This is a genomic window from Streptomyces sp. NPDC008150, assembly GCF_042956945.1.
Lineage (GTDB): Bacteria > Actinomycetota > Actinomycetes > Streptomycetales > Streptomycetaceae > Streptomyces.
The window spans coordinates 288718-335022 of the sequence record NZ_JBIBHJ010000010.1; the positions used below are offsets into that span (position 1 = coordinate 288718).

Below are 46305 nucleotides of genomic sequence, written 5' to 3' on the forward strand. Positions count from 1 at the left end.
AGGGCCAGCCCCTCGTCACCGCGCTCGGCCACGCGGCCGTCCCGTACCGGCTCATCGCCCGGCAGGCCGACGTCGGTTACGTGACCCCGCACGACGCGGACGGCGCCCGTGCGACCGTCGATGAGATCCGTGCCGAGCAGCGCGCGGCCGGCCGGGCCGACACCCCGCTGCACGTCTTCGGCGACCTCGTCGTCCTCCTCGACGACACCGCCGCCGAGGCGGCCGCCCGCCGCGCGCGCCTGGACGAGGCGGCGGGGGAGCCGTACCGCGGCGACGCCCTCGTCTTCGCCGGCACCGCGTCCGAACTCGCCGACCTGCTCCAGGAGTTCCAGGCCGCCGGGCTGACCGGGTTCCGGCTGCGGCCGGCCGTCGTCGGCCACGACCTGCCCGCGATCACCCGGAAGCTGGTGCCCGAACTCCAGCGCCGCGGCCTCTTCCGCACCGCCTACGAGGCCGACACCCTGCGCGGGCTGCTGGGCCTCGCCCGCCCCGCCAACCGCTACGCCGCAGCCTGAGCCGGAGGGACGCACCCATGAGCAAGCCGAACCAGACGAACGAACAGGGCAGGCCCCTCAAGCAGGTTCACCTGGCCGCCCACTTCCCGGGCGTCAACAACACCACCGTGTGGAGCGACCCGGAGGCCGGGAGCCACATCGAGTTCAGCTCCTTCGCGCACTTCGCGCGGACCGCCGAACGCGCCAAGTTCGACTTCCTGTTCCTCGCCGAGGGCCTGCGCCTGCGGGAACAGGGCGGCAAGATCTACGACTTGGACGTGGTCGGGCGCCCCGACACCTTCACGATCCTCGCCGCGCTCGCCGCCGTCACCGACCGCCTCGGCCTGACCGGCACGATCAACTCGACGTTCAACGAACCGTACGAGGTGGCACGGCAGTTCGCGAGCCTGGACCACCTCTCCGACGGCCGCTCCGCGTGGAACGTCGTCACCTCCTGGGACGCCTTCACCGGCGAGAACTTCCGCCGCGGCGGCTTCCTCCCGCAGGAGGAGCGCTACTCGCGCGCGAAGGAGTTCCTGGACACGGCCAACGAACTCTTCGACTCGTGGCGCGGTGACGAGATCGCCGCCGACGCGGCCACCGGCACGTTCCTCCGGGACGCGAAGGCGGGGGCGTTCGTCCACGAGGGGCAGCACTTCGACATCCACGGCCGGTTCAACGTGCCGCGCTCCCCGCAGGGCCGCCCGGTCGTCTTCCAGGCGGGCGACTCGGAGGACGGCCGCGAGTTCGCCGCGGCCTCGGCCGACGCCATCTTCAGCCGGTACAGCACGCTGGACGGCGGGCAGTCCTTCTACACCGACGTCAAGAACCGCCTCGCCAAGTACGGCCGCCGCCACGACCAGTTGCTCATCCTGCCCGCCGCGAGCTTCATCGTCGGGGACACGGACGAGGAGGCGGAGGAGCTGAGCCGCGAGGTGCGGCGCGCCCAGGTCAGCGGTGCCACGGCGCTCAAGCACCTGGAGTTCGTCTGGAACCGCGACCTCTCGGGCTACGACCCGGAGGGTCCTCTCCCGGACGTCGACCCGGACCTCGGCGAGCACCACATCGCCCGCGGCCGTGCCCAGGTCCGCATGTACCGCGACCCGCTGGCGACGGCGAACGAGTGGCGCGAACTGGCGGCCGCCAACAACTGGTCCATCCGCGACCTGGTGATCGAGACGGGCAACAGGCAGGCGTTCGTGGGCTCGGCGGAGACGGTCGCCCGCACGATCAACGAGTTCGTCCAGGCGGACGCGAGCGACGGCTTCATCCTGGTCCCGCACATCACCCCGGGCGGGCTGGACGTCTTCGCCGACAAGGTCGTCCCGCTGCTCCAGGAACAGGGCGTCTACCGCACGGACTACGAGGGCACGACGCTGCGCGACCACCTCGGGCTCGCACACCCGGACACCGGCACGGCAGCGGGGGAGCGGGTGGCGTCGTAGGGGCGCGACCGGCCGTCCGTTCCGTTCGCGGCGGGCGGCCGTTCCCCCGTCCCGCGGGCCTGCCGGCGGACACGCGAAACGCCCGACGCGCTCGGCGCCGGGCGTTCGTGCCCCCGAAAACGGTCGGGCGGAGGACGCCTCCCTCCCCCGAAGGCGACGTCCCCCACCGTTCCGTCCCCCACCCCCGTGCTTGGCGAGGTGGAGGACGCCTCCCTCCCCCGAAGGCGACGTCCCCCACCGCTCCCCCGTGCCGGACAGTGGTCCTGCGGCCGCGGTCAGCGGTGCCGTGCTGTCACCAGCACATCACCGCCGTCTCGCCCGAACCCCACGCGGAGTACAGGCGAACGCGGACGAAATAGCGACGGCCCTTGACGAGCCTGACCCTGAGGGTCGCGTTCTGTTCCGTTCCGCCGTCGTCGCGGCCCGCGAGGTAGCGAGGTTCCCCTTCCCGCTCCTCGAAGACCACGACGACCGCGTCCCCGTCCCCGAAGCTGCCCACGGTGTACTCGCGGGTCTCCGGTGGCTCGACCGTGAAGTCGGCCTGTTCGCCCGGTCCCAGCCGCAGCGGGGCCGAACGAAAGGGCACCAGCGCCGCCGGCTGCGGCGCTCCGACCGGCGGGTACCAGCGCAGCACGAACTCCTTGTCGCCCGTGGACAGCGTGCCGGGCGGATCGATCCCCCCGCGATACTGTTCCGGCTCCAGGATCTGCCCCGACGTGAACGGGAACTCCATCACCGACATCGGATCCCACACCGTGCCGTTGACGTCGTCCGGGTCCAGCTTGCGCAGGACGTTCGTGTACGTGGTGCCCCTGCTCCAGAAGTTCGGCGGCCCGGCGAGGTCGGCGTAGACCGCCTCGTCGTCCCAGTGGATGCCCGCGACCGGACTCTGGTGCTCGTGGCGCAGCCCCAGAGCGTGCCCGATCTCGTGCAGGACCGTCGCGCGTTCCCCCGAAGCGGTCAGGTCCCAGCCGAAGTTCATGGTGCGTTCGTTCAGACCGGCCAGCAGCGCGTCCTTGCCCACCGCCGACCAGGAGCCGTCACCGAGCTGGAACCCGATGCGCAACTCCGCCTCGGAACGGTCCCCCACCTCCACGAACCGGACGCCGACGCCGAGGCCCTCCCATTCGCGGAAGCACCCCCGTACCACGTCGTGCTGAGCCTCGGCGCCGGACCACGGCACCCGTCGGACCTCACCGGTCCCGGGGAGCGTGATGACCGACCCGTCGGCATCGCCGTCGAAGAAGTAGTAGTGCAGAACCGTGCCGTTGACCCACATCTGCCGTCCGGAGACGAGCGCACCGATCCGCTCTGCGGCCAGCCCCGGTGCGAACGACGGGGCAGGCTGCTGCGCGAGGGAGCAGTAGCGTGCGGTCATGGGCACAGCCTCCCCCGGGGACCGCCCGGGTGCCTGAGTCGGGGGCTACTCAAGTCACCCTGTATCAGGGATGAGTAGGGCGACTCCTGTAGGTGTGACGACTTTCGAACGCGCTGCGAAGACCCTCGACCTGCCCTGGCCCTTCACCGGCCGGGAGGACGAACTCGACGTGATCCGCCGGTCGGTGGCGGCCGGACGGCCCGGCATCGTCGTGACGGCCCCCGCGGGCCGCGGCAAGACCCGGCTCGCCGCGGAGGCCGTGCGCGGTCTCGGCTGCACCCGGGTCACCGGCACGCCCGACGCCCGCCGCATCCCCTTCGCCGCGTTCGCCCACCTGCTGCCCGAGGCGGTCACCCTGCACCGTGCGGTCCAACTCCTCGCGGGCGTAAGGCTGCTGCTCGTCGACGACGCGCACCTGCTCGACGACGACTCCGCCGCCCTGGTCCACCAGCTCGCCGTGCACGGCCGCACCCGGCTGCTGGTCGTCGCCGTCGACGACGGCCCGGTGCCCGCCGCCGTGTCCCGTCTGTGGACCGGTGAACTGCTGCCCCGGCTGCCCCTCGAACCGCTGCCCGCCGAGGAGACGGGACGGCTGATGGAGGCCGGCGCGGGCGGCCCCCTGGAGCCGCTCACCGCGAACCGCCTGTACGCGCTGTGCCGGGGCGACCTGCGGCTGCTGCGCGACCTGCTCGGCGCCCTGCGCGACGGCGGACTGCTGCCGCGCGAACCGGAGTCGGACGTCCGCTCCTGGCGCGGACCCGTGCCGCTGACCCCGACCCTGCGCGAGCGCGCCGCCGCCGTCCTCGACCGCGCGGTTCCCGAGGACCGCGACACGCTGGACCGCCTCGCCTTCGCCGAACCGCTCGCACCGCACATGGACACGCTCGACCTCGCCGCCCTCGAACGCCTCGAAGGGGACGGCCTGGTGAGCGTCGCCGAGGACGGCGGCGTGCGCCTGGTCCACCCGTTGCACGGCCCCGCCCTGCGGTCCGCCGCCGGACGGCTGCGCACCGCGCGGCTCGTCGGCGCCACGGACCGGTGCGCCGCCGCGCTGGACGCGGAACAGGCCGCGCTGGCACGGCGGATCGAGGACGTGGACGTACGGGACGCGGCCGGTCCGGTGGGGGAGTGGCTGGTGCACGAGGGGCGGCGGGTGCCCGCCGGCTACGCGGCCGTGCGCGCCCGCCTGGGCCGACTGCGCGGCGAGCTGCGGGACGCGGCGGCCTGGGCGCGGGAGGGCCTGCGCGGTGCCCCCGGCGACCCGGCGTGCCGCGCCGAACTCGCCCTGGCCGGGGACCGGTCGGGGGAGGCGCCGGTGCCGCGGGCGCCGGTGGGGAGCGACGCGCTCGGCCTCTACGAGGCGGTGCGGCGCGGTGTTCCCGAGCAGGCCGCGGGGCCGCTCTCCCGGCTCCCCGGCGCCGGCGCGGCCGTACTGGCCCGGCACGCCCACGCGGCGGTGCGCGGCGACGGCCCGGCCCTGGACCTGGTGGCCCGCGAACTGGAAGGGCGGGGCCTGCTGCTGTTCGCGGCGGAGGCGTCCGCGCAGGCGGCGGGAGCACACCGCGACCCGCGTGCGGCCCGGGGCGCGCGCACCCGCGCCGTCGAGCTGTCGCGCCGCTGCCAGGGCGCCCGCACCCCGGCGCTGTCGGGACTCGTCCTCGGTGAACTCACCGACCGGCAGCGGCAGATCGTCACCCTCGCCGCGACGGGCATGACGAACCGTCAGATCGCGGAGAAGCTCACCCTCTCGGTGCGCACCGTGGGCAACCACCTCTACAGCGCCTACACCAGACTCGGCGCGAGCGACCGCGCCGCACTGCCCTGCCTGGTCGACCCGCTGGAACTGCCGCAGGCCCGCACGGCCTGAGCGCGCGGCGACACCAAGGACGGACGGCCGGCCGGTGGCGGTTCCACCGGTCCCGGCCGGGCCGAGCGCCCCGGGGAGTACCGGGCGCGCCGCCGCGCCGCACGGGTCACGCCGCCCCGAACGCCTGGAACGCCCACCCCGTCGCCTGGTGCAGCGCGTCGCCCGGCAGGGACGCGCGGGCGTCGCGCAGTGCCTCCGCCAGGGACAGCCCGGCCGCCAGCCCCTTGTGCAGGGCCAGCATCAGCGGGACCACCGCCTCGTCGTTGACCGGGGCGCTGCTCGCCACCACCCCGGCCGTGCCCAGCGGCAGTAACGCCGTTACCAGGCCCAGGAGTTCGTCGGCGCCGACCGAGGCGAGCCGCGCGGTGTCGCAGCTGGAGAGGATGATCCGGTAGGGGCTGCGGTCCAGGCGCTCGAAGTCGTGGACGATGAGCGGACCGTCCGCCATCCGCAGCGACGAGAAGAGCGGGCTGTCCGCGCGGAACGTGCCGTGCGCCGCGATGTGCGCGAGGGCCGCTCCGTCCAACTCCCTGAGCACACGCGGCGCCTGGGCGTCGTCGTGCTCCAGCAGAATGGGGGCGCCGTACCGGTCCGCCAGCTCGGGGACCTCCGCGCCGCCGCTCGCCAGGCCCGGCCCGCGCACCAGGACGTGCCGGCCGCCCGGCGGGGGCGCCGTCTCCCGCGCCCGCAGCCAGCTGCCCGCCGACGGCGACACACTGAGCACCCGGTCCCGCAGGGCCGGCAGCAGCGCCCACGGCACGCGGTGCAGGCTGGCCGGCGGCACGATCACCACCGGGCCCGAGCCCAGGTGCTCGGCGGCGGGCCCCAGCAGCAGTTCCTCGAGTCGGCGCCCCGAAGCCTCCACGACCGGCAGCCGTCCCTCGGCCCCCGGGTGCGCGAGCCGCCGCAGCCCGGCCTGGACGTGGTCGGCCTCGCCGACCGCCTGCGCGACCGTCCCCGCGCGGAACCGGCGCACCCGGCCCTCCGCGCACAGCAGGACGTGCACACGGCCGTCCAGCACGGCCAGTTCCACCAGCCGGGTGCTGCCGAGGCGGTCCAGCAGCCGGGCGGCGTCGAAGCGGTCGCCGTCCGCCGCCGACTCACCGCGGATGTGCAGGGTCCGCGACCTGATCTCCCGTTCCAGGCGCCGCTGTTCACGCTCCAGGGTGTGCACCGGCTGGCCGTCGATGCGGGCCTGCTCGGCGCGCGCGGCGATCTCCCGGTAGGCCGTCAGCCCGCTCAGCAGCGCCGGGTCCGCCGGCGGCCGGGCCGGCGGCGCGGACAGGACGGTCGCCCGCCACCGCTCGCTCCACGCAAGCAGCCGCCGGGGGCCGCCCGCCACGAAGCTGGCCTCCTGCGCGAGCGCCGCCAGTTCCGCGCCCTGCGCGGTGGCCCTGGCCCGCAACTCCGAGGCGCCGAGCGTCATTTGGTGGTCGTCCAGCACCGCGAGCCCGCGTCGGCAGGCCTCCAGGACACCGCGCCCCGAACCCGCGGCCCGAGCGCGCAGCGCCTGCGCGGCCCAGCCGTTCATCCGGGCGAGCGGCGGACCGCTGCGCCTGCTGCGCGCGGCGATCGCCAGGTGCTTCTCCGCGTCCGCCGTCCAGCCCAGCGTGAGCGCGATCCGCCCGGCGAGCAGCGACGCCTGCGGTGCGGCGGGCGAGCCGAACGCGGTCAGTTTCTCCGCGACCGCGGCGGCGTCCGCCACCAGCCTCCCGGTACCGCGCCCCGCCGCGACCCGCGCCTCGATCAGTACCAGCCGCGCGTGCGTCTCCCACCAGCCGCGCCGCTGCGCCGCGAACAGCCGCACGGCGAGGGCGGCCCGCGCGATCGCCGTCTGCGGGTCGTCCGCGAGCAGCGCGGCCCGTGCGGCGACCAGCAGCAGTTCGGCCTTGCGCGTGGACTGTCCGCCGATGCCGTCCAGCGCGCTGATCGCCGCGTCCGCCTCCGCCAGCGCCTCCGGCACCAGCCCCGCCGCGAGCAGCACCTCGCAGCGCCGGATGCTCAGCATGAAGGTGGGGACGCCCAGTTCGCCGTACCGCACCTCGGCCTCGTCGAGCAGCCGCAGCGCCACGGGGATGTCGCCGGAGCGGAACGCGGCCAGGCCCCGGCTCTCCACCGCGTCCGCCTTGTCGTGTTCCTGGCCGGTGGTGTCCCACAGAGCCTCCGCCGTCGCGAAGTCGGCGTCCGCGCGGTCCACCGAGCCGAGCGCGAGGTGCACGGTGGCGCGCAGGGTCAGCGCCCGCGCCGTCCAGATCACGTCGTCCGCCTGCCGCAGCACCGGGATGACGCGGCGTACGTCCTCCAGTGCCTCCCGATGACGGCCGAGTACCCACCAGACGTACGCGCGCCGGTACCGGACGCGCGCCCGGGTGTGGCCGCTGCCGACGGACACCCCGCGCTCGAACGCCTGGAGGCCCTGCCGGGTGCGCCCCGCGTGCACCAACGCGACGCCCAGGGTGGCCAGTACGTCGGCCTCGCGGTCGGCGGACTCGGCGCGCGCGGCGAGATCGCGGGCCCGGCGCAGATGCCGCAGCGCGGTCCGCATGTCGCCGAAGTCCCGCTGCCAGATGCCGATCACCTGGTGTGCCACGGACGCATGCCCCGGCGACGGATCGGTGTCGAGCACCTTCTCCGCCTTCGCCACGGCCTCTTGGGGGGCGGCGAACACCATCGGCAGCAGGTCCAGAACCGAGTCGCTTACCCCTGTCACCCCAAGAATGGTAGTGGCCCCCGACACCCGCCACACAGGTTTGGTGCTGTATCAATTGACGGCCTCGCGGCTCTGAAGGACGAACGCCGCAGCCACATGGGGAGGACCTGCCATGGCAGCCCAGCGATTTCACGAGCAGTTCGACCAGATCCAGCGCTCGATGCCGGACGTTGCCCTCGCGATGGGCCCGGACGACTCGGCCGAGTTCTTCTACGAGAAAGGCGTGGTGCTCGCCCGCGACGGCGAGGAGGCACGGATCGTGCAGGACCGCGTCCGCGCCCACTTCACGGAGGCACCCGACCTGACCCCCGACCACATCCGTGTGGCAGGACCCGAGGCCAACCGCGCCGGCGTCACCCGTATCCAGGTCGGCGACCCCGGCCAGGGCGACCGGCGCGGCGACCAGGCCGTGGCGGGCGCCCTGCGCGCGCTGCGCGAGGCCGAGGGGCAGGCGGGACGCCGCCTGGTCAGCCGCAACCACGTGGTCTCCATCGCCGTCAACGCCTGTCCGGGCGACGAGCCGGTGCCCGCGCCCTTCGCCGCCGGACCCAACCCCGCGCCCGCCGAGACGCCGTACGACGAGAGTTCGGCCGTGGGCGTCCTGGTGATCGACACCGGTCTCATGCGCGACTACCGCTCGGCCCCGCTGCTCCACCACGTGCGCGGCGACGACCAGGTCAGCGAGACCGACGGACAGGGCGTGCTCCAGCAGTACGTCGGGCACGGCACGTTCATCGCGGGCCTCGTCGCCGCGGTCGCGCCGAACACCGACGTCCTCGTGCGCAACACCCTCAACGACGCCGGTGCCGTCCTGGAGTCCGACTTCGGGCACAAGCTGTTCGAGGCCGTCGACCGCGACGGCTGGCCCGCCGTGATCAGCCTGTCCGCCGGCACCTCCAACGGCCGCCACGACGGCCTGCTCGGCATCGAGAGCTTCATGCGCGAACTGCGCGAACAGGGCACGCTGTTGGTGGCCGCCGCCGGCAACAACTCCAGCGCGACGCCGTTCTGGCCCGCCGCCTACGCCACCGTGCCCGGTTACGAGGACGTCGTCCTGTCCGTCGGAGCGCTGCGCACGGACGGCGAGTTCGGCGCCTGCTTCAGCAACCACGGCCCCTGGGTCAACGTGTACGCGCCGGGCGAGCGGCTCACCGGCGTGCTCACCGGCTTCGGCAGCCCCGTCCCGTACGTCTACCACCACTCCACGTACGACGCCTGCCGCTACGGGTTCACCTACTCCTGCACGTGCCAGTCGCCGCGCCACGTCGGGCTGTTGAGCGAGACCGGCGCCGAGGAGACGGCCGACCCGGACCGCGTCGACTTCGAGGGGTACGCCAACTGGAGCGGCACGTCCTTCGCGACGCCGCTGGTCGCCGGTCTCGTGGCCGCGCACATGACCGAGCACAAGGAGACCGACGCCCGCGCCGCCCGTACCCAACTCCTCGCGGCCAACACCGGATTCGCGGAGGTCCGCGGCGCCCACGTGCCCGCCCTGCGGCCCCCGACCTGGCGTCCGGTGCCCGTCGAGCAGCTCACCGCTCCGGCGTGAGGGCCGGATGCGTCCTCGCCACGGCGTACGATGACATGCCGTATGCGAGGGGTGGAGCCGTGGAACGTGCAGATGTCGGCGCGCTGGTCCAGTCCGCCGTCGACGGGGACGCGGCGGCGTGGAAGTCACTGGTGGAGGGCCTGAGCCCGCTGGTGTGGTCGGTGGTGCGCGCGCACCGCCTGTCCTACGCCGACGGCAGCGAGGTGTACCAGACGGTGTGGTTCAGGTTCTCGCAGAACCTCGGCCGCATCCGTGAGCCGCAGAAGGCCGGTTCGTGGCTGGCGAGCACCGCGCGGCACGAGTGCCTGAAGGTGCTCAAGGGACTGCGGCGGCTGACTCCGACCGACGATCCCCACCTGCTCGACCGCGTCAGCGAGGACCGTACGCCGGAGCAGTCGCTGATCGACTCGGAGGAGGCCGCGGACCGGGCCGACCAGGTCCGCCGGCTGTGGCAGGAGTTCGAAGAGCTCGGGGAGCGCTGCCGTGAGCTGCTGCGCATCCTGATGGCGACACCGCCGCCGAGCTACCAGGAGGTGTCCGCCGGACTGGGCATCGCCGTCGGCAGTATCGGACCGATGCGCCAGCGCTGCCTGCGCCGCCTGCGCGCCCGACTCGACGCAGGGGGATCCCGGTGAACGGGACGAACGACGGACTGACCGGTGGGGATCCCTTCGCGGACGACCTCGACGACGCCTTCGAGGACGACGAGTTCGACGTGGAGCTGATGCTGGAGCTGCGGCAGGCCGCCGCGATACTCGACCCGCTTCCGGCGGACCTGCTCCAGATGGCCGTGGAGGCGTACGCGCTGCACGACCTGGACGCCCGCATCGCGGAGCTGAGCTTCGACTCGCTGGTGGACGCGATCCCCGTCCGGGGTGCCACCGACGTGCCGCGGATGCTGACGTTCCGCGCCGGGGAACTGACCGTGGACGTCGAGGTGACGTCCGAGGGACTGCTCGGCCAGGTGCTGCCGCCGCAGAGCGCGAGCATCGAGGTGCTCGGCGGCCCGCAGATCGCCTCGCCTGCGCTGGCCTGCGACGACATGGGCCGCTTCCGCGGCGACGCGCCGCCGTCCGGCCCGTTCGCGCTGAGGCTGCGGACCGGGGGCGACGTCGTCGTCACGGAGTGGCTGCGGGCCTGACGGAGACCGTACGGGCCGGCCGGGTCACCAGGTGACGGGCAGGGTCCGCGGACCGCGGATCATCGTCCGGTGCCGCCACTCGACCCGGTCGGCCGGCACGGCGAGCGCGAGACCCGGCAGCCTGTCGAACAGCGTGTCGACGAGCAGCTCGGTCTGCATCCGCGCGAGCACCGCCCCCGTGCAGTGGTGCGCGCCGTTGCCGTACGCCAGGTGCGGATTGGGTTCCCGGTCCGGATCGATGCGGTCCGGGTCCGGGAACACCTCCGGGTCGCGGTTCGCGGCCAGGTAGGACACGTACACCGGGTCGCCGGCCCGGATCAGGTGCCCGTGCAGTTCGACGTCCTCCCGCGCGACACGCGCGAGACCCACCGAGGCGCGGTGCGGGACGTAGCGCAGCAGTTCGTCCAGGACCGGGCCGCGCTCGGCGGGGCGTTCGCGCACCCGGGCGCCCAACTCCGGCCGGGTGAGCATCAGGTAGAGCATCTGGCCGACGTTGTGGGTGACGGCCTCCCCGCCGATCTGGAGCGGCCCCGCGAGGCCGACGGCCTCCTCCTCGCCGATCTCGCCCCGGCCCACGGCGGCGCCCAGCAGCGACAGCACGTCGTCCCCGTCGCTGTCGCGCCGCGCGCGGACGGTGTCCGTGATCCACGCGTACATGCCGTTCTTCGCACGGTCGGCCGCCTCGGCGCCGCCGGACAGGGAGATGATCTGCCGGGTCCAGCCGTGCACCCGCTCCCGGTCGGCCGCCGGGACGCCCATGACCTCGCTGACGACGGCGATCGGGAACGGTTCGAGCACCCGCTCGACCAGCTCGGCGGGCGGACCGTCCCGTACGACGCCCTCCACCAGCTCGTCCAGGATCTCCTGCGCGCGAGGGCGCATCCGCCGGGCCGCGCTCACCGTGAAGGCACCGGCCACCGCCTTGCGCAGCCGGTTGTGGTCCGGCTGGTCGGCGAACGCGAGCGAACCGGGCCGCGGCTTGAAGTGCGGTGCCATGCGCGTCACTTGACGGGTCGTCACTTCCGTGCGGCCGAAGCGGGGGTCGTTGGTGATCGCCCGCACGTCGGCGTGCCGGGTCGCGAGCCAGGCCCACCCCTCGCCGAACGGCAGCCGGATGCGGGTCAGCGGGCCCTCGCGCATCAGATCGGCGAGCACCGGGTCGACCCCCGTCCCGTCCAGGTCCTGCGCCGGCCACTCCCGTACCGGGGGTGGCGCCTGGCCGGTCAGCGTGCTGGTCTCCTCGGTCATGGTCCCCACCCTCGCGGTGCCCGGGTGCCCTGTCGCGCGGGAGTGCTCCAGTCGGGAGCCGGGACGGGCGCGCCGCGCGGGGACGCGGCCGGACCCGGCCCCGGCAGGCGCCGTCAGCGGGCGGCCGCGGTGACCACGTCCGCCAGCGCCGCCGCCAGCGCGGACAGCCCCGGCCCGGCGGGTCCGCCCGGTTCGCCCATGTAGGTGTCCCGGCGGATCTCCACCATCAGGGCGGCGACCCGGACGTCCGCCCCGTAGAAGTCGAGCGGCACGTACGCCCCCGCGAACGGGCTGTCGACGCCGGTGCCCCCGAACCCCGCGAACGCGTCACGGGCCGCGTCGAGCAGCGCGGCCGGGGTGTGGAAGGCGTCGGTGCCCAGGCACACGGGCGGGCGCGGGCCGTCGCCGTGCAGTTCGTAGGGCAGCCGCGCGGTGGGATAGGAGTGCACGTCCACCACGACGGCCCGCCCGGTCGCGGCCAGCCGGTCCGCCACGGCCAGCGTCATCGCCCGCGCGTACGGGGTGAAGTAGCGGTCGAGGAGCGGCTGTTGGGCGACGTCGTCGGTGCGCAGGACCTCGCCGTGCGCGGTGCGCGTGTAGACCGCGCCCATGCCCACCGCGCGCATCTCCTCCCGCTCGTCCGGGAACCGCTCCGGGTCGACGACCAGGCGCGAGAGCCGGTTCACGAACCGCCACGGCGTGAGGGCGCACAGCGCCGCCGCCTCCGCGGCGATGCGCGCCGTGTGCGCGTCGGTGAGGTGGTCCAGCTCGCGGCCGAGCGCCGCGTCGTCGAGCACGATCCCCGCGCGCACGTCGGCGGGCACGGCGCGCGCCGAGTGCGGGACGTGCAGGATCACCGGCGACTCCGCCGCGCCCGGGAGCAGTTCGAAGGAGGGGCCGGGGGCCGGGGAAACGTCGGGTTCGGGCGCGGGCACGTGGCTGCTCCGGTGCGTTTGTCAGTGGCGGACGGCAGGATCGAGGGGCCGTCGGACGCCGGGGCCTTCCCGGGAACACGACCGCCGCGGCACAGAATCGCACGTCGGCGGACCGACCGGGGCGACCGGGGCGGAGCGCGGACGGAGAGGAGCGGACCATGCCCATCCGTAACCGGCGGGCGGCGGCCCGCCCGTGGCTGAGCGCCCTGTACCGCGACGGCTACTACCCCGATCACGTGGTCGACCGGGGCCGGGCCGTGTTCCTCGCGCTGTGCGAACGCATCGAGGATCGGCGGCCCGCGGACCTGCCCGCGCTGTACGCCCTGACCCACGCGGCCACCGAGGAGTTCAACGCGCTGGAGGCCGAGTTCGAGGCGGCGGGCAGCGAGATCGAGACCGTGGCCCGCGAGGAGATCGCGGAGGACTTCTGGTTCGTCGCGACGGCCTACGGCTTCCCGGACGCGGACGTGGAGGAGCTGATCGCGCCCCGCGAGTGGTGAACACCGGGCGGCGGCAGGCCCGTTCACGCCCTGCCCAGCAACTCCGCGACCAGCGGGGCGACCTGCTCCTTCTCGATCAGGAACCCGTCGTGCCCGTACGCCGACTCGATCACCCGGTGCCGGTCCGCCGTCGGGATCAGGGCGGCCAACTCGGCCTGCTGGGCCACCGGGTAGAGCCGGTCCGAGTCGACCCCCGCGACCAGCGTCGGCGCCGTCACCCGGGCCAGCGCCGCGCGCACTCCGCCGCGACCGCGTCCTACGTCGTGCGCGTTCATCGCCTCCGTCAGGACGACGTAGCTGCCGGCGTCGAACCGCCGCACCAGCTTGTCGGCGTGATGGTCGAGGTAGGACTCGACGCGGTACCGGCCGCCCTTGCCGGGATCCTCGCCGTCCTGCGGCAACCGCCCGAAGCGCGACTGGAGTTCGGGCTCGCACCGATAGGTGACGTGCGCGATCCGGCGGGCCAGGCCGAGCCCTCCGGCCGGTGTCCGGCCCGTGGCGTGGTAGTCGCCGCCCCGCCAGTCCGGGTCGCCGCGCACGGCGGCCGTCTGCACGGCCGCCCACGCGATCTGCTCGGCGCTCGCCGCCGCGGTCGTGGCGAGCAGCAGCAGCGCCCCGGTGCGTTGCGGGTGCGTCACCGCCCACTCGACCGCGCGCATGCCGCCCATCGACCCCCCGACCACCAGCGCCCAGCGGTCGATCCCCAGCGCGTCGGCGAGTCCCGCCTCGGCGGCGACCTGGTCGCGCTGCGTCAGGGCCGGGAAGGACCCGCCCCAGGCCGCCCCGCCGTCCGGGCGCGGCGAGGCCGGGCCCGTACTGCCCTGGCAGCCGCCCAGCACGTTCGGCGCGACGACGAAGAGGCGGTCGGTGTCCAGGGCGAGGCCGGGCCCCACCAGACCGTCCCACCAGCCCGGGGTCGGATGACCGGGCCCCGCGGGTCCCGCCACGTGGCTGTCACCGGTCAGCGCGTGCAGCACCAGCACGGCGTTGGACCGGTCCGGGGCGAGCTCCCCCCAGGTCTCGAACGCCAGCCGCACGTGGGGCAGTTGGCCGCCCCGCTCCAGTGGCAGCGCAGGTCCGGCGGTGTGCCAGCGGCGCCTGCCGGGCGGGTCCCCCTCCCGCCAGGCCCCGAAGGACGGCGGCAGGGGGACGGCGGGTGCGGGCACGGTCAGGACGCGCCCTTCGCCGCCCGGAAGCCGGCTTCCAGGTCGGCCTTGAGGTCGGCGACGTTCTCGATGCCGACCGACAGCCGCACCAGCCCCGGCGAGGTCCCCGTCGCCGCGAGCTGCGCCTCGTCGAGCTGGCTGTGCGTCGTCGACGCCGGGTGGATGATCAGGCTCCGTACGTCGCCGATGTTGGCGAGGTGGCTGAACAGCTCGACCGCGTCCACGAACCGCTTGCCCGCCTCGACACCGTCGCGCAGTTCGAAGGCCAGCACCGCGCCCGCGCCGCGCGGCAGGTACTGCTGGGCCGCCTTGTACCAGCGGTTGGACGGCAGGCCCGGGTAGTGGACGGCGGCGACCTCGTCCCGCTGCTCCAGCCACTCCGCGAGCGCCTGCGCGTTCTCCGAGTGCCGCTCCAGGCGCAGGCTCAGCGTCTCCACGCCCTGGAGCAGCAGGAACGCCGAGTGCGGCGACAGGGCGGGGCCGAGGTCGCGCAGCAACTGCACCCGGAGCTTGACGGCGAAGGCGCCGGGGCCGAGGACGGGCCAGTACTGGAGGCCGTGGTAGCTGGGGTCCGGCTCGGTGAAGCCGGGGAAACGGTCGGGGTGCGCGCCGAAGTCGAAGGTGCCGCCGTCCACGACGACACCCGCGATGGTGGTGCCGTGCCCGCCGAGGAACTTGGTCGCCGAGTGCACCACGATGTCGGCGCCGTGCTCGATCGGCCGCAGCAGGAACGGCGTCGGCACGGTGTTGTCGACGACCAGCGGCACCCCGGCCGTGTGCGCGACGTCGGCGACGGCGCGCACGTCGAGGACGTTGCCGCGCGGGTTGCCCAGCGTCTCGGCGAACAGCGCCTTGGTGTTGGGGCGGATCGCCGCCCGCCACGCCTCCGCGTCGTCGGGGTCGTCCACGAACGACACCTCGATGCCGAAGCGCGGCAGCGTGTGCCGGAACAGGTTGTACGTGCCGCCGTACAGGGACGTGCTGGAGACGATGTGGTCGCCCGCGCCCGCCAGGTTCAGGATCGCCAGCGTCTCGGCGGCCTGTCCGGAGGCCAGCGCGACCGCCGCGACCCCGCCCTCCAGCGCGGCGATCCGCTGCTCGAAGACGTCCTGGGTGGGGTTGTGGATGCGGGTGTAGATGTTGCCGGGCTCGGCGAGCGAGAACAGGTCGGCGGCGTGCTGGGTGTCCCGGAAGACGAACGACGTCGTCTGGTAGATCGGCACCGCGCGGGCCCCCGTGGCCGGGTCCGGCTCCGCACCGGCGTGGACCTGCCGGGTCTCGAACGACCACGCCCGCGACTCGGGCGCTGCGGGGCTCTCCTCGGGCGTGTGACCGGCGGTGACGGAGTCGATCGGCTGGCTCATGAATCTCCCTGGAACGGGTGCGGACTGCGGAGCGGTGCCCGGGAACGAGGATTGCGGTCGCGCGGAGCGGAACGCGCCGGCGGCCCTGGCGCCGCGGCCGGGTCCCCCACGGCCGGGCGCACCGGAAACTCCGCATCGGTGACGGATGAAGTGGCTTTCCCGCGGCGGCACTTCGGGCCGGTGCGGTGCCGGTTCAGCGGGTGGTGCGACAGCCCGTGGCGGTCGTACGCGCGCGGCCGGCGCGGTCGGACGTGACGAGCGCGGTCATGAGTCGAGGGAACCACGCGGGAGTTCGGGGATGCGAGCATTCCACCCGCAGCGACATACAACGTTCACGAACGGGGCGTTCCACTCAACTCGCCCCGCGTGCCCGGCCCGTGGCATCCGTCAGCCGGCGGGCCGCTCGCCCGGCGGCGCGGCCGCCGGGTCCGCCGCGGCCACCGGCCCGGCGGCGGCGTCGACGGACGCGTCGGTCCGGGCGCGCAGCCGGCGCACGCCGGGCAGCAGGAGCGCGCCCGCGGTCGCCACGACCACCAGGGCCGCGCATCCCCCCAGGGCCCGTGCCGTGCCCACGGCGGCGGCGACCGGCCCGGCGGCCAGCAGGCCGAGCGGGGCCAGCGCGAGGGAGCCGAACCAGTCGTAGGAACTCACCCGCGACAGGGCCTCCTCGGGCACCTCCCGCTGGATCGTGGTGGCCCACAGCACGCCGAAGACGTCGGTGCAGACCCCGCTGACGAACATGGCGACGGCGATCAGCCACACCGGTGCCGCGGCACTCAGCAGGGCGATCGGCAGGGCGAGCGGGAAGACCACGAGGACGGCCACCAGGATCGGGCGGCCCACCCGCACCCGCGCGGCGAGCCCCGCGCCGAGCACGGCGCCGAGCGCCTGCGCGCCCACGATCAGCGACCAGGCCCGCGCCCCGCCGTAGTGCTGCTCGGCGGTGAGCGGCCCGAGGACACCGACGTTGGCGTTGATCGCGGCCATCACGAGGGAGAACTGCACGACCACGGCCCACAGCCACTGCCGCGAGGCGAACTCGTGCCAGCCGTGGCGCAGTTCGGACCAGCCGGAGGCCTTCGCGCGCGGCCGGACGGTCACCCGGAGCCGGGACGTGAGCAGCGCGCTGAGCGCGAACGACGCGGCGTTCAGCGCGAGCGCCCAGCCCGCCCCGACCAGCGCCACCGTGACCCCGGACAGCGCGAGGCCCAGCAGCATGGAGGTGTTGGTGCCCATCCGCAGCAGCCCGTTGGCGCGCTGGAGCCGCGAGGCCGGCACGAGCAGCGGCACCAGGCCGTCCATCGCCGGGGCGAACAGCGCGGACGCGGTACCGGCCAGCACCGCCAGCGCGCACAGCACGGCGACCGGGGCGTGGGCCGTCAGCACCGAGACCGCGAGGGCCGCGTAGGCGAAGGTGCCGAGGACGTCGGCCAGGACCATGAGCCGGGACCGCGGGAAACGGTCCGCGATCACCCCGCCGATCAGGATGAACAGCAACTGGGGCAGCGCCTGGCAGGCGAGGACGAGCGAGAGCGTGCCCCCGTTCGAGCCGGGCAGCGCGAGCACCGCGAACGCGAGCGCCACCCGCGCGAACCCGTTGCCCGCCACCGAGATCACGCGCGCACCGGCGAGCAGGACGAACCGCCGGTCGCGCCAGAGGGGCGCTTCGGCGGGGAAGACGGCGGACGGCGGGGCGGCCGGAGAAGGTGTCACGGCCACGCACCCTAGAGCGTCGTCGCGGGCCGGTGCGCACGGGCCGGGCAGAACCGGCCGCGCCCCGGCCGGGCACGGTGCCGGTCGGGGCGTGGACGAACTCGGGCGGGGCGGGGCCGGGCGCCGGAAGGCGCGGACGCGGGGGCGGCGGCCCGGGTACGCGACCCGGGCCGCCGCCGGTCCCGCGTCAGCTCAGCGACGCGAGCGCCTCGTTCCAGGTGGCGGACGGACGCATGACCGCGGCGGCCTTGGCCGGATCCGGCTGGTAGTAGCCGCCGATGTCGACCGGCTTGCCCTGGACCGCGATCAGCTCGTCGACGATCTTCTGCTCGTTGGCGGCGAGCGTCTCGGCGAGCGGCGCGAACGCCTTCGCCAGCTCGGCGTCCTCCGTCTGCTTCGCCAGCTCCTGCGCCCAGTACAGGGACAGGTAGAAGTGGCTGCCGCGGTTGTCGATCTGGCCGACGCGGCGGGCCGGCGACTTGTTCTCGTTGAGGAACGTCGCCGTCGCGCGGTCGAGGGTGTCCGCGAGGACCTGCGCGCGCCCGTTGCCGGTGGACTTCGCGAGCTGCTCGTAGGACGGCACCAGCGCGAAGAACTCGCCGAGCGAGTCCCAGCGCAGGTAGTCCTCCTTGACGAGCTGCTGCACGTGCTTGGGCGCGGAGCCGCCGGCGCCCGTCTCGAAGAGGCCGCCGCCCGCCATCAGCGGGACCACCGACAGCATCTTGGCGCTGGTGCCCAGCTCCAGGATCGGGAAGAGGTCGGTGAGGTAGTCGCGCAGCACGTTGCCGGTGACGGAGATGGTGTTCTCGCCGCGGCGGATGCGCTCCACGGACAGCTTCGTGGCGTCCTCGGGGGACAGGATGCGGATGTCCAGGCCCTCGGTGTCGTGCTCCGGCAGGTACGCCTTGACCTTCGCGATCAGGTTGGCGTCGTGCGCGCGGCCCTCGTCCAGCCAGAACACGGCCGGGTCGCCGCTCGCGGCGGCACGCGTGACGGCGAGCTTGACCCAGTCGCGGATCGGCGCGTCCTTGGTCTGGCAGGCGCGGAAGATGTCACCGGCCGAGACGGCCTGCTCGATGACGGCGTTGCCCGCCCGGTCGACCAGCCGCACGGTGCCCGTGGTGGGGATCTCGAACGTCTTGTCGTGGCTGCCGTACTCCTCGGCCTTCTGCGCCATGAGGCCGACGTTCGGGACCGAGCCCATGGTCGACGGGTCGAAGGCGCCGTGGGCACGGCAGTCCTCGATGACGGCCTGGTACACACCGGCGTAGCTGCTGTCCGGGATGACCGCGAGCGTGTCGTGCTCCTGGCCGTCCGGGCCCCACATGTGGCCGGAGGTGCGGATCATCGCGGGGATCGACGCGTCGATGATGACGTCCGAGGGGACGTGCAGGTTGGTGATGCCCCGGTCGGAGTCGACCATGGCCAGCTCCGGGCCCTCGGCCAGCTCCGCGTCGAAGGACGCCTTGATCGCGGCGCCCTCCGGCAGCGACTCCAGGCCCTTGTAGATGCCGCCCAGACCGTCGTTCGGGGTCAGACCGGCGGCGGCCAGCTCGGCGCCGTACCGCGCGAAGGTCTTCGGGAAGAAGGCGCGCACCACGTGACCGAAGATGATCGGGTCGGAGACCTTCATCATCGTGGCCTTGAGGTGCACGGAGTACAGCACGCCCTCGGCCTTGGCGCGGGCGACCTGCGCGGTGAGGAACTCGCGCAGCGCGGCGACGCGCAGCACGGAGGCGTCCACGACCTCGCCCGCGAGCACCGGCACCGACTCGCGCAGCACGGTGACCGAGCCGTCGTCGCCGGTCAGCTCGATGCGGAGCACGTCGTCCTCGGCGATCACCGCGGACTTCTCGGTGGAGCGGAAGTCGTTCTCGCCCATGGTCGCCACATTGGTCTTGGACTCGGGGGTCCAGGCGCCCATGCGGTGCGGGTGGGTCTTGGCGAAGTTCTTCACCGAGGCCGGGGCGCGGCGGTCCGAGTTGCCCTCACGCAGGACCGGGTTCACGGCGGAACCCTTGACCTTGTCGTAGCGGGCGCGGATGTCGCGCTCCTCGTCGCTCTTGGGGTCGTCCGGGTAGTCCGGAAGCGCGTAGCCCTGCTCCTGGAGCTCGGCGACGGCCGCCTTGAGCTGCGGGATGGACGCCGAGATGTTCGGCAGCTTGATGATGTTGGCCTCGGGCGTCTTCGCCAGCTCGCCCAGCTCCGCGAGGGCGTCGGCGATGCGCTGCCCCTCCTGGAGGTACTCCGGGAACACGGCGATGATGCGCCCGGCCAGCGAGATGTCACGGGTCTCCACCGTGACACCGGCCTGCGAGGAGTACGCCCTGATCACCGGCAGCAGCGAATACGTCGCCAGTGCAGGGGCCTCGTCAGTGTGCGTATAGATGATGGTCGAGTCAGTCACCGGATGCTCCGCTCCGCTTCTGCACTTGTGCAACATTGCTCGACATCAAGATATCTCCTGACCGGGGATGCGGGGTCGCCGGGCCGCCGCCGGTTCTCCGCCGCCCCCGGGAACCGCTGTGAGCTGCCTGTACGGGACACCGGGAGCGGGGCCGCGAGAACCGGGCGGGGCGGCCGGCACCCCGGCCGCCCGCTCACCTCCCGTCCGGCTCCCGGTGCCGCCGCGGTCGCGGGCCGGGGGCCCGCTCGCCGCGCTGCACGGGTATGGCGCCCTCGGGCAGGTCGGCGGGCAGGTCGGCGGGCAGGTCGGCGGGCAGCTCCGCGGACCCGCCGGTGGCGGCCCGGTGCAGCTCCACCCGCTGCGTGGGCGCGGGGATGTGGATGCCCTCGGCGCGGTAGCGCCTGTGCAGGCGTTTGATGAACTCGTGCTGGATCCGGTACTGGTCGCTGAACTCGCCCACGCCCAGCACCACGGTGAACCCGATCCGGGAGTCGCCGAACGTGTGGAAGCGGACGGCGGGTTCGTGGTCCGGGACGGCGCCGGTGATCTCCGCCATCACCTCCGCGACGACCTCGGACGTGACCTCCTCCACGTGTTCCAGGTCGGCGTCGTAGCCCACCCCCACCTGCACCAGTACGGTCAACTGCTGTTCCGGGCGGGTGTAGTTGGTCATGTTCGTGCCCGCGAGGCGCCCGTTGGGGATGATGACGAGGTTGTTGGAGAGCTGCCGTATGGCCGTCTGCCGCCAGTTGATGTCCTCGACATACCCCTCCTCGCCGCTGCTCAGCCGGATGTAGTCGCCGGGCTGGACCGTCTTCGAGGCGAGGATGTGCACGCCCGCGAAGAGGTTGGCGAGGGTGTCCTGGAGGGCCAGGGCCACCGCGAGGCCGCCGACGCCGAGGGCGGTCAGCAGCGGCGCTATCGAGATGCCGAGCGTCTGGAGCCCGACCAGGAAACCGATCGCGAGGACAACGACCCGCGTGATGTTCACGAAGATCGTGGCCGAGCCCGCGACCGCCGACCGCGACTGCGTCACCGCGCGGACCAGCCCGGTGATCACCCGGGCAGCGGCGAGCGTCACGACGACGATGAGCAGGACGGTCAGGCTCTGGCTGATGTGACGGCGGACCGTGCCGTTGAACGGCAGCACCGCCGCGCCCACCGCCGCGCCGCCCGTGATCGCGACCCACGGCACCACCGTGCGCAGGGCGTCCACGAGGAGGTCGTCGCCGCCCCAGCGGGTGCGTTCGGCGTGCCCGCCGAGCCAGCGCAGCAGCATCCGCAGCAGGAAACCGGCGAGCAGCCCCGCGGCGAGCGCCGTTCCGGCGAGCACCAGGTCGTCCACGGTCGGCGTGCGGTTCACCGGCGCGCTCCGGTCGTCGGACGGCCCGCGGCGGGCACGTGGCGTGCGCGGGAGCCCCGCCCGCACTGCTCGGACGGCCGGATGTGAGGTCTTGTCAACGTTGTCCCCTGCTCGGTTCCCGGTGGTGCCACCGCGCGCGCCGAGCACCCCGAGGGGCGTCCGACCTGCGCGAAGGATCATCCTGCCGTATGCGCGCCGGGAGTTCGTACCGGGAACAGAGGTACGGGCGGACGGCGGAGGGGAGTTGCCGCGTTCAAACCGCCGACGGGCGACGGGAGGGGGCACGGGACCGCGGACCCGGCGTGGCACCGGCCGGTTGCGTGCCCCGTGCCGCCGCCCTCACGCCCCCGTCTGCCTGCCGGGCGGTGCCGTGCGCGAGCGTTCCTTGATGCCCGGGTCCGCGCGCAGGTGCTCGCGCGGCGCGCCGCTCTGCGGGAAGTGGCACGCGACCGTGTGCGTGCCGGGATGGTTCACCACCAGCACGGGAGGCAACTGCCGTGCGCAGCGGCTCTGTTGGGACGGCGACAGGGTGGCCAGGGCCGGGCAGCGGGACAGGAAGGCGCATCCGGCGACGTCCGGCGGACCGGGCGGCGGATCGCCGGGCAGCACGGTCCGGCGCCGCGACCGCTCCACGACGGGGTCGGGCAGCGGCACCGCCGCGAGCAGCGCACGCGTGTAGGGGTGCCGGGGCCGCTCGAAGACCTCGCCGACCGCACCGGTCTCCACGGTGCGGCCCGCGTAGAGCACGGCCACCCGGTCGGCGAGGTACCGCACCGCCGCCAGGTCGTCGGAGGCCAGCAGGAACGTCCGGCCCGGCTCCTGCCGCAGCCGCAGCAGCATCTCCAGCAGCGCGGCCCGCGCGGAGATGTCCGGCGCCCTCAACGGGTCGTCCAGCAACAGCAGTTCGGGTTCGAACGCCAGGGCACGGGCCAGCGCCACCTGGCCGTGCGCGCCCTCGGGGAGGCTGCGGGCGCGTGCCTCGGCGTGCGCGGCGTCCAGGCCCACCGCGAGCAGCAGTTCACGCACGCGTGCCTCGACGACGGCCGGCGGCGTGTGCCGGGCGAGCAGCCGTTCGGCAACGATGTCGGCCACGCGGGCGCGGGGGTCGAGGCCGTGCCGCGCGTCCTGCGGCACGAGCTGGACGACCCGGCCCAGACGCCGCGCGGTGCGCCGGGACAGCGTCGCGACGTCCTGCCCGAGCACGTCGACGGCGCCCGCCTCGGGCACACCGAGCGAGGCGACCGCCGACAACAGGGTGGACTTCCCGGCCCCCGACTCCCCGACCAGCGCGACGGTCTCGCCGCGCCGCACCTCCAGGTCGACGCCCTTGAGGGCGGGGGCGAACGCGTCCCGGCGGCCCCAACGCCCGTGCGCCGCGTACGACATGTGCAGATCCGCGACCCGCAGGACCACCTCCGGGCCGTCCGCGAAGGACACGGTGGTGAGCGGCGTGCGCGGCGGCCCCCCGCGGGCGGGGCGCGCGGCGTGCGTCCCGGACGGCGGGAAGAGCTCCGCCGCCGTCCGGTGCCGCAGCACGGCGGACCGGCGGCAGGCCGCCTCGTGCGCGTCGACCCCGGCGAGACCCGCGCGGGAGGGGCTGTCCACGCCGAGCAGGGCGGGCGGCGCCGCCTCGCACTCCGGCTGGGCGAGGGGGCAGCGCGGGGCGAAGGCGCAGCCGTGCGCGGCGGCCTCCGGCACCGCCCGTGCCCTGGCGCCCGCCAGCGGCCACGGCCGCGGTTCCGCGTCCGTCCCGGAGCCGGGGGGCGCCGTGCCCGGCACCGGGGTGAGGGGCGGGTGGGTGTCGAGCCGCGGCACCGACCCGATCAGCCCCACCGTGTACGGCATCCGGGGCCGCGAGAACACCGTCTCCACCGGGCCGGTCTCGACGACCCGTCCCGCGTACAGCACGGCGACCCGGTCGGCCAGACCGGCCACCACACCGGGGTCGCCGGTCGCCAGCAGCAGGGCCGCGCCGGTCTCCCGCCGGGCGGCGGCGAGGGCCTGGAGCACCTGCGTCCGCACGGTGACGTCGAGGCCGGCGACGGGCTCCTCCGCGACCAGCAGGTCGGGTCCGCCCGCCAGGGCCAGCGCGATCATCGCCCGCCGCCGGTCCGCGGCCGACAGCGACCGGGGGAAGGACCGCGCGACCGCCTCCGGCTCGGACACCCCCACCAGGTCCAGAAGTTCGACGGCCCGGCGCCGCGCCCGCACGTGCGGTGCCCGGCCGCCGTCGTGGCCCGGCGCCGCCCTCCGGCCCTCGTACTCCCCGACGGCCGCGGCGATCCGGTCGCCGACGCGCCGGGCGGCCGGGAAGAGCGGCCGCTCGTCCTGGAGCACGAAGCCGATCCTGCCGTCCGGCCCGCTGTCCGGTTCCGGTGCGGACAGCGGCCGGGCCGGGCCGCCGAACAGGCTTGTGGAACCGTCCACTTGGCACCCGTCCGGCGCCAGCCCCACGGCTGCGAGGGCCGCGAGGGTGTGGCCCGACCCCGACTCGCCCAGCAGCGCCAGCACTTCACCGGCGCGCAGGGTGAACCCGACGCCGTCCAGGGCGAGTACCGGCGGCCGTCGCTTCGCCACGACGGTCACGGTCAGGCCCCGTACCTCCATGACGGTGCTCACCGGACACCCGCCCGCCCGGATCCACGTGCGCCGCTCCGGCGTCGCGACCGGGGGAACGGCGCACCGCACTCCGGGCACACGCTGGTCACGGCGGGCATGGGAACTCCTCTGGGTGCGCGGCGAACGGTTCCGGAGCGGGGCAGGGGGCGGGGCGGGGCGGGGCGGACGCGCGGCGTGCGATGCGGTCCCGTGCCGCGGGGCGGTGATCGCGACGGGCCGGTGACGTAGGGAAACGGCGAGGTGGCTCACGGTGATGCGTGGCGAGGCGTGCGCCCGGCGGCCCGTTCCCCCTTCCGGCCCCCCGGCCCCCGTCCGCCCGGCGGCGGACCCACCACGATGTTAGGCCGCCCTCACCTCCGCGCACGGCCGTTCCGGACTTTGGTGCGCGGTACCGCGTACCGTCGACGCGCCTGTAGACGCCGAGGTCACCGTGTGTCCGGCCGGCCGGTGGCCCACTCGTGCGGCGCGGCGGGCAGGGGCCCTGCGTACGACCCAGCGTGGCGCGGAAACCTGGTGGGAGCCGGGTAGGACGGGCGCGGAAGGGGTACCCCGGGCAGCGGAGCGGCTGCTTCCGTACGGCTCCGAGGAGGTGCCATGGCGGCGAAGGGGACGGCCGAGGGAACGGGAGAGGGCTCCCTCACGCGGTACCACCGGCGGCGGGACTTCTCCCGCACCGCCGAGCCGCGGGGGAAGCCGCGCCACGGGACCGAGGGGGACCAGCGGGGCGAGGCCGTGGAACGCGCCGGTGAAGGGCCCGGCGACGGAAACCGGGCGGCCTCTTTCGTCGTGCAGATCCACGACGCGAGCACCCTGCACTTCGACTTCCGGCTGGAGGCCGACGGCGTACTGAAGTCGTTCGCCGTGCCGAAGGGGCCGTCCGACAATCCGCGCGAGAAGCGGTTCGCGACCCCCACCGAGGACCACCCGCTGGAGTACCGGACCTTCGAGGGGACGATCGCGGCGGGCGGATACGGCGCGGGCACGGTGATCGTCTGGGACGAGGGCACCTACCTCAACACCACCACCGACCGACACGGCAAGGACGTCCCGCTCGCCGAGGCGCTGGACCGCGGCCACGCGTCGTTCCGGCTGAACGGCCGCAAGCTGCACGGCGGTTACGCGCTGACCCGTATCCGCACGGCGGCGCAGGAGGGCCGGGAGGCATGGCTCCTGGTCAAGGAGGCCGACGGCCGCGCGGGTGCCGCCGGAACCCCGGACCCGCGCCGGGCGCGCTCGGCCCGCACCGGTCGCACCCTCGGGCAGGTAGCCGCGGAGGAGACCGCGAAGGGCGACGCGGGCGGGAATGCGCGGGGGAACGCGGAGGGCGGGCGCCGATGAGCGGCACGAAGGGCGCGGGCATGAGTAGGGGCGACGGCGACGGCAAGGGCGGCGGCGGGGCGAAGCGCGTGCGGGTCGGCGGGCGCACCGTGTCCGTCAGCCGCCCGGAGAAGATCCTCTTCCCGGCGGACGGCGCGCCGGGCGGCGGCGTCTCCAAGGGCGACCTCGCCGACTACTACCGCAAGGTCGCCCCGCGGATGCTGCCCCACCTGCGCGGCCGTCCCCTCATGCTGGAACGCCACCCGGACGGGATCGACGGCCCGGCCTTCATGCAGAAGGACGTGCCGGACCACTTTCCCGACTGGGTGCACAGGGCCCAACTCCCCAAGGAGAACGGCACGGTGGCCTACGTTCTCTGCGACGACACCGCCACCCTCGTCTACCTCGCCGGACAGGCGTGCACGACCCCGCACCGCTTCCTCTCGAAGGCGGACCGCCCCGACCACCCCGACCGCCTGGTCCTCGACCTGGACCCGCCCGGCGACGACTTCGGTCTCGTGCGCGCGGCGGCGCTGGGTCTGCGGGAACTGCTGGACGAACTGCGGCTGCCGTCCCTCCTGATGGCCACCGGCTCACGCGGACTCCACGTGGTGGTGCCCCTCGACCGCCGCGAACCCTTCGACGACGTACGGGAGTTCGCCCACGCCGTCGCCGACGTCCTCGCGGCCCGGGACCCCGACAGGCTCACCACCGCGGCCAGGAAGAGTGCGCGCGGCGGCCGGCTGTACCTCGACGTGCAGCGCAACGGCTACGCGCAGACCGCCGTGGCGCCGTACGCCGTCCGCGCGCTGCCGGGCGCTCCGGTGGCGGCGCCGCTGAGCTGGGCGGACCTGGACGACCCGGGGCTCACCGCGCGCCGCCGGACCCTCGCCGACGTCGACGAACTCCTCGAAACGAACCCGTGGCGCGACCCGCCCCGCCCACGCTCCCTGGGAGAGGCCCGCCGCCGCCTCGCCGCTCTGCCGGGGCGGGCCGACTGAGCGCCCTCCGGCCGACCTTCCCGCTGACCGTCCCGCCGACCGACCGGCATCCCCACCGCATCCGGACAAGGGGCAGAAACGATGACCATGTCGCGTACGAAGCCCGTGAACCTGCTGCTGGAGCGGTACGGGACGACGCATGCGGAGGAGGCGGGCGTCCGGCTGCGGAACACCCCCGCGCCGCTCTACCAACTCCTCACGCTCTGCGTCCTGTTCTCGGTCCCCATCAGGGCGGACATGGCGGTGGACGCCGCGAGGGAACTGTCGAGGGCGGGACTGCGCACACCGGCGTCGATGGCGCACGCCTCCTGGCAGTACCGGGTGGACGCGCTGGTGCGGGCGCACTACCGCCGTTACGACGAGAGCACGTCCACCGCGCTGGGCGAGGGCGCCCAACTCGTCCTCGACCGCTACAAGGGCGACCTGCGGCGGCTGCGGGAGGCGGCCGGCGGCGACCCGGTGCGGGTGCGCGAACTGCTCCGGGAGGTACCGCGGATCGGACCGGTGGGGGCGGACATCTTCTGCCGGGAGGCCCAGGGCCTGTGGCCCGAGCTGCGCCCGGCGTTCGACCGCAGGGCCCGAAGTGCGGCCCGGGAGCTGGGACTTCCGACCGCGCCGGAGGAACTCGCGGACCTGGTGGACGCCGCCGACCTGCCCAGGCTGGCGGCAGCACTGGTGCGGGCGGGACTGGCCAAAGAGGACACCGCGCAGGTGCTCAGGGCGGGTTGAGGGCACCGGGCGGCGACGCTTCGAGGCGCGGACGGCCGGGGGTGCGGACAGTCAGGGGCGCGGACGGTCGGGAGCGCGGACAGCAGGTGGCGCGGGAGGTCGCGCCGCCCGGCTCAGATCACCCTGAGCCGCACGAGCAGCCCCAGCGTGAGCGCGCCGGGCACCAGGGGCAGCCAGACGGTGATGAGGCGGAAGAGCAGGACGACCGCGGTCGCCGTCGCCGTGGGGCTGCCGGTCGCGACCAGGGTCACCACGAGGGCCGCCTCGACCGACCCGACGCCGCCGGGGGTGGGCACCAGTGCGACGGCGACGGTGGCCGCGAGATAGGCGAGAGCCAGATGCGCGGGCGGCACGGACAGGCCGAGCGACCGCCCCACGGCGGTGAGCGCGGTCGCCTGAAGGGCGGCGAAGGCGAACGAACCGCCCCACAGCGCGAGCGCCCGCGCCGGGCGCAGGTGCACGGACCGGGCCTCGGCCAGTGCGCCGCGCACGAAGTCCCGGACGTGACGGCGCACGCGCCCCACACGCATGACCGTGACCGGTGCCACCACCGCGAGGGCGGCCGCGCAGACCGCCACCGGCCCGAACAAGCCCTGAGAGAAGCCTCCTTGGGGCAGCATCGGGCCGAGCCGCAGTGCCCCGGGGAAGGCGACGAGCAGGACGGCCAGCAGCCCGAGCCGGCCCACCGACTCGGCCAGCAGGAACAGGGCGAGGGCGGCGGACGAGCGGGCGGCCGGCACGCCGCACACGGTGAGGAACCGGAGGTTCACCGCGGTCGCGCCGAGCCCGGAGGGCAGCATGTGGTTGGCGGCGCCGGCCGCGAACTGCGTTGCCAGCAAACGCCGTCCGGGCAGCCGCTGGACGACGGCACCCTGGCGGGAGAAGGCCGCGGCGACCCACGTCAGGCAGGTGGCACCGACGGCGACCAGCAGCCAGGGCCATGCGGCCGATCTCAACTGGCCCAGCCCGTCGGCCAGTACGGCCCGGTGGCGTACCGCGACGACGGCCACGGCAACCGGGGGGAGCAGACAGAGCAGCCGGCGGACCGGCACCCGTCGGCCCGGGAACGGGCGGATCGGGAACCGGCGGGGGAGCCGCGGGCGGGGGAGCTGGACGGCAGTCGCGTTGGTCGTCACAGTCGGAGAGGCTCTCCACGCCGTCCCAACTGCGGGTTGCCCGAGCGCGGCGGTCACCTTAAGGACGCGGGCCGGGGAGACGTCACAGGGCGCGGGACGACGAGAGCGCGGCCCGTCCTGTCCAAAAATGTTCGCCAGGTCGCAGTAATTGAGCGTGAAGAGTCGTTACCCCTGCAATTGAAGATCGTTCTTCGCTCGACATTGTGTGTCTCGCGAAGGGCTGGTCGACGTGTGATGGATACGGACGCGAACACGGATGCGAACACGAACGCTGACGCCGAGTATCGGGTGAGGCGGATGCTGACGGACGACTTCGGCGTCGCACCGCACCGCATCGAGCCGGACGCCCTGCTGCACGAACTGTCCCTGCACTGCGTGGCCGTGGACGAGTTGCGCCTGCTCGCCGAGGAACTCTTCGGTCTCGACCTCGACAGGACGGCCATCACGCCGCGCGACACGGTCGGCACGCTGGTCCGGGTCATCGGGGCGGGGGTGGCCGGCAACGCGTCGGCCGGGCCGCCGACGCGCCCCGAACGACCGGCACGGCCGGTGCGGGCCGGGCGATCCGTGGGGTCCGCCTGGTGGACCTGGTGGATGCGGTGGGCACTCAGGGTGCGGCGGGTGCGCGACTCGGTTGCGCGCCGCGTCAGTTGTCGTCGCGGCCGGACGAGGGCGGCAGGTCCAGAAGGGACCTGACGGCCTCCTCCAGTGCCGTGCGCAGATCACCGACGTCCGCGGAGGCCAGCGGCTCGACGGGTGTCATAGTGCGCAGCGCGACGACGCCGCTGAACATGGCGAGCACCAACTGGGCACGCAACTGCGCCGCTTGACCGTTCCCGTCGGGATCTCCGTCCCCGGCCCCGCACTTGCCCCCGTCCGTGTCGGCGGACGCGTTCGTGCGGAGGGCGGCGATGCGGGTCGCGGCGGTGCTCATGGCCGACGCCCGGAGTTCCCGGACCTGTTCGTCCGCGCTGCTGTCGCGCAGCAGCAGAAGCATGGGATGGACCCCGAACTCGGGCCACGCGTCCGGGCGCAGGCCGTCGAGGAAGTCGCCCACGACCTCCTTGGGCGAGGTCTCGCCGTCGGCCACGGGGTCGGGCGACGCGGCCAACACGGCCTGGAACAGGCCCTGTTTGCCGCCGAAGTACCGGTTGATGAGCATCAGGTTGACCCCCGCGTCGCCCGCCACGTCGCGCGTCGTGGTGCGGTCGTACCCGAGGACGGCGAAGCGCCGCCGGGCCGCGCGCAGCAGGGCCAGGCGGGTCGCTTCGGCGTCCCGGGGGCGGGGCTGACGGTCCGTCGGGGAGGGGTCCATGCCCCCATTGTCGCCGATGTAATCGATCGATTGACTCGGGTGTGCACCGTCCATAGAGTCCAGGGGTGCAATCGGGGGAGTGCCCGATTGGGGACGGGTGGGAGGGCGCATGACCGAGACTCCGGCAGGTCTGGAGCACCGTTCGGCGAAGGACGGCGGAGGCCCGGACGGCTCCGGGCTGAACGTGAACCTCCAGATCGTCGCGGTGGGGCTGGGGGCGCTGGCGGCGGCGCTGGCGCAGACGCTGATCATTCCCGTCCTGCCGACCCTGACCGCCGACCTGCACACCTCGACGGGCAACGCGCAGTGGCTGCTGACGGCGACCCTGCTCGTCGCGGCCGTGTCCGTGCCCGTGCTCGGCAGGTTCGCCGACATGTTCGGGCGGCGCCTGGTGCTCCTCGTCAGCCTCGGCGGCCTCGCGGTCGGCTCGGTGATCGACGCGCTGACCTCCGACTTCGGGGTGATGCTCGTGGGCCGCGCGGTGGCCGGGCTGTCGGCGGCGTCGATCCCGCTGGGCATCAGCCTGCTGGCCATCGTCCTCCCGGCGGAGCGCCGCGGGTCGGCGACCGCGCTCACCAGCGCCATGCTCGGGATCGGCAGCGCCCTCGGCCTGCCGCTGGCCGGCCTGATCGGGGACAACGCCGACTACCACGTCCTGTACTGGATCGGAGCGGGCGGCGCGGTGGTCAGCGGCGTGCTGATCGCCGCGCTCGTCGCGGAGCCGCCCGCCGCCCGCGAGCGTTCGATCGACTGGGCGGGCATCGCTCTGCTCGCCGTCGGCCTGACCTGCCTGATCCTGGGCATCTCCCAGGGCAGTTCCTGGGGTTGGGGCTCCGGCCGGATCCTCGGCCTGTTCGCCGTCGCCGTCGTGGCACTCGCCGCACTGACCAGGGTCGAGCTCCGGGTGACCAATCCACTCATCGACATGTCGGCACTGGCACGGCCGCCCATCGCGCTGACGAACATCGCGGGCATGTTCGTCGGGTTCGCCCTGTTCGCCAGCTTCACCGGCACCTCGTCGTACGTCCAGGCGCCGGAGGCCACCGGCTACGGCTTCGGTTCCACGATCCTCACCGCGGGGCTGTGCCTGCTGCCGAGCGGCCTGCTCATGCTGGTCCTCGCCCCGATCGCGGCGAGGTTCATCGGAAGCTGGGGCCCGGCCAGGGTCCTCGCGCTGGGCGGCGCGGTGATAGCCGCCGGTCTGGTGTTCCGCATCGTCGCCGTCGACTCCCTGTGGGAGGTCGTCGTCGGGACCTCGGTCGTCGGCGCCGGCACCGGGGTCGGCTACGCCGCTCTCCCCTCCCTGATCAACCATCACACCCCGGCGGCCCAGCTCGCCGCCGCGAACGGGATCAACGCCCTTGCCCGCAGCCTCGGCAGCTCGCTGGCGAGCGCGGTCGGCGGGGCGCTCCTGACGGCGATCACGATGAACGTCGGCGGCCACGAACTTCCCTCGCTCGGCGCCTACCGGGTGCTGTTCGCGGTCTGCGCGGGCGCGGCTCTCCTCGCGAGCGCCGTCGGACTGACCATCTCGGCGGGAGTCCTCACCCGCGAACCCGACGGGAGCGGCGGCGCCGAGCCGGCACCGGAGGCGTGAACGGGGCAAGGTCGTGAGGGTGCGGTCGTCGACCGGCGATCCTGGCGGTGACCGTCGTCGCCGCCCGGCCGGTGGCCGACGCGACCGGGCACGCCGACCCGCGCGGGCTACGCGTCCAGCCTGACCGGCATCAGGAGGGAGTACGCCCCGTCGTCGCCGGGACGGCGGATCACGACAGGGGCGGTGGGCGCGCCGAACTCCAGCGTCAGCCGGTCGCGGTCGCCCGCGGTCAGGGCGTCGAGCAGGTAGCGCCGGTTGAGGGCGACCTGGTCCGGGTCGTCGTCCCCGTCCCCGCGGAGGGTCACCGTGTCGTCCCCCCGCACCTTGAGGACGCTGAGGTCGTGCCCGTCGGGCTCTTCGGTTCGGACCGGGCCGGTCTCCAGTGCCTCGCGCAGGGCGGCCGTGCCGACGACGACACGGCGCCGCCCCGTGCCCGTTGCCGTGCTGGTCTCCGTGCTCGTTTCCGTGTCCGTGCCCGGGTCCGGGAGGAGACGGCGGTAGTCGGGGAACCCGCGGCCGACGCACCCGCCCGCCACCTGCCGGTCCCCGGCCTCCAGGGTGACGCGGTCACCGTCGAGGGAGAGCCGTACCGTCCCCTCGCCGTCGAGCAACGCCCGCATGGCGTCGGCGAGTTGCGTCGGTACGACGGCCTGGACCCGGGGCGCTCCCTCGTGCCCCGCGGCACCGGTCGTCGCGACAGCCAGGCGGTACCGGTCGGTGGCCACCAGGTGAAGGTTCTCGCCCTCCGCGTCGAGCAGGATCCCGCGGAGCACCGGCAGTTCGGGGTCCGTGCTCACCGCGAACCGGACCGCGTCGAAGGCGGCGGCCAACGAAGGTGCGGAGCAGGACAGTTGGGCCGCGTCGAGGGGGCGGCGTGAGGTCATGGCGTTCTCCCGTTGGTCGAGTTCGGCTCGGAGTGCGGAGAACTCGGTGCGCGTGTCCGACAGTTGGCGCTCGACTCGCGTCAAGTGACCGTCGAGCAGTTTGCGGACCAGGCCGGCGTCCGCGCCGGACCAACTGGCCAGCACCAGACGAATGTCGGCCAGCGGCATCGCGGCCCGCCGCAGCCGGGCCAGCAGCCGGGCCTCGGCGAGCTGTCCCGGTGCGTACCAGCGATAACTGCTCACCGGATCCACCCAGGCCGGAACCAGCACCCCGGCACGGTCGTAGAACCGCAGGGCGCTCACCCCGAGCCCGCTGTCCCGTGCGATCTCCCCGATGCTGCGCATCTCGCTCTCCACGACGCAGACTCTGTCCCCTGCACAAGGTCGAGGGTCAAGCCGGGTGCGCGGCCCGCGGCGGACGGGGCCCCGCGGCAACCCGTTGGCGGATCGCGGCGCGCGTTGCTAGCCTTCCGGAGGCCGTGCAGGAGAACGAGGAGGTGGTACCCGTGAACGTATCGACATGGGTGCTCCCCTCCGGGGTCATGGTCGGGCGATAGGTCGTCCGGGAGCGCCGTTTCAGCGCATTCCCGAAAGGCACGACCATGCAGTTCACCTCCGAACAACGCCTCGACGACGCCGTCCTGGAGCGTGAGTTCACCCTCGGCGACATTCCCGGCATCCTCTGGACGCCCGCGTCCGCCCCCGTCGATGCGCCGGTGCCGCTGATCCTCCTCGGGCACCCCCCGCTCGGCCTGCGCAGGATGTACCCCCGGCTGCTGGACCGGGCCCGGCAGGCCGTGGGGGACGGGTTCGCCGCGGCGACCGTCGAACTCCCCGGCGCCGGTGACCGGCCCCGGCTGGCCGCGGTCGACGAGGCCCGTGCGGCCATGCGCCGGGCCGTCGAGGCCGGCGAGCCGGTCGGCGACGAGACCGTCGACGCGCTCGTCCTCCCGCTGGTCGAACAGGCCGTCCCGGAATGGCGGGCCGCCCTGGACGCCCTCCTCCAAGTGCCCGGCATCGGCGGCCCGGTCGGGTACTCGGGGGGAGTGATCTCCATCGGCATCCGGCTCGCGGCGACCGAGCCCCGCGTCGCCGCCGCCGTGTTCTTCGCCGGGAGCTTCGTGCCGCGCGCCATCGTCGAGGAGGCCCGGCGGGTCACCGTTCCGCTGCACGTCCTGTTGCAGTGGGACGACGAGGGCAACGACAGGCAGGCGGCCCTCGACCTGTTCGACGCCTTCGGCTCCAAGGAGAAGACGCTTGAGGCCAACATGGGCGGACACACCGGCGTCCCGCGGTTCGCCGGCGACGCCGCGGCCCGCTTCTTCACCCGGCACCTGAGCTAGCGACCCGCCGTCCGCCGCCGCCCGCCGCAGGCGGCCCGGCGGCGGACGGCCCGTCGTCGGCGCGCGGCCACCGGAGCCGGGCCGGGATCGGCGGAGCAGGTCCTCCACGGAGCGCCCCCTTGTAAACTGCGGACACAGCCCTTGACCCGCACAACGCGGGCAGGGAGCCGACCCGCAGGAGCAATCACATGCTGCGCACCATGTTCAAATCCAAGATCCACCGTGCCACCGTCACCCAGGCCGACCTGCACTACGTCGGGTCCGTGACCATCGACGCCGATCTGCTCGACGCCGCCGATCTGCTGCCCGGCGAGCTCGTGCACATCGTCGACATCACCAACGGGGCCCGACTGGAGACGTACGTCATCGAGGGGGAGCGGGGGTCCGGTGTCGTCGGCATCAACGGGGCCGCCGCACACCTCGTGCATCCCGGCGATCTGGTGATCATCATCAGTTACGCTCAAGTGACCGACGCCGAGGCGCGGTCCCTGGAGCCCCGGGTCGTGCACGTGGACGCCGGCAACCGGATCGTGGCACTCGGCGCCGATCCGTCCGCGCCCGTACCCGGCTCGGACCAGGAGCGCAGCCCGCAGGCCGTGCCGGCCTGAGCGACGACCAGGAGCGTGACCGTGAGCGACGTGAGCGACGACATCGAGATCCGCGACGACAGGGCCGCCGGCCGCCTCGAGGCCGTCGCCGGTGGTGAAGTGGTCGGTCACGTCGAGTACTTCGTGCTCGACGCGCCGCGCACCGCGTTCGTGCCCGTGCACACCATCGTGGAGCCCGCCCACGAGGGGAAGGGCATCGCCGGTTCCCTCGCCCGGGACCTCTACCGGCGCGCCGCCGCCGAGGGTGTCGACGTCGCCCCGCTCTGCCCCTACGTCGTGAAGTGGGCCGCTCGCCACCCCGACGAGGCGCCCGCGGCCGATCCCGAGCTGCTCGACGCCGCGCTGGACTGGCTGGCGGCCCACCCCGGCCGCTTCTAGGCGACCCCCCGCGGCCTGCCGCCGGGTGGACGCGGTACGACCGCCCTGCCGGGTGACTGGCGGGGCGGGTGTCGGGTACGCGGGGAGTAGTCCAGGGCGACCTGGACCTACTGGCTGGAGGTTGTCATGACGAGCCCGTTCCCCGACCCCGTACCGCCCTCGCCCACGCCGGACCCCGGGCCGGGGGAGCCGCAGCCGCCGTTCCCGGAGCCCGTTCCGCCGGGGCCGCTGCCCGGACCGACACCCACCCCGGGCCCGGACCCGACCCCGTTCCCGGGGCCCGACCCGACGCCCGGCCCCGGTCCCACGCCCGGCCCCGACCCGACTCCGGGTCCCGGTCCGAGCCCGGACCCGGTGCCTCCGAGCCCGGTGCCGGAGCCCTCGCCGTCGCCGATCCCGCCGGGCCCCGAGCCGACGCCGTCCCCGGAGCCGGGACCGCCGCTGCGCTGACCGCCCCGCGCACGCCGGTGGCCCGCCCCGACGAGGGGGCGGGCCACCGGCGTGTCCGCGCGGACCTCGTCTACGCCTCGACCTCGGAGCGGTCCCCGCCCCACAGCGTGTGGAACGACCCGTCCCGGTCGGTGCGCCGGTAGGTGTGCGCGCCGAAGAAGTCGCGCTGGCCCTGGGTGAGGGCCGCCGGCAGCCGCTCCGCGCGCAGCGCGTCGTAGTACGCCAGCGCGGCCGCGAAGCCCGGGGTCGGCACGCCCTGCCGGGTCGCCGCGACGAGGACCTCGCGCCAGTCGTCCTGCGCGTCCGCGATCTCGCGGGCGAACGTCTCGTCCGACAGCAGGCTCGGCAGGTCCGGGCGCGCGTCGTACGCCGCGCGGATGCGGTCGAGGAAGGCCGCGCGGATGATGCAGCCGCCGCGCCAGATCGACGCCGTCGTACCGAGGTCGATGTCCCAGTCGTACTCGTCGCTGCCCGCCGTGATCTCGTGGAAGCCCTGCGTGTACGACACGATCTTCGACGCGTACAGCGCCTGCTCCACCCGGTCGGCGAAGGCCGCCGCGTCCGCCTCGCCGAGCCGCGACGCCTTCGGGCCGGCCAGCCCCTTCGACGCCTCCCGCAGATCCGCGTGGCCCGACAGCGAGCGCGCGAAGACGGCCTCCGCGATGCCGGACACCGGAACGCCCAGGTCGAGGGCGATCTGCACGGTCCAGCGGCCGGTGCCCTTCTGCTCGGCGCGGTCCAGGACCACGTCCACGAACGGCTTGCCCGTCGCCCCGTCCACGTGCGACAGCACCTCGGCGGTGATCTCGATCAGGTACGAGTCGAGACGGCCGGTGTTCCAGGTGCGGAAGATGTCCGCGATCTGCGCGGGGGAGTACCCGGCCACGTCCCGCAGCAGTTGGTACGCCTCGCCGATGAGCTGCATGTCGGCGTACTCGATGCCGTTGTGGACCATCTTGACGAAGTGGCCGGCGCCGTCCGGGCCCACGTGCGTCACACAGGGTGCCCCGTCGTCCGCCTTCGCGGAGATCTTCTCCAGCATCGGACCGAGGGCGTCGTACGACTCGGTCGAGCCCCCCGGCATGATGCTCGGGCCGTTCAGCGCGCCCTCCTCCCCGCCGGATACGCCCATGCCGACGAAGTGGACGCCGTGCTCGCGCAGCTCGCGCTCCCGGCGCCGGGTGTCGGCGAAGTGCGCGTTGCCGCCGTCGATGATCATGTCGCCGGGTTCCAGGAGCGGTGCGAACTCCTTGATCACCGCGTCCGTCGGGTCGCCCGCCTTGACCATGACGACGAGCCGCCGCGGCCGCTCCAGCGCCGCCACGAACTCCTTGGCGGTCTCCGCCGCCACGAAGTCGCCCTCGTCCCCGAACTGCTCCACCAGTTCCTGCGTGCGGGAGGCCGTCCGGTTGTGCACGGCGACGGTGTACCCGTTGCGTGCGAAGTTGCGGGCGAGGTTGCGGCCCATGACCGCGAGCCCCGTGACGCCGATCTGGGCTGAAGTGCTCATACCGCCTGCTCCTCGAAGATCGAGTGGATCGAGTGGTTCGAGTGGTCCGGGTACTGCCGGTGGTGCCGGTGGTGCCGGTGGTGCCGGTGGTGCCGGTGGTGCCGGTGGTCCTGCCGTGCCGTCGGTCCTGTGGCGCCGGCCGCGATCGCCGGTATCGTCCCCCCGTCCATCCTGACGCGCCCCCGTGGCGACCGCACATCCGAACCACCGCACCTCCATACGCACGGACGATGCCCGGCGCCTCACCGCGGGCGCCGAAGATCCGGCCAACTGAGGTTTGGAATCGGCCACTTGGGTAGGGCGAGCGGCTGATAGCCGTCTTGTCACGGCCTGTTCGGGGCGCTTACTTTTGCCCCTTCTGACGCACATCGAGGGGACTCCTCATGGCGATACGGGGACGGCACCGCCGGTACCAGCCGAACAGGATCAACCGCGCCTCGCTCACCGTCACCGCGGGCGGCGCCGGCATCGCTCTTCCGCTCATGGGGGCCGGCACGGCCCACGCCGCCGACGTGGACACCTGGGACAAGGTCGCCGCGTGCGAGTCGAGCGGCAACTGGTCGATCAACACGGGCAACGGCTATTACGGCGGGCTCCAGTTCACCCAGTCCACCTGGGAGGCGTACGGCGGCACCGCCTACGCCGCGCGCGCCGACCTGGCCACCAAGGACCAGCAGATCGCGATCGCCGAGAAGGTGCTCAAGGGGCAGGGCCCCGGCGCCTGGCCGACCTGTTCGGTCAAGGGCGGCCTCACCACCGGCGGCGGCACCCCCGACATCCACCCCGAGGGCTCCTCCGGCAAGACCGCCCAGTCCAGTGGCAAGTCCGGTACCAAGTCGGGTGGTTCGGGCTCGGCCAAGAGCGGTGGCACGGCCTCGCCCGGCTCCGCGAAGACGTCGGCGCCCGCGAAGTCCGCCAGGTCGGCCAAGCCCGACGTGAAGCCGCAGACCACGCCCCAGGCGCGGGCCGGCACCACGTCCATGTACACGGTGGTGCGCGGCGACACCCTGTCCGGCATCGCCGACAGCCACGACGTCAGCGGCGGCTGGCACAGCCTCTACGCCGGCAACCGCACGACCATCGGCTCCGACCCGGACCTGATCCTGCCCGGCCAGCACCTGAGCATGAACGCGAGGGCCACGTCGGCCAAGTCGTCGACGGCCACGAAGTCGTCGACGGCGACCAAGTCGTCGGCACCCGCGAAGAAGACGGCGCCGAAGAAGTCGGAACCCAAGAAGACCTCGTCCTCCGCGACCACCAGGAAGACCACCCACGGCACCCTCGTCGCCCCCGTCTCCGCGCCGGTGGGAACGGCCTACCACGCCAGTGGATCGTCCTGGTCGAAGGGCTACCACACGGGCGTCGACTTCCTGGCGCCCACGGGGACGTCCGTGAAGGCGGTCGGCGCCGGGACGGTGGTGACCGCCGGCTGGGGCGGCTCGTACGGCTACCAGGTGGTCATCCGCCACGCCGACGGCCGCTACACCCAGTACGCGCACCTGTCGGCGATCTCCGTCAGGGCGGGCCAGGCGGTGTCCGAGGGCCAGCGCATCGGCCGCTCCGGAGCCACCGGCAACGTCACCGGGCCGCACCTGCACTTCGAGGTGCGCACCGGTCCCTCCTTCGGCTCCGACATCGACCCGCTGGCCTACCTGCGGGCCCACGGCGTCAAGGTCTGACACGACGCGCAGCGTGCGGTCCGTGCAGTCCGTGGGGTCCGTGGGGTTCGTGCAGTCCGTGCGGTCCCGGACCGCGGCCGTCCTCCGGCGCGGAACAGGGGGCGGTCCGGGACGGGGGCGGTCTACGCCCCGACGTGCTGTCGTCGCCGCGAGGCCGGTACGCCGCCGGGGCCGCGCCGGGCGGCTCCCGGGGCCGGACTCGCCCGCGGCGCGGTGCGGCCGTCGCCCTGCGTCCGCGGGGGAGCGGGGACCCCGGCGCCGGGGCCACCGCGCGGCTCGTCGTCCCTGTCGTCCGCGTCGTCCGTCGCCGCGGCGGCGGCGTCCGAGGCAGGCGCGGCAGCCGCGTCCGCCGTCACGGACTCCGTCCTCGCAACGTCCACGTCGACGTCCGGATCAACGTCCGCGTCCGCCGCCTTCGCGTCCGGCGCGGCGGCCCGCTCGTCGCGGCCGGTCCGCTCCGCGTCCGACTCCGCGTCCGACTCCGCCTCCGGCGTCCGCGGCGAGGACGCCTCCGTGCCCACCGACAGCGCGGGATGCTCGTCGTCGCCGGTCCGTGCGAACGTCCCGGCGGTGCCGGCCTCCCCGGCCGTGCGGTCGGTGTCCTCGATGCGTTCCGAGAGCAGCAGGATCAGACCGCCGGCCGCCACCACCCCGGCGCTCAGGGCGAGCACGGTGCCGGTGAGTCCGTACCGGAAGGTCTCGCCGAACATCGTGATGCCGATGGCCGCCGCCACCACCGGATTGACCACGGTCAGCGTGGCCAGCGGGGCGGCGAGGCCGCCGCCGCGGTAGGACGCCTGGGACAGCAGCATGCCGGCCGTGGCGAGCACGCCGATCACGCCCATGGAGACCAGGTTCGCGGCCGTGACGCCGCCCGACCAGCCGACGGTGACCGTCTTCGTGTACACCGACGCCATGCCGAAGGCTATGCCGGACGCGGTCGCGAGCAGCACGCTGCGCACCGCCGGGTGGCGGTGCGCAGCCCGGCCCGCGATCACCAGTGCCACCACCGCGCCGCCCGTCACGAGGGCGACGAGGAGGCGCTGGCCGAGGTCGAGGGAGTGGGTGTCGCCCGCGCCGACGAGCGACAGCAGTCCGGCGAGGCCGACCGTGGCCATGATGGCGCCGCGCCAGGCGGTGGCACCCGCCTTCCGGCCCACGAACAGGGCGGCCATGGGGAGCGCGAAGACGATGGTCAGCGCGCCGAGGGGCTGGACGAGGCTGAGCGGACCGAACGCGAGGGCGCCCACGTGCAGCAGGGCGCCGAGACCGTTGAGGCCGACGGCCACCCACCAGATCGGGCGCCGCACCGGCGCGTACTCGCCGTCGGGACCGGACACCGCGACCCGCTCCTGCACGATGGCTCCGCCCGCGTACGCGACGGCGGAGACCAGTGACAGCAGGACGGACAGCGCGAGGGCGCTCATGGGCGGCTCCTCTGCGTGAGGCGCGGGTGCTGCACCCGGCGCGGCGAACGGTCGTCATCCATAGCCAACACCTTGCCGTCCCGAACGCTTCCCGTCGTCGTCCCTGAGCACAGACCGACTCATACCCCCGATGGAGTATCAGCACGTCCTCGTCCTCCCCAGGGCTGGCGACACCGGGACCAGAAGCCCGTGATCGTTCCGCTGAGTGACGTCGTACCACGCGCGGTGCGAGCGCCCGGGGGTGCGCGGGACCCGTCCCGCCCGGACCTCGGCGGCGGCAACTGCCCGCTCTGCCAACGACGTTCGTCGACCGGTCGGGCCGGTACGGCACCCCGCGAAGGCCGGCCGAGGGGCTTCCGGAGGGATGTTTACGGACATTCGGCAACTTTCCGTGACGGGGCGCCGCGGCCCGGGTTGCGGACCGCCCGAACCTGGGTACCGGCACGTCAGCCTCACGCCCCGCATGCCCTTCCGCGTGCGCCGTATCTGGGTGACCATGAGGAGGCTGTTGGCCGAGACAGGGGGTTGCGGGTGCGTGTGGGACTGCTGACCCGGGAGTATCCGCCGGACGTCTACGGCGGAGCCGGGGTCCATGTCGAGTTCCTCGCCCGGGAGCTCGCGCCCCTGGTCGACCTGGAGGTCCACTGCTGGGGGGAGGGCCGCGGCGACAACGTGGTCCGGCACCGGCCGGCGTCCGGGCTCGACAGCGCGAACGACGCCCTGCGCACCTTCTCGGTGGACCTGTCCATGGCCGCCGGACTCGAAGGGCGCGAACTGGTCCACTCCCACACCTGGTACGCCAACCTGGCCGGTCACCTGGCCAAGATGCTGTACGGCGTGCCGCACGTGATGACCGCCCACTCCCTGGAACCCCTGCGCCCCTGGAAGGCCGAGCAACTCGGCGGCGGTTACGCCCTGTCGAGCTGGGCGGAGCGCACCGCGATCGAGTCCGCCGACGCGGTGGTCGCGGTGTCCACGGCCATGCGCGACGACATCCTCTCCTGCTATCCGGCGCTGGACCCGGCCGACGTCCACGTCGTGCACAACGGCATCGACACCGCGCTCTACCGCCCCGACCCCGGCACCGACGTCCTCGCCCGCCTCGGCATCGACCCGGCCCGCCCCTACGTCCTGTTCGTCGGACGCATCACGCGGCAGAAGGGCGTGCCCCATCTCCTGCGCGCCGTCAGGGACATCGACCCCGCGGCGCAGGTGGTGCTGTGCGCCGGGGCGCCCGACACCCCCGAGATCGACCGGGAGTTCCGCGACCTCTTCGAGGAACTGCGCGGTGTGCGCGACGGTGTGCACTGGATCCCGCAGATGCTCCCGCGCCCCGACGTCATCCAACTCCTCACGCACGCCGCCGTGTTCGCGTGCCCGTCGGTGTACGAGCCGCTGGGCATCGTCAACCTGGAGGCGATGGCCTGCGGCACGCCCGTCGTGGCGTCGCGGATCGGCGGTATCCCGGAGGTCGTTGACGACGGCGAGAGCGGGGTACTGGTGTCCGTGGACGACGACTTCGAGACCTCTCTCGCGCAGGCACTGGACTCCGTGCTCGCCGATCCCGGCCGGGCCCGCGCGATGGGCGAGGCCGGACGGCGGCGCGCGGTGGGGGAGTTCGGCTGGGACGCGATCGCGCGCCGCACGGCCGGGCTCTACGCGGAGATCCTCAAACAGGCTTAGTCCGCCCTGATCATGGGCAACCAACGGGTTCAACCAGGGGTGAGGGGAGCGGCCATGCGTCGTGGTGGGCCTTCGGTGCTCGGAATCGTGCTGGCGGGGGGCGAGGGCAAGCGGCTGATGCCCCTGACGGCGGACCGCGCCAAACCCGCGGTCACCTTCGGCGGCACGTACCGTCTCGTCGACTTCGTCCTCTCCAACCTGGTCAACGCGGACATCCTGCGCATCTGCGTGCTGACGCAGTACAAGTCGCACTCGCTGGACCGGCACATCACCACCACCTGGCGCATGTCCAGCCTGCTGGGCAACTACGTCACCCCCGTCCCCGCGCAGCAACGCCTGGGCCCGCGCTGGTACTTGGGCAGCGCCGACGCGATCCTCCAGTCGCTGAACCTGATCCACGACGAACAGCCCGAGTACGTCGCGGTGTTCGGCGCGGACCACGTGTACCGCATGGACCCGCGGCAGATGCTCACCCAGCACATCGAGGGCGGCGCGGGCGTGACGGTCGCGGGCATCCGGGTGCCGCGCAGCGAGTCGTCGTCGTTCGGTGTGATCAGCCCGGGGCCGGACGGCCGGACCGTCGAGGGCTTCCTGGAGAAGCCGTCCGACCCGGCGGGTCTCGCCGACGACCCCGAGTGCGTCTTCGCGTCCATGGGCAACTACCTGTTCACCACGAAGGCGTTGGTGGAGGCGTTGCAGCGGGACGCCGAGGACGAGGACTCGGTGCACGACATGGGCGGCTCGATCCTGCCCCAGCTCACCGAGCGGGGCATGGCCCAGCTCTACGACTTCAGCGACAACCACGTGCCCGGCGAGACCACCCGCGACCAGGGGTACTGGCGGGACGTCGGCACGCTCGACGCGTACTACGACGCGCACATGGACCTGATCGCGGAGCGCCCCGCCTTCAACCTGTACAACCGGAGCTGGCCCATCTACACGCACTCCAACCAGCTGCCGCCGGCCCGCTTCAACGCGGGAGGCATCGCCGGGGAGTCGATCATCAGCTCGGGGTGCCTGATCCGCGGCCAGGTCACCCGTTCCGTGCTGTCGCCGGGCGTCGTCGTCGACCCCGGCGCCGTCGTCCAGGGCTCGATACTCCACGACAACGTGCACATAGGCCGGGGGGCGGTGGTGCGCGGGGCGGTCCTCGACAAGAACGTGCAGGTGCCGCCGGGGGCGACCATCGGGGTCAACCCCGAGCGGGACGCGGAGCTCTACACGGTCTCCCGGTCGGGCGTCATCGCCCTGGGCAAGGGGCAGCGCGTGCCGTGACCGGCAGCGGCCGTCACGGAAGGGGGGACGCGACGCGTTCCCCCTTCCGTGTGTCTCCGCGCGTCCCGCGGGACTCCCGGCTACGCGCGGGGCGCGGAGGTGTCGACGTAATGCGCTGTTAACTGAGCGTAGCTTGATCGTACTTGACCGTAATCGACCCAGGGAGGTTGACTGCTGAGTCTCCTGTCGTCGGCGTGAGGCACCCCCGTGACCACAGACCCCCTTGCTCCACTCGACCTGGCGTTCTGGAACATGGAGTCGCCGGCGCACCCCATGCACCTCGCCGCGCTCGGCGTCTTCACCGCCAACTCGCCCACCGCGGGCGCCCACGCGGCCGACCTGCTGGCGGCGCGCGCCGCCGCCGTCCCGGGGCTGCGCATGCGCATCCGCGACGTGTGGCGGCCGTTCGGCCCCGGCCCCGCCCTGCCGACCGCCTTCGGCGGCGCGGTCCGCGAGCCCGCCCCCGGCTTCGACCCCCACGACCACGTGCTGCTGCACGCCCCCACCGACGACTTCCACGCCGTCGCGGGCCGGCTCATGGAACGCCCGCTGGACCGCGACCGGCCGCCGTGGGCCGCGCACGTCCTGCCGGGCGAGGACGGTGTCTCCTTCGCCGTGCTGTTCAAGTTCCACCACGCCCTCGCCGACGGGCTGCGCGCGCTGACCCTGGCCGCCGCCGTGCTCGACCCGGTCGACCTCCCCGCCCGCCGGGCCCGCCCCGAGGAGCCGCGCCGCCCCGCCCTGCCCGACGTGCGCCGGCTGCCGGGTCTGCTCCGGGGCGCCGTCTCCGACGTCGGCCGGGCCCTCGACATCGGGGTCGGCCTGGCCCGCTCCGCCGCCGACGTCCGCTCCCCGGCCGCGCTCACCGCCGAGCCCACCGGCACCCGCCGCACCGCCGGGGCCGTCCTCGACATCGACGACGTGCACCGGGTCCGCAAGACGGCCGGCGGCACCGTCAACGACGTCGTCCTCGCCATCGTCGCGGGTGCCCTGCGCCGCTGGCTCGACGAACGCGGCGCCGCGGGCGGCGCGGGCCTCGCGCCACGCGCCCTCGTCCCCGTCTCCCGGCGCCGCCCGCGCGGCGCCCACCCGCAGGGCAACCGGCTCTCCGGCTACCTGATCCGGCTCCCGGTCGGCGAACCCGACCCGCTCGCCCGCCTCGCCGAGGTCCGCACCGCCATGGACCGCAGCAAGGACGCCGGCCCGCACCGCGGCGCGGGCGCCGCCGCGCTGCTCGCCGACCACGTGCCGCCGCTCGGCCACCGCCTCGCCGGACCGCTCGCCGGCCGGGCCGCCCGGCTCTGGTTCGACATCCTCGTCACCAGCGTGCCGCTGCCCGGCATCGCGCTGAGGCTCGGCGGTCACCCGCTGACCGCCGTCCACCCCTTCGCGCCGCTCGCCCACGGCCAGGCCCTCGCGATCGCCGTCTCCACCTACCGGGGCCACGTGCACTACGGGTTCGTGGCCGACGCGTTCGCGGTGCCCGACCTCGGGCGGCTCGCCCGCGCCGTCAACGACGAGCTGGAGACACTGCTCACTGTCTGCGGCCCGTGACCCCCGCGGGTTTGGCAGCGGCGCGGGGCGCTCCGTAAGATGCCCCGTTCGACAGCGGGCGCGGTGGGCGCGCCGCTCGGGTGATCAGGAACGGCAGCGCGATGACGGTGACAGAGGACGGCACGGCGACCACGGACGAGGTGGTGTACGGGCCCGGCATCGACCCGGAGCGGCTCGCCGTGTGCCTGAGCGTGCTGGAGGAACTCGACGGCATCGACGTCGACCACCCCGACGCGATCGCGGTGCGCCGTGCCACGGCCGGCATCTACCGCACGGTCAAGCAGCGCCGCCGCCAGGAGCGCCGCGCCTCGAAGACCGCCCACGACAAGGCCGTCACCGAGGCCACCGCGACCGGCTCCGCCGACCGCATCGACGACGAGACCGAGGGCATCCTCCCGTCGTCGCGCACCGCCGAGGGCCGGGTCGCCGGGATACTCCAGCGGCCCCGCTCCTGCTACATCTGCAAGTCCCGGTACGTCGAGGTCGACTACTTCTACCACCAGCTCTGCCAGAGCTGCGCCGCCGAGAACCGGTCCCGCCGCGACGCCCGCACCGACCTCACCGGCAAGCGCGCACTGCTCACCGGCGGCCGGGCCAAGATCGGCATGTACATCGCGCTGCGGCTGCTGCGCGACGGCGCGCACACCACCGTCACCACGCGCTTCCCCAACGACGCGATCCGCCGGTTCAAGGCGCAGCCCGACAGCGACGAGTGGATCGGCCGGCTGAAGATCGTCGGCATCGACCTGCGCGACCCCGCCCAGGTGGTAGCCCTCGCCGACTCCGTCGCCGCCGACGGCCCGCTCGACATCCTGATCAACAACGCGGCCCAGACCGTGCGGCGTTCCCCCCAGGCGTACGGCGAACTCGTCACCGCCGAGTCCGCGCCGCTGCCCGCCGGTGAGCTGCCCGCCGCCGAGGTGATCGGCGCCTTCGGCTCCGGCGCCGTGGCCGCGCTGCCGGTCGCCGGGGGCGGGGCGCTCACCGCGCAGGACGTCACCGGGCTCGCGCTGGTCTCCGGCTCCGCCTCCCTGGAGCGGATCGCCGCCGGCACCGCGATCGACGCGGGCGGTCTCGTCCCCGACCTGCACGACACCAACAGCTGGATCCAGGCCGTGGAGGAGGTCACGCCCGTGGAGCTGCTGGAGGTCCAGCTCTGCAACTCCACGGCGCCGTTCATCCTCATCAGCCGGCTCCGGGCCGCGATGGCCGCGGCGCCGTCGCCGCGGACGTACATCGTGAACGTCTCCGCGATGGAGGGCGTTTTCAGCCGCGGTTACAAGGGCGCCGGCCACCCGCACACCAACATGGCCAAGGCCGCGCTGAACATGCTCACCCGCACCAGCGCCCAGGAGATGTTCGAGAAGGACGGCATCCTGATGACCGCGGTCGACACCGGCTGGATCACCGACGAGCGCCCGCACCCGGACAAGGTGCGCATGGCCGAGGCGGGCTTCCACGCCCCGCTCGACCTGGTCGACGGCGCCGCCCGTGTCTACGACCCGATCGTGCGGGGCGAGGCGGGCGAGGACCTGTACGGCGTCTTCATGAAGGACTACGCACCCGGCAAGTGGTGAGCCGGCGGCGCCCCTCGGGGCGCCCGCGTCCGGGCAGGGGCCCAAGTCGCGCAGCGCGCGCGTGACTTGGGCCTTTCGCGTGTCCGCCCCCGGGTTCGTGCGGTGTCGTCGTCCCGCGCCCGGGTACTCGCCCGGCCCCGGGCGGCGCGTAGCCATTGGTTTCGCCCGCGGTGGGGGATTTCGCCGGACTGGGCCGGAAGGGTGATGGTCGAAAAGTACGTCGTGTAACAAAAGGCATCGGACACCGGCTGGACGGTGACTGTTCGACCCGAGACAGTTACCTTATGTTTTCAGCCCCATAGAGCGGGCACCCGCTCATTTGGTTAACCTGTAGCGGACGGACAGCAGCAGGGGTCCCACCCACACCCAAGGTCCGTCCCGGGACAAGCCGGTTCACAACGGCCGATCTCATCTGAGCTATGGCGCCACCGCGTCCGAACTGTCTTGACCTCATGCCCGAGCGGGCGTCAGTCGCCAGGTGCGGACAACCGGCGCAGCACGTCCCGAGGGTGACCCGACACATAAGGAGTGCGCGGTGACACCGGAGAAGACCAATCGCGATCAGCGCCCCAAGGAACGTGGGGAGCGCGCGGGCCGCAGGCCCGGCGAGATCGGAAGCCTGGACGTGTGGGCCCGGTCCGCACCGATCAGGCTGGCCGGCTACGAGGACGACCTCGCCGAGCCCCACATCCTGCCCAGCGTCGACTGACCCCGGGCGCCGGCCGGCCCCGCGGGACCGGCCGGGGCAGGACCCGTCGCGATCTCCGGACGCGGGGGCGTGCGGGGAGCACGTCCGCGCCCGGCCGGGGGCCCGGGCGGTGCGGCACCCGTCCCGGGGCGCCCCCCGCGGGGGGGGCCGGGGGCGGGCCGCGCGGGGGCCCCCCCGACGACCGGCCCACCCGCGCCGTCCGCGCGGGAAGCACCGCGGGGGGGGGGGGGAGGC

At 74.0% G+C, this 46305-nt stretch carries 37 protein-coding genes (1 of these 37 only partly in view); 21 read left to right on the forward strand and 16 right to left on the reverse strand.

The window, feature by feature from the left end:
* Together ACFZA0_RS24780 and ACFZA0_RS24785 are read left to right on the forward strand one after the other, a co-directional pair.
* Positions 1-515, forward strand: partial view of an LLM class flavin-dependent oxidoreductase gene (locus ACFZA0_RS24780; protein WP_391020762.1) — the 3' portion only. It extends 718 nt beyond the left edge of the window; the window shows 515 of its 1233 coding nt (coding positions 719-1233); its start codon lies beyond the left edge, outside the window; its stop codon occupies positions 513-515.
* A gap of 17 nt (positions 516-532) precedes the next feature.
* Entirely contained in the window at positions 533-1939 is a 1407-nt protein-coding gene (locus ACFZA0_RS24785; RefSeq protein WP_391020764.1) for an NtaA/DmoA family FMN-dependent monooxygenase, read from the forward strand.
* A gap of 292 nt (positions 1940-2231) precedes the next feature.
* On the opposite strand, the gene ACFZA0_RS24790 is transcribed toward ACFZA0_RS24785, so the two are convergent.
* Positions 2232-3317, reverse strand: coding sequence for a M12 family metallopeptidase (locus ACFZA0_RS24790; protein WP_391020766.1), 1086 nt, complete (start codon positions 3315-3317; stop codon positions 2232-2234).
* Between the two features lie 70 nt (positions 3318-3387).
* On the opposite strand from ACFZA0_RS24790, the gene ACFZA0_RS24795 reads away from it, so the two are divergent.
* A complete protein-coding gene (locus ACFZA0_RS24795; RefSeq protein ID WP_391020768.1) occupies positions 3388-5184 on the forward strand; it encodes a LuxR C-terminal-related transcriptional regulator in 1797 nt (598 codons plus the stop codon).
* A gap of 106 nt (positions 5185-5290) precedes the next feature.
* Here ACFZA0_RS24795 and ACFZA0_RS24800 read toward each other — a convergent pair whose 3' ends face one another.
* Entirely contained in the window at positions 5291-7855 is a 2565-nt protein-coding gene (locus ACFZA0_RS24800) for a CHAT domain-containing protein (protein WP_391020852.1), read from the reverse strand.
* 151 nt (positions 7856-8006) lie between these two features.
* On the opposite strand from ACFZA0_RS24800, the gene ACFZA0_RS24805 reads away from it, so the two are divergent.
* Genes ACFZA0_RS24805 through ACFZA0_RS24815 form a run of 3 tightly spaced genes read left to right on the forward strand, consistent with a single transcriptional unit; the run spans position 8007 to position 10584 of the window.
* Positions 8007-9443: a S8 family serine peptidase gene (locus ACFZA0_RS24805; protein ID WP_391020770.1), complete on the forward strand. Its 1437-nt coding sequence runs from the start codon at positions 8007-8009 to the stop codon at positions 9441-9443.
* A 35-nt stretch (positions 9444-9478) separates the two neighbouring features.
* Positions 9479-10078, forward strand: a complete 600-nt coding sequence (locus ACFZA0_RS24810) for a sigma-70 family RNA polymerase sigma factor (RefSeq protein WP_391020772.1) — start codon at positions 9479-9481, stop codon at positions 10076-10078.
* On the forward strand, positions 10075-10584 hold the full coding sequence (locus ACFZA0_RS24815) for a hypothetical protein (protein ID WP_391020774.1): 510 nt from the start codon (positions 10075-10077) through the stop codon (positions 10582-10584). Before ACFZA0_RS24810 ends, ACFZA0_RS24815 begins: the two co-directional genes overlap by 4 nt.
* A gap of 24 nt (positions 10585-10608) precedes the next feature.
* On the opposite strand, the gene ACFZA0_RS24820 is transcribed toward ACFZA0_RS24815, so the two are convergent.
* Together ACFZA0_RS24820 and ACFZA0_RS24825 are read right to left on the reverse strand one after the other, a co-directional pair.
* Positions 10609-11832: a cytochrome P450 gene (locus ACFZA0_RS24820; protein WP_391020776.1), complete on the reverse strand. Its 1224-nt coding sequence runs from the start codon at positions 11830-11832 to the stop codon at positions 10609-10611.
* 113 nt (positions 11833-11945) lie between these two features.
* A complete protein-coding gene (locus ACFZA0_RS24825) occupies positions 11946-12767 on the reverse strand; it encodes an N-formylglutamate amidohydrolase (RefSeq protein ID WP_391020778.1) in 822 nt (273 codons plus the stop codon).
* 158 nt (positions 12768-12925) lie between these two features.
* Between ACFZA0_RS24825 and ACFZA0_RS24830 the strand changes: the two genes are divergently transcribed.
* Positions 12926-13267, forward strand: a complete 342-nt coding sequence (locus ACFZA0_RS24830) for a DUF5713 family protein (RefSeq protein ID WP_391020780.1) — start codon at positions 12926-12928, stop codon at positions 13265-13267.
* A gap of 23 nt (positions 13268-13290) precedes the next feature.
* Here the strand turns inward: ACFZA0_RS24830 and ACFZA0_RS24835 are convergent, their stop codons facing one another.
* The 6 genes from ACFZA0_RS24835 to ACFZA0_RS24860 all read right to left on the reverse strand — a co-directional run bounded on the left by ACFZA0_RS24835 (position 13291) and on the right by ACFZA0_RS24860 (position 23899).
* Complete coding sequence (locus ACFZA0_RS24835; RefSeq protein WP_391020782.1) at positions 13291-14433, reverse strand: homoserine O-acetyltransferase; 1143 nt, start codon at positions 14431-14433, stop codon at positions 13291-13293.
* Positions 14434-14435: 2 nt separating this feature from the next.
* Positions 14436-15797 (reverse strand): bifunctional o-acetylhomoserine/o-acetylserine sulfhydrylase, encoded by a 1362-nt coding sequence (locus ACFZA0_RS24840; RefSeq protein WP_391020784.1) that lies wholly within the window; start codon positions 15795-15797, stop codon positions 14436-14438.
* 387 nt (positions 15798-16184) lie between these two features.
* Positions 16185-17510 (reverse strand): MFS transporter, encoded by a 1326-nt coding sequence (locus tag ACFZA0_RS24845; protein ID WP_391020786.1) that lies wholly within the window; start codon positions 17508-17510, stop codon positions 16185-16187.
* A 187-nt stretch (positions 17511-17697) separates the two neighbouring features.
* Positions 17698-19917, reverse strand: a complete 2220-nt coding sequence (locus tag ACFZA0_RS24850; protein ID WP_391020788.1) for an NADP-dependent isocitrate dehydrogenase — start codon at positions 19915-19917, stop codon at positions 17698-17700.
* Between the two features lie 193 nt (positions 19918-20110).
* The gene (locus tag ACFZA0_RS24855; protein WP_391020790.1) at positions 20111-21280 is read right to left on the reverse strand and encodes a mechanosensitive ion channel domain-containing protein; all 1170 of its coding nucleotides are present in this window, start codon (positions 21278-21280) and stop codon (positions 20111-20113) included.
* A gap of 339 nt (positions 21281-21619) precedes the next feature.
* Complete coding sequence (locus ACFZA0_RS24860) at positions 21620-23899, reverse strand: oligopeptide/dipeptide ABC transporter ATP-binding protein (RefSeq protein WP_391020792.1); 2280 nt, start codon at positions 23897-23899, stop codon at positions 21620-21622.
* Positions 23900-24493: 594 nt separating this feature from the next.
* Between ACFZA0_RS24860 and ACFZA0_RS24865 the strand changes: the two genes are divergently transcribed.
* The 3 genes from ACFZA0_RS24865 (at position 24494) to ACFZA0_RS24875 (ending at position 26946) form a co-directional block, all read left to right on the forward strand.
* Complete coding sequence (locus ACFZA0_RS24865; protein ID WP_391020793.1) at positions 24494-25237, forward strand: DNA polymerase ligase N-terminal domain-containing protein; 744 nt, start codon at positions 24494-24496, stop codon at positions 25235-25237.
* Between the two features lie 20 nt (positions 25238-25257).
* Entirely contained in the window at positions 25258-26217 is a 960-nt protein-coding gene (ligD, locus tag ACFZA0_RS24870) for a non-homologous end-joining DNA ligase (RefSeq protein WP_391020853.1), read from the forward strand.
* Between the two features lie 87 nt (positions 26218-26304).
* Positions 26305-26946: an endonuclease gene (locus tag ACFZA0_RS24875; protein ID WP_391020855.1), complete on the forward strand. Its 642-nt coding sequence runs from the start codon at positions 26305-26307 to the stop codon at positions 26944-26946.
* Between the two features lie 113 nt (positions 26947-27059).
* On the opposite strand, the gene ACFZA0_RS24880 is transcribed toward ACFZA0_RS24875, so the two are convergent.
* Positions 27060-27974, reverse strand: a complete 915-nt coding sequence (locus ACFZA0_RS24880; protein WP_391020857.1) for a lysylphosphatidylglycerol synthase domain-containing protein — start codon at positions 27972-27974, stop codon at positions 27060-27062.
* Between the two features lie 405 nt (positions 27975-28379).
* Between ACFZA0_RS24880 and ACFZA0_RS24885 the strand changes: the two genes are divergently transcribed.
* Positions 28380-28778 (forward strand): acyl carrier protein, encoded by a 399-nt coding sequence (locus tag ACFZA0_RS24885; protein WP_391020795.1) that lies wholly within the window; start codon positions 28380-28382, stop codon positions 28776-28778.
* On the opposite strand, the gene ACFZA0_RS24890 is transcribed toward ACFZA0_RS24885, so the two are convergent.
* Positions 28729-29397: a TetR family transcriptional regulator gene (locus ACFZA0_RS24890; protein WP_391020797.1), complete on the reverse strand. Its 669-nt coding sequence runs from the start codon at positions 29395-29397 to the stop codon at positions 28729-28731. The two genes, ACFZA0_RS24885 and ACFZA0_RS24890, sit on opposite strands and share 50 nt — an antisense overlap.
* A gap of 109 nt (positions 29398-29506) precedes the next feature.
* Here ACFZA0_RS24890 and ACFZA0_RS24895 point away from each other — a divergent pair, with 109 nt between their 5' ends.
* A complete protein-coding gene (locus ACFZA0_RS24895; protein WP_391020799.1) occupies positions 29507-30994 on the forward strand; it encodes an MFS transporter in 1488 nt (495 codons plus the stop codon).
* Between the two features lie 107 nt (positions 30995-31101).
* Here ACFZA0_RS24895 and ACFZA0_RS24900 read toward each other — a convergent pair whose 3' ends face one another.
* A complete protein-coding gene (locus ACFZA0_RS24900) occupies positions 31102-32235 on the reverse strand; it encodes a MerR family transcriptional regulator (RefSeq protein WP_391020801.1) in 1134 nt (377 codons plus the stop codon).
* A 245-nt stretch (positions 32236-32480) separates the two neighbouring features.
* Here ACFZA0_RS24900 and ACFZA0_RS24905 point away from each other — a divergent pair, with 245 nt between their 5' ends.
* The 3 genes from ACFZA0_RS24905 to ACFZA0_RS24915 all read left to right on the forward strand — a co-directional run bounded on the left by ACFZA0_RS24905 (position 32481) and on the right by ACFZA0_RS24915 (position 34207).
* Complete coding sequence (locus ACFZA0_RS24905) at positions 32481-33221, forward strand: dienelactone hydrolase family protein (protein ID WP_391020803.1); 741 nt, start codon at positions 32481-32483, stop codon at positions 33219-33221.
* 188 nt (positions 33222-33409) lie between these two features.
* Positions 33410-33829: an aspartate 1-decarboxylase gene (gene panD, locus ACFZA0_RS24910; RefSeq protein WP_391020805.1), complete on the forward strand. Its 420-nt coding sequence runs from the start codon at positions 33410-33412 to the stop codon at positions 33827-33829.
* A gap of 21 nt (positions 33830-33850) precedes the next feature.
* On the forward strand, positions 33851-34207 hold the full coding sequence (locus ACFZA0_RS24915; protein WP_391020807.1) for a GNAT family N-acetyltransferase: 357 nt from the start codon (positions 33851-33853) through the stop codon (positions 34205-34207).
* Between the two features lie 520 nt (positions 34208-34727).
* Here ACFZA0_RS24915 and gndA read toward each other — a convergent pair.
* Both gndA and ACFZA0_RS24925 read right to left on the reverse strand, forming a co-directional pair.
* The gene (gene gndA, locus ACFZA0_RS24920; RefSeq protein WP_391020809.1) at positions 34728-36167 is read right to left on the reverse strand and encodes an NADP-dependent phosphogluconate dehydrogenase; all 1440 of its coding nucleotides are present in this window, start codon (positions 36165-36167) and stop codon (positions 34728-34730) included.
* On the reverse strand, positions 36164-36337 hold the full coding sequence (locus ACFZA0_RS24925; protein ID WP_391020811.1) for a hypothetical protein: 174 nt from the start codon (positions 36335-36337) through the stop codon (positions 36164-36166). Before ACFZA0_RS24925 ends, gndA begins: the two co-directional genes overlap by 4 nt.
* Before the next feature lie 213 nt (positions 36338-36550).
* Between ACFZA0_RS24925 and ACFZA0_RS24930 the strand changes: the two genes are divergently transcribed.
* Positions 36551-37846, forward strand: coding sequence for a transglycosylase family protein (locus ACFZA0_RS24930; RefSeq protein ID WP_391020813.1), 1296 nt, complete (start codon positions 36551-36553; stop codon positions 37844-37846).
* A 122-nt stretch (positions 37847-37968) separates the two neighbouring features.
* Here the strand turns inward: ACFZA0_RS24930 and ACFZA0_RS24935 are convergent, their stop codons facing one another.
* Positions 37969-39273 (reverse strand): DMT family transporter, encoded by a 1305-nt coding sequence (locus tag ACFZA0_RS24935; protein ID WP_391020814.1) that lies wholly within the window; start codon positions 39271-39273, stop codon positions 37969-37971.
* 531 nt (positions 39274-39804) lie between these two features.
* On the opposite strand from ACFZA0_RS24935, the gene glgA reads away from it, so the two are divergent.
* From glgA to ACFZA0_RS24960, 5 genes are all read left to right on the forward strand, one after another.
* Positions 39805-40956: a glycogen synthase gene (glgA, locus tag ACFZA0_RS24940; protein ID WP_391020816.1), complete on the forward strand. Its 1152-nt coding sequence runs from the start codon at positions 39805-39807 to the stop codon at positions 40954-40956.
* A gap of 54 nt (positions 40957-41010) precedes the next feature.
* Complete coding sequence (gene glgC, locus ACFZA0_RS24945) at positions 41011-42231, forward strand: glucose-1-phosphate adenylyltransferase (RefSeq protein ID WP_391020818.1); 1221 nt, start codon at positions 41011-41013, stop codon at positions 42229-42231.
* A 207-nt stretch (positions 42232-42438) separates the two neighbouring features.
* Positions 42439-43785, forward strand: a complete 1347-nt coding sequence (locus ACFZA0_RS24950; RefSeq protein ID WP_391020820.1) for a wax ester/triacylglycerol synthase family O-acyltransferase — start codon at positions 42439-42441, stop codon at positions 43783-43785.
* A 101-nt stretch (positions 43786-43886) separates the two neighbouring features.
* A complete protein-coding gene (locus tag ACFZA0_RS24955) occupies positions 43887-45362 on the forward strand; it encodes an SDR family NAD(P)-dependent oxidoreductase (protein ID WP_391020822.1) in 1476 nt (491 codons plus the stop codon).
* A 535-nt stretch (positions 45363-45897) separates the two neighbouring features.
* Positions 45898-46071, forward strand: a complete 174-nt coding sequence (locus tag ACFZA0_RS24960) for a hypothetical protein (protein ID WP_391020824.1) — start codon at positions 45898-45900, stop codon at positions 46069-46071.
* The last annotated feature ends 234 nt before the right edge of the window (positions 46072-46305 follow it).

Coding starts and splice junctions, on each gene's coding strand:
- ACFZA0_RS24955 (WP_391020822.1), top strand. CDS start 43,887: ATGACGGTGACAGAGGACGGCACGGCGACCACGGACGAGGTGGTGTAC.
- ACFZA0_RS24905 (WP_391020803.1), top strand. CDS start 32,481: ATGCAGTTCACCTCCGAACAACGCCTCGACGACGCCGTCCTGGAGCGT.
- glgC (WP_391020818.1), top strand. CDS start 41,011: ATGCGTCGTGGTGGGCCTTCGGTGCTCGGAATCGTGCTGGCGGGGGGC.
- ligD (WP_391020853.1), top strand. CDS start 25,258: ATGAGTAGGGGCGACGGCGACGGCAAGGGCGGCGGCGGGGCGAAGCGC.
- ACFZA0_RS24785 (WP_391020764.1), top strand. CDS start 533: ATGAGCAAGCCGAACCAGACGAACGAACAGGGCAGGCCCCTCAAGCAG.
- ACFZA0_RS24800 (WP_391020852.1), bottom strand. CDS start 7,855: ATGGTGTTCGCCGCCCCCCAAGAGGCCGTGGCGAAGGCGGAGAAGGTG.
- ACFZA0_RS24895 (WP_391020799.1), top strand. CDS start 29,507: ATGACCGAGACTCCGGCAGGTCTGGAGCACCGTTCGGCGAAGGACGGC.
- ACFZA0_RS24935 (WP_391020814.1), bottom strand. CDS start 39,273: ATGAGCGCCCTCGCGCTGTCCGTCCTGCTGTCACTGGTCTCCGCCGTC.
- ACFZA0_RS24930 (WP_391020813.1), top strand. CDS start 36,551: ATGGCGATACGGGGACGGCACCGCCGGTACCAGCCGAACAGGATCAAC.
- ACFZA0_RS24890 (WP_391020797.1), bottom strand. CDS start 29,397: ATGGACCCCTCCCCGACGGACCGTCAGCCCCGCCCCCGGGACGCCGAA.
- ACFZA0_RS24820 (WP_391020776.1), bottom strand. CDS start 11,832: ATGACCGAGGAGACCAGCACGCTGACCGGCCAGGCGCCACCCCCGGTA.
- ACFZA0_RS24865 (WP_391020793.1), top strand. CDS start 24,494: ATGGCGGCGAAGGGGACGGCCGAGGGAACGGGAGAGGGCTCCCTCACG.
- ACFZA0_RS24790 (WP_391020766.1), bottom strand. CDS start 3,317: ATGACCGCACGCTACTGCTCCCTCGCGCAGCAGCCTGCCCCGTCGTTC.
- ACFZA0_RS24805 (WP_391020770.1), top strand. CDS start 8,007: ATGGCAGCCCAGCGATTTCACGAGCAGTTCGACCAGATCCAGCGCTCG.
- panD (WP_391020805.1), top strand. CDS start 33,410: ATGCTGCGCACCATGTTCAAATCCAAGATCCACCGTGCCACCGTCACC.
- gndA (WP_391020809.1), bottom strand. CDS start 36,167: ATGAGCACTTCAGCCCAGATCGGCGTCACGGGGCTCGCGGTCATGGGC.
- ACFZA0_RS24795 (WP_391020768.1), top strand. CDS start 3,388: ATGAGTAGGGCGACTCCTGTAGGTGTGACGACTTTCGAACGCGCTGCG.
- ACFZA0_RS24810 (WP_391020772.1), top strand. CDS start 9,479: ATGCCGTATGCGAGGGGTGGAGCCGTGGAACGTGCAGATGTCGGCGCG.
- ACFZA0_RS24840 (WP_391020784.1), bottom strand. CDS start 15,797: ATGAGCCAGCCGATCGACTCCGTCACCGCCGGTCACACGCCCGAGGAG.
- ACFZA0_RS24885 (WP_391020795.1), top strand. CDS start 28,380: ATGCTGACGGACGACTTCGGCGTCGCACCGCACCGCATCGAGCCGGAC.
- ACFZA0_RS24925 (WP_391020811.1), bottom strand. CDS start 36,337: ATGGACGGGGGGACGATACCGGCGATCGCGGCCGGCGCCACAGGACCG.
- ACFZA0_RS24875 (WP_391020855.1), top strand. CDS start 26,305: ATGTCGCGTACGAAGCCCGTGAACCTGCTGCTGGAGCGGTACGGGACG.
- ACFZA0_RS24830 (WP_391020780.1), top strand. CDS start 12,926: ATGCCCATCCGTAACCGGCGGGCGGCGGCCCGCCCGTGGCTGAGCGCC.